This is a genomic window from Nocardia sp. NPDC003482, from assembly GCF_053588115.1.
Genome location: NZ_JBSFPI010000032.1, coordinates 1 through 57,671, shown reverse-complemented (window position 1 = coordinate 57,671; position 57,671 = coordinate 1). Strand labels below are relative to the sequence as shown.

The 57,671-nt window shown below is 68.8% G+C and carries 49 protein-coding genes, 1 tRNA gene and 2 CRISPR repeat arrays (1 of these 52 running past the window's edge); of the genes, 35 read left to right on the top strand and 15 right to left on the bottom strand.

What is annotated here, in order from left to right; genetic code table 11:
* Window positions 1-1,066, bottom strand: the 5' portion of a protein-coding gene (locus ACWDSJ_RS34240) for a type I-E CRISPR-associated protein Cse1/CasA (RefSeq protein ID WP_450036923.1). 524 nt of this gene lie to the left of the window's left edge; only the first 1,066 of its 1,590 coding nucleotides appear in the window; the start codon lies at window positions 1,064-1,066; its stop codon lies off the left edge, out of view.
* Window positions 1,067-1,148: 82 nt separating this feature from the next.
* On the opposite strand from ACWDSJ_RS34240, the gene cas3 reads away from it, so the two are divergent.
* From cas3 to ACWDSJ_RS34220, 4 genes are all read left to right on the top strand, one after another.
* A complete protein-coding gene (gene cas3 / locus ACWDSJ_RS34235) occupies window positions 1,149-4,091 on the top strand; it encodes a CRISPR-associated helicase Cas3' (protein ID WP_450036934.1) in 2,943 nt (980 codons plus the stop codon).
* Between the two features lie 109 nt (window positions 4,092-4,200).
* Window positions 4,201-4,689, top strand: coding sequence for a CRISPR-associated endonuclease Cas1 (locus ACWDSJ_RS34230; protein ID WP_450036932.1), 489 nt, complete (start codon window positions 4,201-4,203; stop codon window positions 4,687-4,689).
* Window positions 4,683-5,078 carry a type I-E CRISPR-associated endoribonuclease Cas2e gene (cas2e, locus tag ACWDSJ_RS34225; RefSeq protein ID WP_450036921.1) on the top strand — a complete coding sequence of 132 codons (396 nt, stop codon included), beginning with the start codon at window positions 4,683-4,685 and terminating at the stop codon, window positions 5,076-5,078. The genes ACWDSJ_RS34230 and cas2e overlap by 7 nt, the downstream gene beginning before the upstream one ends.
* Window positions 5,079-5,227: 149 nt before the next feature.
* Window positions 5,228-6,418: direct repeats of the CRISPR family, unit length 29 nt; unit sequence GTGCTCCCCGCACGCGCGGGGATGAGCCC.
* 375 nt (window positions 6,419-6,793) lie between these two features.
* Window positions 6,794-8,173, top strand: a complete 1,380-nt coding sequence (locus ACWDSJ_RS34220) for an NYN domain-containing protein (protein ID WP_450036920.1) — start codon at window positions 6,794-6,796, stop codon at window positions 8,171-8,173.
* 44 nt (window positions 8,174-8,217) lie between these two features.
* Window positions 8,218-9,346: direct repeats of the CRISPR family, unit length 29 nt; unit sequence GTGCTCCCCGCACGCGCGGGGATGAGCCC.
* Between the two features lie 589 nt (window positions 9,347-9,935).
* On the opposite strand, the gene ACWDSJ_RS34215 is transcribed toward ACWDSJ_RS34220, so the two are convergent.
* Together ACWDSJ_RS34215 and ACWDSJ_RS34210 are read right to left on the bottom strand one after the other, a co-directional pair.
* Window positions 9,936-10,172 carry a hypothetical protein gene (locus ACWDSJ_RS34215; protein ID WP_450036919.1) on the bottom strand — a complete coding sequence of 79 codons (237 nt, stop codon included), beginning with the start codon at window positions 10,170-10,172 and terminating at the stop codon, window positions 9,936-9,938.
* Between the two features lie 85 nt (window positions 10,173-10,257).
* Window positions 10,258-11,169, bottom strand: coding sequence for a zinc-binding dehydrogenase (locus tag ACWDSJ_RS34210; RefSeq protein WP_450036918.1), 912 nt, complete (start codon window positions 11,167-11,169; stop codon window positions 10,258-10,260).
* Window positions 11,170-11,299: 130 nt separating this feature from the next.
* On the opposite strand from ACWDSJ_RS34210, the gene ACWDSJ_RS34205 reads away from it, so the two are divergent.
* The gene (locus ACWDSJ_RS34205; RefSeq protein WP_450036916.1) at window positions 11,300-11,704 is read left to right on the top strand and encodes a winged helix-turn-helix transcriptional regulator; all 405 of its coding nucleotides are present in this window, start codon (window positions 11,300-11,302) and stop codon (window positions 11,702-11,704) included.
* 51 nt (window positions 11,705-11,755) lie between these two features.
* Here ACWDSJ_RS34205 and ACWDSJ_RS34200 read toward each other — a convergent pair whose 3' ends face one another.
* Window positions 11,756-12,373, bottom strand: a complete 618-nt coding sequence (locus ACWDSJ_RS34200; RefSeq protein ID WP_450036914.1) for a TetR/AcrR family transcriptional regulator — start codon at window positions 12,371-12,373, stop codon at window positions 11,756-11,758.
* A 104-nt stretch (window positions 12,374-12,477) separates the two neighbouring features.
* Between ACWDSJ_RS34200 and ACWDSJ_RS34195 the strand changes: the two genes are divergently transcribed.
* Window positions 12,478-13,224 carry an SDR family oxidoreductase gene (locus ACWDSJ_RS34195; RefSeq protein ID WP_450036913.1) on the top strand — a complete coding sequence of 249 codons (747 nt, stop codon included), beginning with the start codon at window positions 12,478-12,480 and terminating at the stop codon, window positions 13,222-13,224.
* A 45-nt stretch (window positions 13,225-13,269) separates the two neighbouring features.
* Here the strand turns inward: ACWDSJ_RS34195 and ACWDSJ_RS34190 are convergent, their stop codons facing one another.
* Entirely contained in the window at window positions 13,270-14,217 is a 948-nt protein-coding gene (locus ACWDSJ_RS34190; RefSeq protein ID WP_450036911.1) for a LysR family transcriptional regulator, read from the bottom strand.
* Between the two features lie 107 nt (window positions 14,218-14,324).
* On the opposite strand from ACWDSJ_RS34190, the gene ACWDSJ_RS34185 reads away from it, so the two are divergent.
* From ACWDSJ_RS34185 to ACWDSJ_RS34170, 4 genes are all read left to right on the top strand, one after another.
* Window positions 14,325-15,572 (top strand): cytochrome P450, encoded by a 1,248-nt coding sequence (locus ACWDSJ_RS34185; protein ID WP_450036910.1) that lies wholly within the window; start codon window positions 14,325-14,327, stop codon window positions 15,570-15,572.
* Window positions 15,557-16,372 (top strand): thioesterase family protein, encoded by an 816-nt coding sequence (locus ACWDSJ_RS34180; protein WP_450036908.1) that lies wholly within the window; start codon window positions 15,557-15,559, stop codon window positions 16,370-16,372. Before ACWDSJ_RS34185 ends, ACWDSJ_RS34180 begins: the two co-directional genes overlap by 16 nt.
* A gap of 116 nt (window positions 16,373-16,488) precedes the next feature.
* Window positions 16,489-17,769, top strand: coding sequence for an MFS transporter (locus tag ACWDSJ_RS34175; RefSeq protein WP_387370508.1), 1,281 nt, complete (start codon window positions 16,489-16,491; stop codon window positions 17,767-17,769).
* A gap of 3 nt (window positions 17,770-17,772) precedes the next feature.
* On the top strand, window positions 17,773-18,363 hold the full coding sequence (locus tag ACWDSJ_RS34170) for a hypothetical protein (RefSeq protein ID WP_450036907.1): 591 nt from the start codon (window positions 17,773-17,775) through the stop codon (window positions 18,361-18,363).
* 6 nt (window positions 18,364-18,369) lie between these two features.
* Here the strand turns inward: ACWDSJ_RS34170 and ACWDSJ_RS34165 are convergent, their stop codons facing one another.
* The gene (locus ACWDSJ_RS34165; RefSeq protein WP_450036905.1) at window positions 18,370-19,359 is read right to left on the bottom strand and encodes a GlxA family transcriptional regulator; all 990 of its coding nucleotides are present in this window, start codon (window positions 19,357-19,359) and stop codon (window positions 18,370-18,372) included.
* A 422-nt stretch (window positions 19,360-19,781) separates the two neighbouring features.
* Here ACWDSJ_RS34165 and ACWDSJ_RS34160 point away from each other — a divergent pair, with 422 nt between their 5' ends.
* The 9 genes from ACWDSJ_RS34160 to ACWDSJ_RS34120 are packed head-to-tail and all read left to right on the top strand — an operon-like array spanning window position 19,782 to window position 28,658.
* The gene (locus ACWDSJ_RS34160; RefSeq protein WP_450036903.1) at window positions 19,782-21,065 is read left to right on the top strand and encodes an FAD-dependent oxidoreductase; all 1,284 of its coding nucleotides are present in this window, start codon (window positions 19,782-19,784) and stop codon (window positions 21,063-21,065) included.
* Window positions 21,066-21,094: 29 nt separating this feature from the next.
* On the top strand, window positions 21,095-21,442 hold the full coding sequence (locus tag ACWDSJ_RS34155) for a cupin domain-containing protein (protein ID WP_387370516.1): 348 nt from the start codon (window positions 21,095-21,097) through the stop codon (window positions 21,440-21,442).
* On the top strand, window positions 21,439-22,923 hold the full coding sequence (locus ACWDSJ_RS34150; RefSeq protein ID WP_450036902.1) for a class I tRNA ligase family protein: 1,485 nt from the start codon (window positions 21,439-21,441) through the stop codon (window positions 22,921-22,923). The genes ACWDSJ_RS34155 and ACWDSJ_RS34150 overlap by 4 nt, the downstream gene beginning before the upstream one ends.
* A 27-nt stretch (window positions 22,924-22,950) precedes the next feature.
* Complete coding sequence (gene panD, locus ACWDSJ_RS34145; protein ID WP_387370520.1) at window positions 22,951-23,343, top strand: aspartate 1-decarboxylase; 393 nt, start codon at window positions 22,951-22,953, stop codon at window positions 23,341-23,343.
* Between the two features lie 13 nt (window positions 23,344-23,356).
* Window positions 23,357-24,703 (top strand): SidA/IucD/PvdA family monooxygenase, encoded by a 1,347-nt coding sequence (locus ACWDSJ_RS34140; RefSeq protein WP_450036900.1) that lies wholly within the window; start codon window positions 23,357-23,359, stop codon window positions 24,701-24,703.
* Window positions 24,700-25,749 carry an NAD(P)/FAD-dependent oxidoreductase gene (locus ACWDSJ_RS34135; RefSeq protein ID WP_450036899.1) on the top strand — a complete coding sequence of 350 codons (1,050 nt, stop codon included), beginning with the start codon at window positions 24,700-24,702 and terminating at the stop codon, window positions 25,747-25,749. The genes ACWDSJ_RS34140 and ACWDSJ_RS34135 overlap by 4 nt, the downstream gene beginning before the upstream one ends.
* Window positions 25,746-27,047, top strand: a complete 1,302-nt coding sequence (locus tag ACWDSJ_RS34130; protein WP_450036897.1) for a hypothetical protein — start codon at window positions 25,746-25,748, stop codon at window positions 27,045-27,047. The genes ACWDSJ_RS34135 and ACWDSJ_RS34130 overlap by 4 nt, the downstream gene beginning before the upstream one ends.
* 23 nt (window positions 27,048-27,070) lie before the next feature.
* Entirely contained in the window at window positions 27,071-27,727 is a 657-nt protein-coding gene (locus ACWDSJ_RS34125; RefSeq protein ID WP_450036896.1) for a VOC family protein, read from the top strand.
* 7 nt (window positions 27,728-27,734) lie between these two features.
* Entirely contained in the window at window positions 27,735-28,658 is a 924-nt protein-coding gene (locus ACWDSJ_RS34120) for a hypothetical protein (RefSeq protein WP_450036894.1), read from the top strand.
* Between the two features lie 12 nt (window positions 28,659-28,670).
* Here ACWDSJ_RS34120 and ACWDSJ_RS34115 read toward each other — a convergent pair whose 3' ends face one another.
* From ACWDSJ_RS34115 to ACWDSJ_RS34105, 3 genes are all read right to left on the bottom strand, one after another.
* Window positions 28,671-32,744, bottom strand: a complete 4,074-nt coding sequence (locus ACWDSJ_RS34115; RefSeq protein WP_450036892.1) for an nSTAND1 domain-containing NTPase — start codon at window positions 32,742-32,744, stop codon at window positions 28,671-28,673.
* A 401-nt stretch (window positions 32,745-33,145) separates the two neighbouring features.
* Window positions 33,146-33,973 carry a DUF1206 domain-containing protein gene (locus ACWDSJ_RS34110; protein ID WP_450036891.1) on the bottom strand — a complete coding sequence of 276 codons (828 nt, stop codon included), beginning with the start codon at window positions 33,971-33,973 and terminating at the stop codon, window positions 33,146-33,148.
* A gap of 70 nt (window positions 33,974-34,043) precedes the next feature.
* Window positions 34,044-35,108, bottom strand: coding sequence for a serine hydrolase domain-containing protein (locus tag ACWDSJ_RS34105; protein WP_450036890.1), 1,065 nt, complete (start codon window positions 35,106-35,108; stop codon window positions 34,044-34,046).
* A 149-nt stretch (window positions 35,109-35,257) separates the two neighbouring features.
* On the opposite strand from ACWDSJ_RS34105, the gene ACWDSJ_RS34100 reads away from it, so the two are divergent.
* The 3 genes from ACWDSJ_RS34100 (at window position 35,258) to ACWDSJ_RS34090 (ending at window position 39,753) form a co-directional block, all read left to right on the top strand.
* A complete protein-coding gene (locus ACWDSJ_RS34100) occupies window positions 35,258-37,519 on the top strand; it encodes an MMPL family transporter (protein WP_450036889.1) in 2,262 nt (753 codons plus the stop codon).
* 159 nt (window positions 37,520-37,678) lie between these two features.
* Window positions 37,679-38,983: a flavin-containing monooxygenase gene (locus tag ACWDSJ_RS34095; protein WP_450036887.1), complete on the top strand. Its 1,305-nt coding sequence runs from the start codon at window positions 37,679-37,681 to the stop codon at window positions 38,981-38,983.
* A 116-nt stretch (window positions 38,984-39,099) separates the two neighbouring features.
* On the top strand, window positions 39,100-39,753 hold the full coding sequence (locus ACWDSJ_RS34090) for a TetR/AcrR family transcriptional regulator (RefSeq protein ID WP_450036886.1): 654 nt from the start codon (window positions 39,100-39,102) through the stop codon (window positions 39,751-39,753).
* Window positions 39,754-39,765: 12 nt separating this feature from the next.
* Here ACWDSJ_RS34090 and ACWDSJ_RS34085 read toward each other — a convergent pair whose 3' ends face one another.
* The 4 genes from ACWDSJ_RS34085 to ACWDSJ_RS34070 all read right to left on the bottom strand — a co-directional run bounded on the left by ACWDSJ_RS34085 (window position 39,766) and on the right by ACWDSJ_RS34070 (window position 42,339).
* Window positions 39,766-40,707 (bottom strand): diacylglycerol/lipid kinase family protein, encoded by a 942-nt coding sequence (locus tag ACWDSJ_RS34085; protein ID WP_450036885.1) that lies wholly within the window; start codon window positions 40,705-40,707, stop codon window positions 39,766-39,768.
* A 41-nt stretch (window positions 40,708-40,748) separates the two neighbouring features.
* A tRNA-Gly gene (locus tag ACWDSJ_RS34080) sits at window positions 40,749-40,838 on the bottom strand.
* A gap of 12 nt (window positions 40,839-40,850) precedes the next feature.
* On the bottom strand, window positions 40,851-41,309 hold the full coding sequence (locus ACWDSJ_RS34075; RefSeq protein ID WP_450036883.1) for an SRPBCC family protein: 459 nt from the start codon (window positions 41,307-41,309) through the stop codon (window positions 40,851-40,853).
* Between the two features lie 25 nt (window positions 41,310-41,334).
* A complete protein-coding gene (locus tag ACWDSJ_RS34070; RefSeq protein ID WP_450036881.1) occupies window positions 41,335-42,339 on the bottom strand; it encodes a bifunctional lysylphosphatidylglycerol flippase/synthetase MprF in 1,005 nt (334 codons plus the stop codon).
* A 157-nt stretch (window positions 42,340-42,496) separates the two neighbouring features.
* Between ACWDSJ_RS34070 and ACWDSJ_RS34065 the strand changes: the two genes are divergently transcribed.
* From ACWDSJ_RS34065 to ACWDSJ_RS34020, 10 genes are all read left to right on the top strand, one after another.
* Window positions 42,497-44,119: an aldehyde dehydrogenase family protein gene (locus ACWDSJ_RS34065; protein ID WP_450036879.1), complete on the top strand. Its 1,623-nt coding sequence runs from the start codon at window positions 42,497-42,499 to the stop codon at window positions 44,117-44,119.
* Window positions 44,103-45,242, top strand: coding sequence for an acyl-CoA dehydrogenase (locus tag ACWDSJ_RS34060; RefSeq protein WP_450036877.1), 1,140 nt, complete (start codon window positions 44,103-44,105; stop codon window positions 45,240-45,242). The genes ACWDSJ_RS34065 and ACWDSJ_RS34060 overlap by 17 nt, the downstream gene beginning before the upstream one ends.
* A gap of 10 nt (window positions 45,243-45,252) precedes the next feature.
* Entirely contained in the window at window positions 45,253-46,512 is a 1,260-nt protein-coding gene (locus ACWDSJ_RS34055; RefSeq protein ID WP_450036875.1) for an aspartate aminotransferase family protein, read from the top strand.
* An 8-nt stretch (window positions 46,513-46,520) separates the two neighbouring features.
* Window positions 46,521-47,033 carry a type II toxin-antitoxin system RatA family toxin gene (locus ACWDSJ_RS34050; protein ID WP_450036874.1) on the top strand — a complete coding sequence of 171 codons (513 nt, stop codon included), beginning with the start codon at window positions 46,521-46,523 and terminating at the stop codon, window positions 47,031-47,033.
* Window positions 47,033-47,512, top strand: a complete 480-nt coding sequence (locus ACWDSJ_RS34045; protein ID WP_450036872.1) for a hypothetical protein — start codon at window positions 47,033-47,035, stop codon at window positions 47,510-47,512. The genes ACWDSJ_RS34050 and ACWDSJ_RS34045 overlap by 1 nt, the downstream gene beginning before the upstream one ends.
* Before the next feature lie 7 nt (window positions 47,513-47,519).
* A complete protein-coding gene (locus tag ACWDSJ_RS34040) occupies window positions 47,520-48,815 on the top strand; it encodes an NAD(P)/FAD-dependent oxidoreductase (protein WP_450036870.1) in 1,296 nt (431 codons plus the stop codon).
* 72 nt (window positions 48,816-48,887) lie between these two features.
* Window positions 48,888-49,394, top strand: a complete 507-nt coding sequence (locus tag ACWDSJ_RS34035) for a hypothetical protein (protein ID WP_450036868.1) — start codon at window positions 48,888-48,890, stop codon at window positions 49,392-49,394.
* Between the two features lie 136 nt (window positions 49,395-49,530).
* Window positions 49,531-51,009 carry a flavin-containing monooxygenase gene (locus tag ACWDSJ_RS34030; protein WP_450036866.1) on the top strand — a complete coding sequence of 493 codons (1,479 nt, stop codon included), beginning with the start codon at window positions 49,531-49,533 and terminating at the stop codon, window positions 51,007-51,009.
* Between the two features lie 5 nt (window positions 51,010-51,014).
* Entirely contained in the window at window positions 51,015-52,523 is a 1,509-nt protein-coding gene (locus ACWDSJ_RS34025) for an MmgE/PrpD family protein (RefSeq protein ID WP_450036864.1), read from the top strand.
* A complete protein-coding gene (locus ACWDSJ_RS34020; RefSeq protein ID WP_450036862.1) occupies window positions 52,520-53,011 on the top strand; it encodes a flavin reductase family protein in 492 nt (163 codons plus the stop codon). The genes ACWDSJ_RS34025 and ACWDSJ_RS34020 overlap by 4 nt, the downstream gene beginning before the upstream one ends.
* Before the next feature lie 4 nt (window positions 53,012-53,015).
* Here the strand turns inward: ACWDSJ_RS34020 and ACWDSJ_RS34015 are convergent, their stop codons facing one another.
* Together ACWDSJ_RS34015 and ACWDSJ_RS34010 are read right to left on the bottom strand one after the other, a co-directional pair.
* Window positions 53,016-53,804 (bottom strand): AfsR/SARP family transcriptional regulator, encoded by a 789-nt coding sequence (locus ACWDSJ_RS34015; protein ID WP_450036860.1) that lies wholly within the window; start codon window positions 53,802-53,804, stop codon window positions 53,016-53,018.
* A 331-nt stretch (window positions 53,805-54,135) separates the two neighbouring features.
* A complete protein-coding gene (locus ACWDSJ_RS34010; protein WP_387370543.1) occupies window positions 54,136-54,759 on the bottom strand; it encodes a TetR/AcrR family transcriptional regulator in 624 nt (207 codons plus the stop codon).
* A gap of 64 nt (window positions 54,760-54,823) precedes the next feature.
* Here ACWDSJ_RS34010 and ACWDSJ_RS34005 point away from each other — a divergent pair, with 64 nt between their 5' ends.
* From ACWDSJ_RS34005 to ACWDSJ_RS33995, 3 genes are read left to right on the top strand one after another with little or no spacing between them, the layout of a single operon-like run.
* On the top strand, window positions 54,824-55,681 hold the full coding sequence (locus ACWDSJ_RS34005) for an MlaE family ABC transporter permease (RefSeq protein ID WP_450036931.1): 858 nt from the start codon (window positions 54,824-54,826) through the stop codon (window positions 55,679-55,681).
* Entirely contained in the window at window positions 55,681-56,535 is an 855-nt protein-coding gene (locus tag ACWDSJ_RS34000) for an ABC transporter permease (RefSeq protein ID WP_450036857.1), read from the top strand. Before ACWDSJ_RS34005 ends, ACWDSJ_RS34000 begins: the two co-directional genes overlap by 1 nt.
* 13 nt (window positions 56,536-56,548) lie before the next feature.
* Entirely contained in the window at window positions 56,549-57,526 is a 978-nt protein-coding gene (locus ACWDSJ_RS33995; protein WP_387370547.1) for an AAA family ATPase, read from the top strand.
* Window positions 57,527-57,671 lie beyond the last annotated feature (145 nt).

Sequence of the window (57,671 nt, the reverse complement as noted above, 5' to 3'; positions counted from 1 at the left end):
TGAGCCGACTGTAGAGGTCGTTGTCCTTGGGATTCTCGGCGACGGCCGCGTAGAGAGCGTGAGCTTCTCGCCAGAGCGCCTTGTTCGCGGTCGGGCGTAGGGGCGCGGAATCGGTCTTGCCGAGGGGAACGAGTACCGCGTCCTGGAGATAGGTGTCGGGTAGGGGTGCGAGAAGTTCGCCGGCGCCGACGAGCACTCGATCCACGGCGAGTGAGCCGTCGGCTCGGCGCAGGGGACGCAGCAGGATGGAGCGCCCGAGCAGGCTGTGCAGGTCGGCCGGACCTCGTGGTGTACGGCCGGTGGGTTTCTGATCGAACCGGCGGCGGTCGGTTTGGGTCCAGGTGGTGTTGAAGATTCCCGGCTCGTTGGGGTAGGGGTGCAGGTTCAAACGCAGTGTGTCGGCCAGGGTTTCGCCTAATGCGAGAACACGGATGCGGGTGGCGAGTCGGCCGGTAGCGAGGTTGTTGAGTGTTTTTCCCAGGAGCTTGCCGCTGATTCGGCCGCGCATGCCGGGGCCGTAGGCGTGTTGGACGAGCATCGCTCGGAACGCTTCGTCCGCGGGGAGGGGCTGGGGGTGCTCGAGATGATGGTGATCGAAGAACTGGAGGTAGTCGCCCGCTTGCTCGAGTACGAGTTGCGCTGGGCCACAACCGTGTTCGTCGAGATGGGCGGCGAGCAGGGCGTTTTGACCGAGCGGAGTGGCGGGGTCGAACAGATTCCAGTGTTGATTGGGCTGTTCGAGCAGCCACTGTGTTGCGGCACTGAGTGATTGGCGGCCTCGGACCCACTGGGTCCACTGGCTCGAGGATCGCGGATAGGTGCCCGAGGCGTAACAAATCCCCAGCAGGTACTCGATTATCGCGACGATCTCACCGGGCGTCGTTCCGGACACCGCTCGGAGGGATTCGGCCTGGCGGAGAACGTCTGCGAGGCCGAGCATGTCGGGTCGTCCCGTTGATGTCAGTACCGGGGTGCATGCTTCAGTGCGCGGGTCCCACCGTGGAGCGGTGGCCTCGACGACAACGGGAGAGGGTGGATGTTGCAATTTTGTCCTTCGGTATCTCATCCTCCGGCTCAGGCGTGAGAAGCGTACTGCCCTAACAACGTTCGAAGGAAGGGATTCGGTGAACGAATCGAATGCGTGGCGGATGCCATGGGCTAAAACCGACCGGAATGGTATTTCCCGGGCACGGGGCGGGCCCGCCTGGAATCCCCTCCCTGTGCACATGTTCGACGTTGCCGCAGTGGTTTTGGAGCTGTGGGATCGGTATCTGCCTGCGCCCGTCCGGGTTCGGCTCGCCCAAGCGTTCGGCGGCGGTGACGAACTGCGTGCACGATCCATCGTCGCGTTCCTCGTAGCGCTGCACGACTTGGGTAAAGCCTCGGATTGCTTCCTTCATCAATTCGGGACGACTCGCGGGAAAACGAACGGCCTCGCCGAGGAGCGCAAGAAGTGGGAAGCGCAAGCACGATCATCCGGGTTGCCGCTCGCCGACAGACCGGATCGGGCGCGAAAGGCGCGCCACGAGCACATCACCGCCGCGCATCTCGCACGTCTTCTGGACTGCGAATGCGCCGAATGCGATGGCAGCGGCGAAGAATACAAAGATTTGCACACCGTCGCATTTCTGCTCGCCGGACATCATGGACATATTCCCCGCAAGCGCGCTGTGAACTTGGCCTATGCCGCCGCGCCCGCGGCTCGTTGGACCTCGACCTACGCCGACCTCCTGGCTTGCGTGGCGGCACGAGTGGGAGTCGACCTGCAGGAGATCAAGCGGGCCGTGCGTTTCACCGAGCCCGCAGCGCTGACCTTGTTCGCCGGACTTGTGGTTCTGGCCGACTGGGTTGCATCCAGCGAGAGCCATTTCACCTACCGCGTCGCGACCGATTCGGTCGAAAACTGGTGGGCGGCATCCCAATCCGAGGCCGCGGCCGCAGTGACCGCCTTGCGACTCGTTCGGTGGCAACCACGGGACGTGACGTGGCCGGAGTTGTGGCCCAATACCGAACCGCGGGGTTTTCAACGGGCCGTGATGGACCTTCTACCGGATCGAGGCCCGGCCTTGACGGTCATCGAATCCGACACCGGATCGGGCAAAACACGCGCCGCGCTGTGGTGTGCTCTTCACCTGGCTCGCACATGCGGATACACCGGTCTGTACATGGCGATGCCGACGCGCGCGGCCACCAACCAGATCGCCCTCGAACTTCGCCAATTCATCGCCGCCGGTCTGGACAAGGCCACCACCGCGAACCTCGCCGTCGTGCACGGAACCGCCGCCGCCACACCGATCGTGCACGAACTGCTCGAGGCTGCCCGACTCAGCGGGCCGGACTTCGAGGACCTGGCCTCCGCCATCGAACCAACAATGAACGGGCAAGCCGAGCCGACGCAGGAGTCCCGAGTCGTGCTCGACCCCTGGTACCTGCGCCGCTGCCTCGGCCTGGTGTCCCCGTTCGGAGTCGGCACCGTCGACCAAATCGTTCTCGCGGCGCAACCGTCCAGTCATTGGTTTCTCCGCATGCTGGGCCTGGCTTGCAAAACGGTCATCATCGACGAGGCCCACGCCTACGAGCTGTACCAACAGCAACTCCTGCAGACAGCGGTCGCATGGCTGGCCAACGCGGGCGCCTCGATCGTGGTTCTTTCGGCAACGCTGCCGGACTCGGTTCGCTCCGCACTGACCGCCGGTTGGTGTGAAGGACACAAAACCGACGTCGACGACCCCGCGGAGATCGGCCCCATCATGATGGTCGACGCGGCAGGCCGAGTGCGGCGCGGCGGTCCCGCCGAACCACCTTCCCGGTTGCACACCGTCGTCTCGCTCGAAAACGACCCGGGCACAACACGTTTGGCCACCATGCTGCTCGACCGCGTAGAGGCGGGCGGGATAGTTGGAGTGATCCGCACCCGCGTCCAGCCGACCGTCGACCTGCACGCCGCGGTTATCGCACAAGCAAGCCACCGAGGGTGGGCGGCCGACGAGATAATCCTCCTCCACGGCCGCATGATGCCGAGGGACCGCCTGCCCCTCGAACAACGTCTCGTCGAGGAAATCGGACCCGGCGACGATCGCCGACATCGAAATCCGCGACGCCCGGACCGCCTGATAGTCATCGCCACCCAGGTGATCGAACAGTCCCTCGATATCGACTTCGACTGGATCGTCAGCGATCTCGCTCCGATCGATCTGCTCATCCAGCGCCGCGGACGCCTCCACAGGCACACGATCAACGACGCGGAACGGCGGGCGTCCTTCCGTCGCCCGGAACTCACGGTGCTCTACCGAACCCACAAGGGCCTGCCCGTAGTGGAGCCCTTCGACAATTCCACCCAGCGCCCCGGCACGGGCGACGCCTACGTCTACGCGCCCTACACGCTCGCGGCGACCTGGAAGACGTTGACAGCTCGGCTCGAACGACGCGAGTGCGAAACCTGCCACATTCACGGAACCGACACCATCCACATCGTGAGCCCAGACGACAGCGCGGCGCTGATCGAGTCGGTCTACGGGCCGAAACAGACTGGCCGCGGACCTCTGGGCCAGTTGCTCGACCGCACCTGGGCCGCCTGGCAGGCAGAGTTGGCCGAGGAACGAGCCCAAGCGTCGAACCACGAGGTGAAACCCTTCGGCCACGACGGAACCGCAACGCATATAGAAGAACTCGCCTCGGACTCCGCCCACGGCGACGGAGAAGGAACCGGCGCCACCGGCATCCGAGCCCGCTCCCGCCTCGGCGACGACGACTACACCGCCGTGATCCTCTACCGACAGCCCGACCAGACCTACACCTACGACCCCGCCGGACTGCTGCCCGCGGACCTCGAATCCCATTCCGCCGCAAGGACACCGGAACAGATCGCCCGACGACGCCAGCAACAGCGCGACATCCTGCTCAACACGATCTCCCTCCCAGCCCGATGGTTCGGCCACAAGGGGCTCCCCAGACCCGATACCTGGAGCCCGCTTCGCGAGCACGGGCCCTTCTCCAGGATCCACACCATGATCCTGAGCCCAGAAGGTGCCTGCCTCAACGAACCTCGAGGACTTTCCTACAGTCCTAAGCGTGGACTGGAGAAGCATTGAAGTCTTCGCCTGATCCGCGGCAATGTGAGAGAGTCGCTGTATCGACTCGCCCCGGCTCTTCGGGGATGCACCTGACAACATCGCGACATCGGGTTACCTCCCCGCCTTGGTGGGGACCTCGGATGGACCTGACGCCACTACGATTCGAACGACTTACCGGCGCCCGCCCAGCCCGCGCGGCGACTCGGTGAACCAAGCCCTGTCCGCGGCGACCACCTGCCTGTACGGGATCGTGCACGCGGTGGTCGTCGCGCTGGGCTGCTCACCCGGCCTCGGTTTCGTCCATACCGGCCATGACCGCTCGTTCGTGTTCGATCTCGCCGACCTGTACAAGGCCGACTACGCGATCCCGGTCGCGTTCGACGTGGTATCCGAAGGCGCAGAAGACATTCCGGCCGCGACCCGCCGCGCGGTCCGCGACGCCGTCCACGCCGGGAACCTGCTCGAACGCTGCTGCAAAGACATCCACGCCCTGCTGCTGCCCGACCAACCCGACGCCGCGGAGCAGTGGGACACCGACGTCGTCGAACTCTGGGACCGCAAAGGCACTGTCGCGGGCGGCATCTCCTACACCGACGAAGACGAAGTGCCGTGGTAGTCCTCGTGCTCAGCGCCTGCCCGGCAGGCCTCCGCGGACACCTGACCCGCTGGCTCCTCGAGATCAGCCCCGGAGTGTTCGTCGGCGTGCTGCCCGCCCGGGTTCGTGAACTGGCGTGGCAACGGGTGGTGGAACTGTCCAAGGACGGGCGCGCGATCATGATCTACTCGACCCACTCCGAACAACGTCTCGCGTTTCGGGTGCACCGCCACGAATGGGAGCCGGTCGATATCGATGGCATTCATCTCATGCGGCGGCCGCATACCGGTGCGGTTACACCGACCGGGCCGCGTGCGGGGTGGAGCAAAGCCAGTAGGTATCGCAAAGGGGCCCGGAGAGCGAACCGGGGCCAGCGGTCGGCAGGGGAGCATCCCGACGGTGAGGAATAGGTCATCGTCGCAGAATCGCAGCCGTCGGTTTCCCAGGTTGGCGTCTTGTCTCGACACGCCGAGATTCTGGACACGCCGATGATCAGGTCAGGCGAATGAAAGTGAATGAAATTCTTCGTATGGCGCTGCAACGTCGCAGGTCAAGAAGTGTGCTCCCCGCACGCGCGGGGATGAGCCCTGGTCGCCGGGGCGGATCGTGGCGCCGCCGGGGTGCTCCCCGCACGCGCGGGGATGAGCCCCATGCCCCTCACCGACGACGAGACCCGAGAACGTGCTCCCCGCACGCGCGGGGATGAGCCCCTCTCCAGCGCGGCCTCGACATGGACCACCCGGTGCTCCCCGCACGCGCGGGGATGAGCCCCGACGATCGAACGGAGCGACCATGGGCAGCTGGTGCTCCCCGCACGCGCGGGGATGAGCCCCGCTCGACGAAGACCAGATCACCGCCCACCTCGTGCTCCCCGCACGCGCGGGGATGAGCCCGACGAGGATCAGCGATGACCGCGGCCACGAGCGTGCTCCCCGCACGCGCGGGGATGAGCCCTCCCCCATCTGCACCGGACGGTGGAAAAGGTGGTGCTCCCCGCACGCGCGGGGATGAGCCGTGAGGGGTGTCGCGGGGCGCAGTGACGTAGATGTGCTCCCCGCACGCGCGGGGATGAGCCCGCTCCGCCGACCCCTGAGAAGCCAAGTCCGCTGTGCTCCCCGCACGCGCGGGGATGAGCCCTCCGACCCCGGACACACGATCGGGGAGTTGTCGTGCTCCCCGCACGCGCGGGGATGAGCCGAGATCCGCGCGATCAGTGATGCGTGGTTGATGCGTGCTCCCCGCACGCGCGGGGATGAGCCCCGAAGGGAGAGAACCGTGTTGATGGCCGACCAGTGCTCCCCGCACGCGCGGGGATGAGCCCACGGTGCGCAGTTTCCGCCCCGATTTCGGCGACGTGCTCCCCGCACGCGCGGGGATGAGCCGCCGATGGGATTCGCATCCATCGCGGCATTGAGGTGCTCCCCGCACGCGCGGGGATGAGCCCCTCGCCGCCATCCTGCCCGCCCCCGTGTACGCGGTGCTCCCCGCACGCGCGGGGATGAGCCCTTGCGCACCGTGCGCGCCGCCGCGATCACCGCGTGCTCCCCGCACGCGCGGGGATGAGCCCGCGGTGACCGCTGTCAGCAGCACTCCCAAGACGTGCTCCCCGCTGGCGCGGGGATGAGCCCCCGTCCAACAGCCAATTCAGGATGCCGGGCAAGTGCTCCCCGCACGCGCGGAGATGAGCCCCGGGCGTGCTCGCGCGCGATCCGGCACCGCTGGTGCTCCCCGCACGCGCGGGGATGCGCCGCGTACGTTCGAGAGCATCACCCAATCGCCTCGCTACGTCGATGTGCACAGCCACCGGGTACGCCGCCTCGGGGCAACTCGCCAGCGCGCTGGCGGGCTGATCGCGCTGGCCCACGATCCCGCAGGGGGAGAGGTGATCACCAACCTCTAGGACCCACCGACGGCCGCAACGGTCGGCGACACGACGACTCCCTGCCAGAGGGCAGCGTGTTCGCGCTGCCCTCTGGCCGAGAGTTGCCGACGGGCGTTGCAGAACTAGGGGCGCGACCCGACATAGATGTTCCGGTATTCATCCGATCCCCGCCGTTGTCCCGCGTGGTCCGGCGTGCGGTCGTGACAATGGTGTCAGGCGGGTTGTGGCGCGGGGAGGAGCGATATGGCGAGCGAGACGTCGCTGCGGTGGGCCGTGCTGATCGACGCTGACAACGCCTCACCGACGATCGCCGAGGCGTTGTTGGCGGAGGTGGCGAAACTGGGAACCGCTCATGTGAAGCGAGCCTACGGAGACTGGACCAGTACGAACCTGACCGGCTGGAAATCGCGACTGTTGAACCTCTCGATCCAGCCGGTGCAGCAGTTCCGTTGGACCACCGGCCGCAACGCCACCGACGCCGCGCTGATCATCGACGCGATGGACCTGCTGTACTCGGGCCGATTCGACGGCTTCTGCCTGGTCAGCAGCGACTCCGATTTCACCCGCCTCGCCGCGCGGTTACGCGAATCCGGCCTCACCGTACTCGGGATCGGAGAACGGAAAACACCGCGGGCCTTCGTCTCCGCCTGCGACCGATTCGTCTACGCCGAAAACCTCGCTCCGCCTGGACAATTCGGCGCCAGCCGCGCCCGAACCCCCGCACCCGCCGTCGATCCCAGCGTCGTCGCGCTGATCACCGAGGCGGTGGACGCGTCCTCGGACGAGGACGGATGGGCGCATCTGGGCGCGGTCGGGCTGTATCTGTCGAAAACAAAACCCGACTTCGACACTCGGACCTACGGCTACCCCAAACTGAAACCCCTCGTACAAGCCCTCGACATCGCCGAAATCAGCCAGCGCCGCCCCAGCGCGGACAAACCCCCCGTCACCTACATCCGCCTGCGCACCCGCCCAGCCCGGACCCACCCCGACCCATCAGACACGCCGTCAGCCCTCCTAGGTCCGAGGGAATCGGTGGCCGAACCCACCGCCCCGAACGCGGCCACCCAGCTGCCGATCCTCACCTCCCATCAGCGCCGCGACGCCCTGTTGCGCCGGGTCTACACGGCCTGGTGCGCGGGCGAAATCGAGACGATCGGCGCCCTGGACACGCTGATCCGCCAACACGAACCCGCAATACCCAACTCCGCACGCAACCTCGCGATCAACAGCCTCATCCACGACGACACAGCCCTACTGCAGGTCCTCGACCCGACCACCCCACGCCGCGCCGAACGACGAATCGCACCGCACGCCGACCAACCCGAACACACCTGGATCCACCACGGACACATCGCCTGGCTCGCCTACCTCCTCTACCGCCTCTCCGACCCCGACCCCACTGCACATCTTCTCCACACCCTGTTCGACGACCAAGATCAAGAGCACGGCCACACGCTGCTCACCGCCGCCAAAGCCGTCGCCGCCGCACGCAAGACCACCACCACGACACCCGATTATCGGACCGAATCCAACCCCGCGTTCCCGCCCCCCGCCAGCGATCCAACTCGACACGCCGAGGTTCTCGACACACCGACTATCCGGACGCTCGAAGGAAAGTGAATGAGATTCTTGCAATGGCGCTGCATCGCCGCAGGTCATTAAGTGTGCTCCTCGCACGCGCGGGGATGAGCCCCCATTCCCACGGAGGAGGAAGTCCACAGCTGGGTGCTCCCCGCACGCGCGGGGATGAGCCCGCGCCCGCGGATACGCCGCCCTGCTCGACACCGTGCTCCCCGCACGCGCGGGGATGAGCCCAGCGAGAACGACGGCGTCGGCGTCACTGCTGCGTGCTCCCCGCACTCGCGGGGATGAGCCCGACCCGGCCGACTACCGGATGCTGTTCCCCGAGTGCTCCCCGCATGCGCGGGGATGAGCCCAGGCGAGCCTTCGCCAAGTCAAGATCACGCATGTGCTCCCCGCACGCGCGGGGATGAGCCCGACGCCGAGGACCGGACCGTGGAAGACGTTGTGTGCTCCCCGCACGCGCGGGGATGAGCCCTGCTGCAACGCATCCCAGCTCGGCAGGGCCAGCGTGCTTCCCGCACGCGCGGGGATGAGCCGACCGCGACGAAGCGCGTCGCCTTGATGCTCAAGTGCTTCCCGCACGCGCGGGGATGAGCCCTGAGCCCGGCGGCGCGTGGTGGAATCCGCTGTGTGCTTCCCGCACGCGCGGGGATGAGCCCCGCCGCGGAATCGTCACGGTCACACCAGCATTGTGCTCCCCGCACGCGCGGGGATGAGCCCGGCGGTCAGCGACGCATGGGCCTGCGCTAATTGTGCTCCCCGCACGCGCGGGGATGAGCCCTGCCAGCGGTCTTTCAGAGGGAAAACCGTCCGAGTGCTCCCCGCACGCGCGGGGATGAGCCCTCTCGCTGTTCGCGTACAGCGACAGCAGGATCGTGCTCCCCGCACGCGCGGGGATGAGCCCCGACCCGTCCGCCAGGGCCCGCAACTCCGCGGGTGCTCCCCGCACGCGCGGGGATGAGCCCGACGAACCAGATGGGATCGGCTGCGGCAGAACGTGTTCCCCGCACGCGCGGGGATGAGCCCTCCGACTATCCTTCCACCAATCCTCAGCGGGCGTGCTCCCTGCACGCGCGGGGATGAGCCCACCACGACGAACACGCACGCCGCCGTGAAGAAGTGCTCCCCGCACGCGTGGGGATGAGCTCAGCGGACCGCGGCCGCCGACGACATCGACTTCGTGCTCCCCGCACGCGCGGGGGTGAGCCCGCCAAATGCCGCACCACCATCCGGCTCCTCGAGTGCTCCCCGCAACCCGCGAGCGCGAAAGCAATCGATTGCCAGCAGTTCGCCAGCGTCGAAAAGTCGTTGGCGTGTCGCTCTCGGAACACGCCGACGGCCTCCTGCTCGAAACGGGGCACCGAGGGCTGGGAGAGGGTCCGGAAAGTGTCCGAAAATTTCGACCACAACTCACCATCGAAGCTCATTTGTGGGGAACGTTTCAAGCATTGGATGGTTCTATCAGCGGTTATGGAATGCCATATTCAATAATGTTCTCTATTTCAATACTCCTCATAACCCAGAGGTCGCAGGTTCAAATCCTGTCCCCGCTACAAGCGGCCCGGGTCTGGGAGACGGAAGTCTCTCAGACCCGGGCCATTTTTCATGCTCGGGTGTTCACACCGCGGAGATCCTCGCATCGTTGCCGACCATGTAGCTCAGGGTGCGAGGAGTCTGGAGTATTCTGAACTCGTTGCGGGACGAAGAGATTCGAGCGCGGACACGACTCGTCGCAATCGCGGTCGAGCGGCGGATGCCCGCTAGAGGGGGCGATCGGAGGCCAGGTGAGCCCATGCCCCTAAACGACGATGTATCCGGTGTAGCTGCCCCCCACGCAGATACTGCCCTCCACAGAACCGCCGTTGTCGATGCACAGCTGCGGGTCGATCGCGGTGTGGTCACCCTCCCACTCGTCGCCATCCGCGGTTGCGATGCCGTCACTGAAACCGAGTGTCAGTGCGGCAGAGGCCAGTACGACGCCCAATGCGGCTGTGGGCCTCATGAACAACCTCGATGTGTCTTTCCGTTCGCTCATGCGCCGACCGAATGCCTTCCATGCCAAGGGTATTCGTCGCCAGCATCGTGAATCGTACGAGCAAGGCCAGCGTTACAAACGAAACTCACGAGATGATCAGCACCGCTTTACCTTTCACCCGACGCTCCGCCAGAGCGCGCAACGCGTCGGGCAGGTCTTCCCAGGCCCCGGCATAGCCGATCCTGGGATGCAAAATCCCCTTCGCAACAAGCGACACGAGCAGACCGAGGTCCGCTCCGAAAGGCCCGCTGGCATAGGAGAGGAACGATTGGATGCGCGCCCCCTCGTGACCGATGAAGTCGTAGATGCTGACCGCACCCGGCTCACCGGAGGTAGTGCCGATGAGGAGGACAAGGCCGCCCGGCTCGACCTTCGAGATCGCCGCGGACAGGGACTTGCCGCCCACGGATTCACTGACCACGTGGTAGCGGCCGGGGGCGTCCTCGATCGTGGAGACGACGGTCGTCGCGCCCCGATCGGCCAGTTCCGCGGCGTATTCGGATGCCGCGACGGCGGTTACCTCGGCACCCCGGGCGGCGGCGAGTTCGACCTGGAAACGCCCCACCGCCCCGCTGGCGGCGGTCACAAGCACCCTTCGACCCAGGAGATCCCGGGCGAGCCGCAGGGTTCGCAGGGCGGTGATTCCCGCTATGGGCAGGGTCGCCGCGATGTCCAGGCTCACCTCCTCGGGCACGGCCGCGAGCTGATCGGTGCGAACCGTCACCCTCTCGGCCCACCCACCCTCCTCCGCCGCTCCGACGACCGGGGTTCCGGCCGCGGGCCCGCTGCCGTCGGCGGCGGCCTCGACCACCACTCCGGCGATGTCCTGGCCCGGGCGCCAACCGGCCGGGCGAGCCTTCAGCAGGGCCAGTTCGCCGCGGTTGATCGAGAACGCTCGGACGGCTACGACGGCGTGATTCGGGGCTGGGGTCGGATCCGGAACATCCTGGAATTCCACGAGATTCGGTGTACCGGGGGCATTGACGATCGATCGCATCGTTCCTCCTTGTATTCGGTGACGCGCACGGTCAAGATAGGAGCGGCCGGTCTCTGTCGGTAAGTAGGAACCGGAAAGTGCCTAGCGCACCGAGGGGTGTCCGCGCTGGTCCGAAGGGTGGAGGCGAGGAGTGACAACGCGAACCGCGGCGGAGCGGAGGCAGCGGGCGAAGGTGGAGTACGACGCGTTCGTCGCCGCCTGCCCGACGCGCGAACTGCTGGCGACGATCAGCGACAAATGGGTGACCCTCGTCCTCACGGCCCTTGCCGACGGTCCGAAGCGGCACGGCGAACTTCGCGTCCGCATCGCGGGGGTGAGCCAGAAGATGCTCACGCAGACCCTGCGTTCGCTGGAACGGGGCGGGTTGGTCGACCGCGCGGTCACTGCCGAGGTGCCCGTCCGCGTCGACTACTCACTGACCCCGCTCGGCCGCAGCCTTCTCCCCGTGGTCGCCGCGGTGAAAAACTGGGCGGAGGAGAACATGGACGTCGTCCGCGCCGCGCAACGCCGCTACGACAGCCGCACACAGGTCTGAGCGCAACCACGCCGTAAATGCCGACAGCTCAACGGGTTCCGGGATGAGGCGTCATTCCGCGGGGCCCGGCCGCGCTCGCAACGCGTCGATCGCGGTATCGATCGCGGCCAGAGCGGCGGTCTTGTCGAGACCCGCTCGCGAGACCAGCGAGAGTCCCTGGACGACGAAGAGCAGTAGTCGAGCTTGCGCGTCGGGTGGGGCGCTGTCTGTGACTTCGCCGGTGGCCTGGGCCCGGCGCAGGGCCTCGGTGACGATCTCGGTGAAGCGGGAGTAGGAGCGGGCGACGAGTTCGGTCGCCTCGTTGTCGTGCGGAACGAGTTCGGCGGCGGTATTGCCCATCAGGCATCCGTTCGGGGTACCCACCTCGGAGATCACCTCGTCCACCCGCGCGGGATGGGTTAGGATCTCCCGCAGCGCGGGCAGGAGACGGGGAGCGTCGAGTACGGCGAGCAGGTGCTGCTCGTACACATCCCAATACAGCCGGACCGCGTCCAGATAGAAGCGGCGTTTGTCGCCGAACGCGCCGTAGAGACTGCCGCGTTCGACCCCCAGCGCGTCGACCAGGTCCTGGATCGATGTCGTGGCGTAACCGCGGGACCAGAACAGCTGGAGTGCCCGCGTCAGCGTCTGGTCCCGGTCGAACTCGCGCGGACGTCCGGTGCGTGGCATGTCTCCAACCCTACGACTTCTTGACTAAGCGTTCAAGAAGTCGTAGCGTCGGCCGGGCAACTTTTGGAACGGTCACATAAAAGTCGTCTGGGCAAGGAGAAACAATGGGTCGTCTCGCGGGAAAACACGCGCTCATCACGGGAGGAACCGGCGGCATCGGCTTCGAAACCGCCCGCCAGTTCCTCGCCGAGGGGGCGACCGTCGCGATCACCGGTCGCTCACAGGACAAACTGGACCGAGCCGCCCGGCAACTCGACGGAGTGTTGCCGATACGCAGCGATGCCTGTGACATTCCCGGTCAGGCGGCGCTCGCCGAGCGGCTGGCGGGGCGATGGCCGAAGCTCGACATTCTCATGTGCAACGCCGCCGACGTCACTCACCTGCCGATCGAGGAGTGGACCGAGCAGGCATTCGACACGCTCGTCGCTACCAACCTCAAATCGCCCTTCTTCCTGATCAAGGCTCTGCTGCCGCTGTTCTCGCGGCAGTCGTCGGTGATCGTCGTCGGCTCGGTCTCCGCCTTCGTCGGGCACGAGAACGCCGCGGTCTACGGCGCGGCCAAGGCGGGACTGCTGTCGCTCTCGCGGGGGCTGACCTATGAGCTGAAGGACCGCGGCATCCGGATCAACGGGCTCAGCCCCGGCCCGACCCGCACCGACACCTTCACGCCGCTGGGCGCCGAACGCCGGGACGCCATCTACGACGAGCTCGAACGGGTCGTGCCGCTACATCGCATCGGGACGACCGTCGAGATGGCCAAGGCGGCCGTCTACCTCGCCTCGGACGAGTCCGCCTACACCGCTGGCACGGTGCTGCGGGTGGACGGTGGTATCGGCGAGCTCGCCTACTGACGAAAAACCCTGTCACACAACGGTTCCGGCGAGCCACACCATTCGTCACTTCGAATCGGGCTCCCGCGGCATCTCCAACCCCACCCCCAGTCGATGCGTCCGCGACAGCACCTCCTCGCAATACGACGCCACCGCCTGCGCCCGCCGCGTGAGCTGAACCTCCTCGGCACGCGCCAGAACGACGGGGAGCGGATCGACCGGATCGGAGATCGGCATCGCGGCGACCGGTCTGCCCTCGTAGGAGTAGTCGACCTGGGGCTTCTGGATCAGTAGGGAGTAGCCCAGGCCGCGGCCTACCAGGGAGCGGACCATCTCGAATTCCCTTGTGACGTGGCGGATTCGGGGTTCCACCCCGGCCGCTCGCAGCAGGCCGGTGAAGTAGGCCAGGCTCGGGTCGACGTCGAGGGCGATCATCGTCTCGTCGGCGAGATCGGCGAGGGCGATCGAATGTTGTTGTGCCAGGGGATGATCGCCGGGGACGATGACGTGCGGGCGGGTCGCGTACAGCTGGGTGCAGCGGACGCCGGGGAAGATGCCGGTCTCGTACAGGATCGCCAGTTCGAATCGGCCCGTCAGCAGATCCTCCTGCAGCTCGTCCTGGGAGCCCTCGCGGAAGTGCAGGTGGATCGGGGGAGTCGTGGTGGCCAGCTGGGTGACCAGTTCGGGCAGCACGAAGGGGGCGATCGTGGTGAAACAGCCGACGGTGAAGTCGCCGCCGATCGATTCGCCGAAATGCCTTGCGGCGACGACCAATTCGTCCGCGCGGGCCAGCAGCGCCCGCGCGTGCGGGAGCAGTTCGCGACCGGCCGCGGTCAGCGTCAGGCCCTTGGACTTGTGCCGGACCAGCAGCTGGCTGCCGACATCGCGTTCCAGTTCGGAGATGCCGATGGAGATCGAGGACTGGGAGACGTGCAGCGCCGCGGCCGCCGCGGTCATCTGCCCGCTCTCGGCGGCGAGAGTGAAGTACTGCAGCTTCCGCAAGCTGAGGGACATGAATTTATTTTATGTGGTCGTCCGATTAATTGCAATTGACTTATGTATGCCCCGGGCGCAGGCTGGTTTGTGTATCCGAATGACGATTTCGACAAGGTTTTGTACTGATGACTATCATGCCCGACGTCCGTACCTGTCCTATCGATGCGGACTTCGATCCCCTTTCCGAGGACTACCTCGACGACCCGTACGCGTATCAGAACGCGGTGCGGGAGCGCGGCCCGATCTTCTATTCGCCGCGCCTGGACATGTACGTCCTGACCCGGTACGACGATATCGAGGCGGTCTTCAAGAACCCGTCGGTCTTCTCGGCCACGATTCAGCAGCAGCCGGTCTTCGATCTCGCCCCCGAGACCAAGAAGATCCTGGTCGAGAAGTTCACCACCACGGCGGTCATGTCGGACTGCGATCCGCCGATGCACTCCCGGATCCGGGCGCTGAACATGAAGGGCTTCTCGGCGCGGCGGATCGCCGCCCTGGAACCGAAGGTGCGGGAGAAGACCGTCGAACTCATCGACAAGATCGAACCCGGTCCGGTCGACATGGTCGCCGCGCTGTCCTATCCGCTGCCCGCCTTCGTCGTCTCCACCCTCATCGGCTTTCCCGAAGAGGACGCCGATCAGATCAAGGAATGGTGTGGCAACCGGATCGAATTCAGCTGGGGCGCCCCGTCCGAGGCGGAGCAGGCGAAGGTCGCGAACAATATGGTGAACTACTGGGAATACTGCCAGCGGTTCGTCGAATACCGGAAGAAGAATCCCGCCGACGACTTCACCAGCTATCTGCTGGCAGCGCACCGGGACGATCCCGAAAGTATCTCCGAATACGAGATCGCGAATGTGACGTTCGGCCTCAGTTTCGCGGGCCACGAAACGACCACCAGCCTCGCGGGCAGCGCGCTGCGCCGATTACTGACGCGCCGGTCGCTGTGGGACGAGATCTGCGCCGACCCGTCGCTCATCGGCGGCGCGGTGGAGGAGATGTTGCGCTACGACAGCGCGGTCATCGCCTGGCGGCGGCGGACCACGCGAGAGGTCACCGTCGCCGGTGTCGACATTCCCGAGGGCGCGACGGTGCTGTTGTTGCTCGGGGCGGCGAATCACGATCCGTCGCATTTCGAGAATCCCGACGACATCGATATCCGCCGGGCCGACGCCAAGACCCATCTGGCGTTCGGCAAGGGCATCCACTTCTGCCTGGGCGCCGCGCTGGCCCGGGTCGAGGGCCGGGTCATCCTCGAGGAGCTGACCAGGCGCGCCCCCGGGATGACCCTGCTCCCGCAGAGGTTCACCTTCCCGCGCAACATCTCCTTCCGCGGGCCGAAGGAGCTCTGGGTCGAATGGCCGAGCCGATGATCGACGAGCTGCCCGGTTCGTTCTTCGTCCCCGTCGCGGGGGAGGACGACACCTTCGACAGCACCCCGGCGACCGCGGGCCCGTGGAGCGCGCAGGCGCAGCACGGGGGACCGCCGTCGGCGCTGCTGACGCGGGCGCTGGATCGGGTGGCCGGGGAGCACGGCCTGCGGTTGGCGCGGGTCACGGTCGAACTGGCCGGACCCGTTCCGGTCGCTCCCGTGCGGCTGTGCACCCGCGTGGTCAAGGCGGGGTCGCGCACGGCGATCCTCGAGGGCACGCTGTCCAGCGGCGGCAAGGATCGAATGCACCTGCGGGCGTGGGCGATTCGCGAGAGTCCGGCGGACAGCCCGCGCATCGATCACGAGCAACCCATGCCGCCGCTGCCCGGACCGCAGGAGTTCCGCGGCATGAGCAAGGCCCACGTCGACGGCTACGTGTCGGCGATGGAGTGGCGGTTCCCCGCGGCCGGGTCCTCCTTCGACTCGCTGGGTCCGGACTGCGTCTGGGCCCGGCAGCGGGTGCCGTTGCTCGCGGGCGTGCCCGACGCACCCCTCACACGCGCGCTGGTCGTCGCCGACAGCAACTGGGCGGCGGCGTTCGAACTGGATCGGCACGAGCTGTTCGTGGTCAATGTCGATCTCACCGTCACCTTCGCCCGCTGGCCGCGCGGCGAGTGGATCGGGCTGCGTTCGCGCACGCGCGCGGAGCCGTCGGGGACCGCGTATGCCGTCGGAACCCTGTACGACACCGCGGGACCGTGCGCGCTCGTCACCCAGAGCCTCCTGGTGGCGGACCGATGAAGACGGCCGGATCCGTTCGCATCACGTCAGTTCAGCCACTTGTCCGGGCGGAGGGCCCCGGAGAGGCTGGAGAAGACATCGAAAATCGTCAATCTTCGACGCAAGGAGCGATGTTCATGCAGACGTCAGACATCAGCGCCTCCCGGGTCCCTCGCCAGTGGATCAAACCGGCCGCGGCGGTCGCGGCCGCGGGGTGGGGCGCACAGCAATTCACGCCGCTGCTGCTGGTCTACCACGACCGGCTGCACCTGACCGCCACCATGACCCAGCTGACCTTCGCGGCGTATTCCGCCGGTCTGCTCCCGGGTCTGCTGCTGGGCGGACCGTTCTCGGATCGCTTCGGCCGCAAGGCCGTCATGATCCCGACCATGCTCGCCGCGCTGCTCGCGTCGGTGCTGCTCATCGCCGGTCCCTGGGGCATCGGCTGGCTCATCGCGGGCCGCCTGATCACCGGTGTGGCCAGCGGCGCGGCGTTCAGCAGCGGCGCGGCGTGGCTGAAGGAGTTGTCCAACCGCGAATCCCACGACGTGACCCAGGGCGCCCGCCGGCTCACGGTGGCGATGGGCATCGGATTCGCGTTGGGGCCGTTGATCGCTGGCGTGCTCGCCCAGTGGGCGCCGTACCAGACCTTCGTCCCCTACCTGCCGCATCTGCTGCTCGCGGGCACCGCGCTGGTTCTCGTGGCACGGACCCCGGAGACGCTGACCAGGAATCCCGACGCGGGAATCCTTGCGGCACTGCGGATTCGGGAGGTCCGGGATCGGCGGTTCCTGATGATCGTCGTGCCCCTGGCGCCGTGGGTGTTCATCCCGGTCGCGCTGATCCTCGCCTACGTCCCCTCGCTCATCCACGACAGCACGCGGAACTGGGCGCTGCTGTTCGCCGCGGTGGTGACCACCTGCAACGCGGGCGCGGGCATCCTGGTGCAGAAACCGGCCAAGACGATCGCCGCGCACGGGCGGCAGTACCTGATCCTGACCGGATTCTCGCTGACCGTGGTGGGTCTGCTGCTCGCGGCCGCGGCGGTGCGCTTCACCAGTCCGGTTACGGCGCTGGTCAGCAGCCTGGTGCTCGGTGTGGCGTACGGATGCCTACAGGTGTGCGGGCTGCTCGAGGTGCAGAGCATCGCCGATCCGGCGCGCCTGGGCGGGTTGACCGCGGTGTATCAGGCGCTGACCTACGTCGGTTTCGCCGCGTCGTTCGTGCTCGCGCTGCTGGCTCCCCTGGGCAGTCCGGTGCGCCTGCTGCTGTACACGGCCGCGGTGGCCGCGCTGTTCTTCGTGTGGTTGATCCGCGCGCAGCGGGTGCTCGACCCGAAGGTGGTCCCCGCGCCCGCCGGGGTGGCGGCCGTGCCGCCGATGGCGGCGGAGGTCCGGCAGACGAGGGAGCGGGTCTGACCGTTGCCGCACCGAAACCGTGTGCTGCCCGGCGGCGAGATCATCGCCGCCGGGTTTCGCGGCGCCTGGATGGGCAACCGCGGCGGCCCGATACCCGAGTCCCCCACGCGCCGACCGTGGGCGAGCACGCACTGGATCTATTGCCACCTCGCGTTCAACGACCGGGAGCGCGTCTTCCGCCAACCCGGCCGCCGCTACACCGAGCTGTTCTTCTTCGACGAGGCGGTCGCCCTCGCGGCCGGGCATCGTCCCTGCGGGGAGTGTCAGCACCACCGCCTGCGCGAGTACAAGGCCGCGACGATCGGGGTGGCGGGGACCGTCGGCACGCTCGACGCGCTGCTGCACCGCCAGCGCCTGGCGGCCGCGGTGCACGCCGAGGCCGACAGCCTGCCCGCCGGAACCTTTGTGCGACACCGGGATCGAGACGTGCTGCTGTGGGCGGGCACGGCCTTCGCCTGGGACGGCGAGCACGGCTACCGCGAGGTCGCGCTCCCGCCGGCCGGGACCCGCGTGCGGGTGCTGACCCCGCTGCTGACCCGCCGGGCGCTGGCCGCGGGTTTCGCGATCCGCCCCCGGCTGGGCGCCGACCTCTGATCCCGGTCAGCTCGTCGTCGCGCCCCGGAAGGTCCGCCGATAGGCGTCCGGGGCGACCCCCACGTGTTTGACGAAATGCCTGCGCAGATTCGCCGGGGTGCCCATGCCGGTCCGCGCGGCGATCTGCTCGATGCTCAGATCGGTTGTCTCCAAGAGGTTCTGGGCGGCGAAGACGCGCTGGGAGTGCAGCCACTGCAACGGCGGTGACCCGGTCGTGGAGACGAAGCGGCGGTGCAACTGCCGCGGGCTGATGTGCGCGTGCGCGGCCATGTCGGCGATCGTCAGCGGCATGTCCAGGCACGACATCAGCCAGTCGCGCACCCGGACGATGATCTCGTCGTCCTCGTCGTCCTCCAGGGGTGCGATGAACTGGGCCTGCCCGCCCTCGCGATGCGGCGGGATGACGAGGTACCGCGCGAGCGCGTTGGACACGCCGATGCCGACGTCCTTGCGGACCAGATACAGGCATAGATCGATTCCGGCGGCTTTTCCCGCCGAGGTCAGAACCATCTTCTCGTCGACGTACAACACGTCCGGATCGACCGTCACGCGCGGGTAGTCCGCGGCCAGCCGGGCGGTGTGCCGCCAATGCGTGGTCGCTCTCAATCCGTCGAGAATTCCCGCCGCGGCGAGGGTGAACGCCCCGGTGCAAATGGACACCACACGGGCCCCGGACTCGTGCGCCGCGCGCACCGCGTCGACAAGTATTTCCGGTTGGGAACGATTCTCGTCGCTGCACGCGGGGACGATCACGGTATCCGCGGAAAGCAGGCCGTCGTAGGTTTCGTCGACCTCCGCGCGCAGCCACGCGCCGACGTGCGCCGCGGGGGTTCCGCAGGTCTTCACGGTGTAGTGACGACGGGCCGCGGGCGCGGAGAACACCTCGTACGCGGAGGCGACCTCCAAAAGCGACATTTTCGGCGCGAGCGCGATCGCCACGCGGTGTCGGGGCTTCTCGTCGGGGGTGATTGCAGTGCCGTCCGTCAATTCGGTCATGGATTCCCCCGGAGATGAACAGGCTCGATGCCTTCAGCCTAGCGGAACTCGGACATCCGCCCGCTGTAGTCTATATCACACGCCGAATGTGTGCCACATCTGCAATCTCACGCCGGATCGAACGCCGACAATGAATTCGACCAGCACGTTCGCGCTATTCTCTAATGCTCGCCGCTGGCGTGCCGATAGCGGGTACCCAACATTCCGTATTCGAATCCACCTGCTTATCCCTCATTACTCCCATTCGAGCCGCCGGCGTGCCCGTGACCGATTCGTGATGGCGCATTCGAATAATGCCGTTCATGCCCTCCGGCCATGGCCGAATTCGTTCGTCTGATGTCAGTATTGGTTGTGGTGAATGGTTCACCGCAGTCGTAGCGTGAGAAACCGAGAGGCGGATAAAGCCCGGAGGATAATTCCAGATGAATGAAAGATGTTATGAGGCGGTCACCGATACGGATGTGATCATCATCGGTGGCGGGATAGCGGGATCGGCTCTCGGCTATGCGCTGGCCTCTTTCGGAATAGAAACCACCATCCTCGAGCGCCAGACGGTCCATCAGGACCGCGTGCGCGGTGAGGTGATCAACTGCTGGGGCGTGCGCGAAGCCCAGGAATTGAAGGTCCTCGAAATACTCGAGGCAGCGGGCGGCAATTACGCCGATCGCTTCGTCGCCTACGACGAGACCGTGACCCCGGAACACGCCGACGCCGTGGCGCTGGATGTCGGATCCATGCTCGAGGGCATCCCCGGCGTCCTCGACGTGGGCCATCCCGAGGCGTGTTCGGCGCTGCTCGCGGCCGCGGAGTCCGCGGGCGCCGCGGTCATCCGCGGGGTGACCGACACCGAGGCGAGCGCCGGCGCCGCGCCGCGGGTCCGATTCAAGGCGCGCGGCCGCGAACTCCTGCGCACCGCGCGGCTGATCGTCGGCGCGGACGGCCGGGTCTCGGCGACGCGCAGACAGCTGGGCATCGAACTCACCCAGACGCCCGCGAACTCGCTGGGCGGCGGCCTGCTCGCCGACGGCATCGAGGGCTGGCGTCAGGACACCAGCGGCATCGGGACCGAGGACGATCTGCTCTACTTCGTCTACCCCCGCGCGAACGGCCGCGCGCGCCTGTATCTGCTGCACTCACCGCATCAGAAGGGCCGATTCTCCGGCGCCACGGCGGCCGCGGATTTCCTGTCCGCCTTCCGATTCCGATGCATTCCCGACAGCGCCGCCATCTTCGGCAACGCGCGGCCCGCCCTGCCGAACACGCCCTGCGCGTTCTTCCCCATGAACGACTCCTGGTGCGACACCATCACCCGCCCCGGCGCCGTCCTGATCGGCGATGCCGCCGGATGGAGCGATCCCGTTGTGGGACAGGGTCTTTCGATCGCGCTGCGCGACGCCCGCCTGGTTCGCGATGCGCTGCTGGGACATTCGCGCTGGACCGAGGACATCTTCCGCGACTACGTCGCCGAGCGCGAGGTGCGCATGCAGCGGCTGCTGCTGTCGGGCAAGGTCCGCACGGCGATGGGCCTGACATTCGGCGAGTTCGGCCGGCGCCGCCGCGCCGCCTACGCCCGCGCGTGGCCGAAGGACGAACTGCTGGCCGGTTCGCGGCTCGCGACGTTCAAGGGACCGCACAACGTCCCCGCCGAGTCGTTCGAACCCCATGTCATCGATCGAATCCTGCGGCTCGGGCAACCGAGCGAGTAGTGAAAAGTACAGAGAGGAAATCAGTTTCGATGTTTTACCGTACTGCCGAGTCCGATGTGATCACCCGGGAGAACAACTGCGACCTGCGCAGGTTGTACCCGTGGCACGACGTCGTCGTGCCGCCGTGGAACAGCTCGCTCGTCTCGATCCGACCGCAGGAGTCCAGCAAGCAGCACCAGCACGCCACCGACGAGACCTTCATCTTCACCTCGGGTGAGGGCACGGTGACCGTGGCGGGCGAGCAGCGGACGATCAAGCCCGGCGACGTGATCTACATTCCGCACGGTCAGGACCACATCGTCACCAACACCAGCACCGAGCGGCCGCTGGACTTCGTCAGCATCTACTGGTTGCAGCCCGAGGAGGTGCGGGCATGACCGGCGCGCTCTACGGCTCCACGTTCTCCCCGCCCACCCCCAACGGCGACTTCCATCTCGGCCATTTCGCGGGCCCGGTGCTCAGCAGCGACGTGTGCGCGCGGGCGCTGCGTCGCCGCGGGCACGAGGTCCGGTTCGCGTGCAGCACCGACGACAATCAGACCTACGTCGTCACCACCGCGCGGCGGCTCGACACCGATCCGCGGGCCCTCATCGCGCACGCGTTCGAGCAGACCTCGGCTTCGCTTGCGCTGGCGGACATCTCGGTTACCGGGTACACGATGACCGACGCCGCCTACGACGAGTTCGTGCGCGGATTCTTCACCGATCTGTGGCGCGCCGGGGCGTTCGATCTGCGCACGGTCGAGCTGCCCTACGACACCGCGGCCGGGGCCTATCTGACCGAGGCGTTCATGACCGGGCGCTGCCCGCACTGCCTGGCGCACGCGCGGGCCGGGGTGTGCGAGGCGTGCGGCCTGTACAACCTGCCCGCCCAGTTGCTCGACAACGCCGAGCGCGCCGTGGAGTACCGGCCCGCGCGCATCTGGATGCTCGACCTCGAGCGGCATCGGGACGCGATCACCGAGGAGCTGCGCACCCACCACCGCGCGGGTCGACAGTCGTTGGCGCGCATCATCGACAAGACGCTGGCCGCGCCGCTGCCCTCGATCCCGGTGACCTACCCGATCGAGTGGGGCATCCCCGTCGAGTGGGACGGCGTCGCGGGCACGATCAACGCGTGGCCCGAGATCTTCGTCGGGCATCTGTACTGGCTGGGGCTGACGAACCCGGCCCCGGGCATGGCCGAACTGGTCCAGTTCATCGGTATCGACAACGGCTTCTACAACGCGTTCGTCTACACCGCGCTGGCCGCCCTGGCGCGCCGGGCCGGGATCGCCGATCCGCCGCCGCGCCGCACGATCACCAACAACTACCTCCAGCTGGGCGGGCGCAAGTTCTCCACCAGCAAGGGCGATGTCATCTGGGCGCGGCGGTTCCTCGCCGACGTGGGCCGCGACCGCGCCCGGTTCGTCCTCGCCCTGAAGGCGCCGGACTTCCAGCACGCCGAATTCACCGTGGAATCGGCGCTGGACACCCTGGCGGAGCGGTTCGACACCCCGCTGCGCCGGCTGGCCGAGGCGTTCGCGGCCGTGCCGCCGCGCCTGGACGCCCGCGATCACCCGGATCCCGAGCAGTGGTGGCTCGCGGCGCTGGCGGCCTCGACCGCCCGCTTCGACGAGGCCTACGACCTGGACACCTTCAGCACCAAGGCCGCCGCCGAGGCGTTCGCGCTGCACATCGAGGTCCTCCTGCTCGGATACACCACCCGCGACATGAACCGGATCGAGGAACAGGCCGGGGCCGTGCGCTTCCTGCACGCCCTGGCGACGCTGGCCGATCCGATCGTCCCCGACATCGCGGCCACCGTCGCGTCGCTGTTCGAGCCGCGACCCGCCGTGTCCGCCCCCGTCGCCGTCTGACCATCTCGAAATCGCAAGGAACACACCATGCTTCGCACGTTCATGAATTCGAAGATCCACCGGGCCACCGTCACCGAGAGCAACCTGCACTACGTCGGCTCGATCACCATCTCGACCGACCTGATGCGGGCGGCGGGTATCGGCGTCCACGAACTCGTCCAGATCGTCGACATCGACAACGGTCAGCGCTTCGAGACCTACACCATCGCGGGCGCGCCCGGCGCCGGGCAGATCTGCGTCAACGGCGCGGCCGCGCGCCTGGTGCAGCCCGGCGACAAGATCATCATCATCTCCTACGCCCAGCTGACCGAGGAGGAGATCGACAAGCATCGCTCCGCGGTCGTCCATGTCAACGGCGCCAACGAGGTTCAGGAGATCACCACCCTCGAACCGGCGAACACGCTCTACGAGACGGTCTGATCGGCGGCACCCCATGGCTATCACGCAACGCATTCCGATCCATCCGGTGCTGGGCATCGGGTTCGGCCCCGCCAATCTGTCCACCGCGATCGCCGCGCGGGACAAGGGCCTGCTCGAGGACTGCCACTTCATCGAGCGCGCACCGCGTTTCGAGTGGCAGAGCGAGCAGATGCTCAGCGGCGCCGACATCCAGAACAACCCGTTTCGCGATCTGGTGATGCCGCGCGATCCGGGCCACGAGTACACCTTCGTGCGGTACCTGCACAGTCGCGGGGCGCTCACCGAATATCTGCACTACAACACGAAATTCGCGCTCCGCAACGAATACGCGGGATACCTGGAGTGGGTGGCGTCGCACTTCGCCGACCACGTGACCTACGGGCAGGAGGTGCGCGGGGTCGAGGTGGTGCCGGGACCCGGCGGCGAATGCTTCGAAGTCGTTACGGCCGACCGGATCTGGCGGGCCCGGCACCTCGTGGTGGGCACCGGGCGCTCGCCGAACATCCCGGCCTGCTTCGCGATCGACGATCCGCGCATCTTCCACGCCAGCCGCTACCTGTCGACGATGCGGCGGCTGGCCCGGGAGCGGACCGACCTCCGCACCGTCGCGGTGGTCGGCTCCAGCCAGAGCGCGATCGAGATCATTCTCGATCTGCTGGCCCGTCCCGATGTCGGCCGGGTGGTCTCGATCCAGCGCGGTATCGGGTTCCGGCTCAAGGACACCAGTCCGTTCTCGCGCCGGGTCTTCCTGCCGGAGTTCATCGATTACTTCCATCCGCTGCCGCTCGAGACCAAGAAGCGGCTGCGCGAGCAGCTGCGGGCGGTCAACTACGGCGCCTGCGATCAGGACGTGATCGACCAATTGACCACGGTGCAGCGCGATTACGAGCAACGCGGCTCGGATCGCTTCACCCTGGCGTCGTTCTCGCAGGTGCAGACCGTCGTCGGGCACGGGCGGTCGCTGGCGCTGACGCTGGCCGACGTCAACAACGGCGAGACCTCCTCGCTCGACGTGGACGCCGTCGTCCTCGCCACGGGATACCGCGATTTCGGCACCGGCGCCGACGACGAGCTGTCCCATCCGCTGCTGCGGTCGGTCCGCAATCGCATCGCGTGCGAGTCCGACGGCACCCCGGTGGTGCACCGCGACTACTCGCTCGAGTTCGCCAGCGCGGGCGACTCGCTGTCGGTGTACCTCAACGGGGTGTGCGAGGCGAGTCACGGCATGGGTGACGCGGGGGCGCTGGCGGTGCTGTCGGCGCGGGCGCAGGACATCGCCGAATCCCTGCGTGCCCGCGTCCGCACCGGGGCGCGCCCGGAGCCCGTCCCGGCTCGGAACGGCCTGCTGAGCGTGTCATGAACGCCGACATGGTGATCGTGGGCGCCGGCATCGTCGGACTGTGCACGGCCGTCGCGGCCGTGCGCGGGGGCCGCGCCGTGGTGGTCGTCGATCCCGGTTCGGCGTCCACCGCGGTGTCGGCCGCCTCCGGCGGGCTGATCCGGCGCTTCGATCTCGGCGGTGGCCTCGGCGATCTGGTGTCGGCCGGTTTCGACCGGATGCGGGAGTGCGCCACCGCGTGCTCGGCGTACCAGCCGACGGGCGCGCTGACCCTGCAATACTCGAACGATCCGCTGCCCACCCACGTCCGCACCCGGACCGTGCCCTACGCCGCGCGGTCCATGCGGCGGCGGTGGCCGCAGATCGCGGTGCCGCCCAATGTGATCGGTGTGTTCGAGGAGGGCGCGGGCTGGGTCGACGCGCCGGTGCTGCTGGCCGCCATCCGCTCCGAACTCCGTTCCCGGGGCGTGGAATTCGTCACCGATCGGGCCGACCACCTGGTGACCGATCGGGGTCGCGTCCGCGGCGTGGTGACCAGCGCGGGCCGGGCGATCGCGGCGCCCCGGGTGCTGGTCGCCGCCGGGATCGGCTCGACCCGCCTGGCCGCCACCGCCGGGGTGGACTTCCCGTTGCGCACCCGCCGGATCGGCTACTGCCTGCTGCGGATCGGCCGCGATCGCACCCGCGGCCTGCCCACCATCATCGATCGGGTCGGCGGCACGTGGGTGCGGCCCTGCCGGGATCCCGATCTCGTGCTCGTGGGGCGACGGCAGGAGGTGTTCGGGGTACCGGCCGAGATCCGGCACGACATCTCGGACGCCGACGTCCACGAGATCCGCCGGACCATCGCGCAATTGCTGCCCGCCGCCGCCGACGCGCCGCTGGCGGGCGGGGTGACCGCCTACGATGTCGCGCGCCCGGCCCCCGGCGACCCGCGGGTCCGGCACTGTCCGGATCCGCGCGGACTCACCATCGCCGCGGGCTGGAACGGCGGCGGATTCAAGGCGGCCCCCGCGATCGCCGAACTCGCGTTCGAGCCGCGAGTCCTCGTCGAGGAGGAGGTATGACCGCCCGGGCCCGGCTCAACGCCACCGATGAAATGCTCGCCGCCGCAACGAGTTCGGTGGGCGCGTCGCGCCGGATCCAGTTGGTCTGGGCGCTGCCGCGCGGGCTCGACCGGGCGCGGGTGGAGGAGTTCTGGCGGCGGCTCGACGACGGGGTCCTGAGCCGTCGGCCGAGTTCGCCGCTGATTCCGGGCGCCCGCCGCTGGTGGGCACCCGCCGCCAACGCGCTGCCCCCGATCGTGGACACCGACGTCGCGCCGGGGGCGCCGGTACTCGACTGGCTCGATCGCCAGGTGCGCGTCCCGCTCGGCCCGGACGGACTCTGGGCGCTGGCCTATCGGCCCACCGAGGACGGGTCGATCGTCGCGCTCACCGTTCCGCACGCGGTGGTCGACGGCGTCGGCCTGCTCCGCGCCGTCGAGGCCGCCGCGGCGGCGAAATCGATTCCACCACAGCGTCGCTCGCGTTGGTTGGACGACGTGACCGACATCGCGGAACAGACGACCGGGGGTCTGCGCGACACCGCGCGCTGGCTGGGCGAGCTCGCCCGGAAGCCGGGTCTGCGAGCCGACCTGGCCACGGCGCTCCGGTCACGTGGGGCGCGACGCGCGGAACCCGATGCGCCGCAGTTCTTCTCGACCGCGTTCTGCACTGTGCCCGCTCCGCTCTGGCGGACGACGGCGGAGGCCGCGGGCGGCACCGACAACAGCCTGTTCCTCACCTTCGCCGAGCGGCTGTACCACGCGGCGTCCGGCCGAAACGGTCTGGGGGAGTTGGACATCGGCATACCGGTCAGCCTGCGCGCGGGCGCCGACGATCTGTCCGCCAACGCGCTCGTCGTGGTGCCGATGCGCGTCCCGGCGGCCGGTCCGACCGTGCGGGACGTGCGCGCGCTCGCCAAGGAGCGGCTCGCACGCACCGGACCGGAGGACATCACCCTTGTGCCGCAAGCGCTCTGGCACCACCTGCCGCGTCGCCTCGCCACCGCGCTGAAGACGCCCGGGGCGCAGTTCACCGACGTGGTCGCCTCGAATTTCGGGGCGGCGAGCCCGGCGGTGTCGCACGCGCTCGACGGAGCGCCCGCGACACGGGTGTTCGTGCGCACCATGAGCATTCCGGGAGTCGTCCCCGCCCGCGCGCGACTGCGCCTGTCGCTGTGCGTGATTCGCATCGGCGACACGCTGTCGATATCGATCACCGGAATCCCCTGCCGGTTCGGCGATTCCGCCGCACTGGCCGACACCGCCGACCGCGTCCTGCGCGAGCTGGGCGTCCGAGCCGAGAAATGGACCGTCACATGATCCCCGACCGCTGGTTCCGGACGATGCCGGATTCCTCCCGCCTGCCCAATACCCGCATCCTGTCCCGCGTGCTGGTGCCGCTGGACCGGCTCGACCGGCAGATCGCCGATTACGAAGCGCTCCAAGGCTTACGGGCCGATCTGCGGATGCCCATTCCCGACTTCGGCGGGCTCGAACTCGCCGCGGTGGGCGGGGTCCTGCTCATCGCGAGCGAACGCCCCTTCACCCCCGTGCAGCGCGCGACGCGTTTCTCCCTGATCGTTCCCGACCTGGACCGGCAGATCGCCATCGCCGCGGATATCGGCGCGCGAATCCTCGAGCGCGTGGAGCCGATCCTGCCCGGCCGCCGCGCCCGCCTGCTGTACCCCGGCGGCGTCCTCGCCGAACTCGTCGAGCATCGGCCCCTTCCCGGGGAGACACCGTATTCGCCGGTCCCGCAATCGGATTCGACCCGAAGCCGCCGGATCGACCCGCACCTCGAGGTCCCGCTCACCGAACTGCCCGCGGCGGTCGACGTCTTCGCCGCCGTCACCGGCCACCGTCCCGAACCTCGGCCCGGCTCGGACGCCCACCACATCCGCGTGGGCGACCTGCTGATCATCGCCCGCCCGCCCGTTCCGGGCGTGCCCGCCGAGGACGATCGGCCGCTCGCCCACGAGGGAGCCGCGCACGGCGGATAATCGCCGCATGAGGTCGCGACCGTCCCCGAGGTGGCTGGTCGGTGCCGTGGCCGTGGTGGTCGTGCTCGTCGCCGTGTGGGCGTGGTGGCCGGGCGAGCCGCCGGTGCGTCGGGCGACCGGGTGGCAGACACAGACCGATCTGCCGATCCCGGTGAGCGGGGCCCTCGTCGTGGACGACAACGGGGATGTGTACGTGCTGAACTCCGAGGAGATCTACTGGCTGCCCGCCGGGACGTTCCTCCCGCGACGGATTCGCGTGCCCGATATGAAGCACGCCTCCGCCCTCGCGCTCGGCCCGGCGCACGAGATCGACGTCATCGACTATCCCCAAGGCCGGGTATGGCAGATCGCCGCGGACCGAACGACGATCACCGACCTGCCATTCCCCGCCCTGGCCGATCCGGGTCCCGCGGGGACCGGCCATTCGTTCGACGCGGCCGTCGCGGTCGATCGGGCGGGCACCGTGTACGTCACCGATACCGACAACGCCCGAATCCTGCGCCTGCCCAAGGGTTCCGGAGCCCCGGCGGAGGTGCTGGCGCACGTCGCGGATCTGCGGGCCCCCATCGCCGTGTCCGACGCGGGTGACGTCGTGGTCACCGTCGCGAATCCGGCTCAGGCGCTGCTCACCTTCCGCGGGGGCGGCGGGCCCGCGATGACGACTCCGATTCCGGATCTGACCCTCGTCGAGGCGCTCGCCTTCGATCATCGCGGCACCCTGCTGCTCGGCGTGAACCATTCGGACGCCGACGCGCCGTTCGAGCGGGTCGCGTCGTTGTGGGAAATCGCCCCCGGCACAACGACACCGACGCGACTGCCCTACACCGATCTCGGTCTGCTCGAGAGTGTCGCGTTCGACTCGAACGGCACCATCTACTACACCGAGGACCATCGCAGTGGCCGGGTGGTGCGCTTGGCCCCCGTGCGCTGACCGCCCCTTCGGTCATCCGCAGGTGTCGCGATAGGGAAGTTCCCGGATGTACTGTTGCCAGCCGTCCCGATCGAGGCCCGTTCCCACTGTCGCACAGGCGATTTCGTCGATGTGCCGGAGCAGTTCGTGGATCCGGCGCAGATCCCACACGACCACCTTGCCCAGTTCGTGGCCGGTGATGAGCCGGGTGGAATCGGCGGTGAAGCTCGCCGCCATGATCTCCCCGGCCCCCGCGTCGCGGGCCTCCCCGATCCGGGTGGGATGCGCCGGATCGGCGACGAGCCAGATCTGCACCCTATCGTCGCCGGTGATCGCGAGCATCGTTCCGGTGGAATCGAATCGGGGCTCGAACTCTCCGAACGGCGACCGCACCACATTGCCGACGGGTTTGGCGTGCGCCGGATCGCTGACGTCCCAGAACTGTCCCGCGTCGTTCGCCACGACCACCAGCACCCCGGTCACCGGTGAGTACGCGACGGGTGTGTTCTGCTCGATCGGGATGCCGCCGAGCCGGATCGGGTTGTCGGAGTCGGTGAAATCCCAGAACGTCAATGTCCTGTCGGCCCAGCCCAGGGCGAACGCGCGGCCGTCCGCGGTGAACGAGATCTGTCGCATCACCGCCTCGATGCCGCGGCCCAGCCGCCGCGGCGCGTCGCGGTTCGTGATGTCCCACATCAGCGAAGTACCGTCGCTGCCCGCCGCCAGTCGCCTGCCGTCGGGGGAGAAGGCGAGGGACCGCGGTGTGCCCACTATGCCCGTCAGCGGCACGCCGAGCCGCCGGGGGCGCCGGTGATCACGGACGTCCCACAGCGCCACGGTCCGGTCGGGACCACCGGTGGCCAGGACCGTGCCGTCGGGTGACAGCGCCACACAGCTGATCCGCAGGTCGTTGAGGGGATCGAAATGCTCGGTGTCGAAGGCCGCCGTGTGCACCGGGTCGTCCGGGCGGCCCGTCTCCCAGAGATCGACCCTGCCGTTCCGGCCGCCCGTCGCGGTGAGGTCGCGACTCGTCGCGAGGCCGCAGGGACCGGCGACCTTGTCGACCTCGCCCGAGAACGGTTGTCCCATCGGCTGCGGCTGGGTGTGCGCATCGATGGTCCACAGGACCGTCCGCCCGTCGGGCTCGCCGACGGCCAGGACGCCGTTCGCCGAGAACGCGACCGCCGTCGTCCGCGTGAGCTGCCCGACCAGGGAGACCGTCGCGGGGTCGTCGCCATCCGCGTTGCGGAAGTCGTAGAGCGTGGTGACGTTTCCGAATTCCTGTGCGGCGGCGACCACGTCGCCGGCCGGAGCGAACGCCAACCGGCCCCCGGAACCCAGGCTCGCGACCGTGCGCGGTCGCGCCGGATCGGTGATGTCCCACAGCTGGCCGCCGGTCGGGAACACCGTGACCGCCACGCGGCGGCCATCGGGTGCGAACGCGATCTGCTGAATCGACTGCCTGGGTGGCAGGTCCCATCGCGCGATCGGTCGCGGCGCTCGGCGATCGCCGACGTCCCACAGCGTCGCGGCGGTGTACGTGCTGGTCACCAGGCGGGTGCCGTCCGGGGAGAAGGCGGCGGTGAGAAGATTCTCCTCGGGCGGCAGCACGGTCGCGGTCGGCGCCGGATGCTCCGGATCGGTGAGATCCCACAGCTGGGTCGGCTCCTTGAACTGATGACTCAGCGCCAACCGGGCCGCCGGGGCGAAGTCGAATCTCAGCGTCTCGGAAATGGCAAGGGACGCACGCGCTTTCAGGCGCGGGTGGGCCGGATCGGAGACATCCCACTGGAGCAGACCGTCCACGCTCGCCGGATAGTGCCTCGGCTCGGCGGACACCGACAGGCCCAGGCGCGCATCGCGAGCGTTGAGGTCGAGGGCCGATCCGGTCAGCAGGGTCTTGCCGTCGGGCGTGAAGGCGATGGGGATACCGTCGTTCACATCGGCCAGCGGCTCCGCGAGCCGCCGCGTCCGGCCGGAATCGGACACTTCCCACAGCTCGACCGTCCCGCCCTGGTGCTGCACGGCGATCGTGCGCCCGTCCGGCGCGAAGGCGAGCGACTGCACCGCTGCGGTCGCGCCGTCGATGCTGCCCGCGTACCTGCTGGTGGAGAGCATATTGAGCAACCACTGCCGGGTCTCGTCGCTCGGGTCGACGCGATCGGCCGCGAGCCCGAGCCGGATGGCCGCGCGGGGATCGATCGGGCGCAGCTGATCGGCCTGCGCCAGCAGTTGGCGGGCGACCGCGGTGTGCTGCCGCGCCACCGCCGCCCGCTGCTGCACGATCGCGACGAACGCCGCGACCAGCGCGGCGCACAGCAGCGCGGACAGCACCGCCGTCGCCCGCCCGCGCCGGAGGCGATCACGACGGTAGCTTCTTTCCAGGAAATTCCTTGCGCGCGTGCTGATTTCGATCCGAGCCGGGCGCAGGCGACCCAGTCGCGGGCGGGACCCGATATCGTGCATCGCCACGCTCAGCCGATCGCGCTCCCACAACCGTTCGGGTTTGTGATCGGTTTCCCATTCCGCGGCCGCGATCTCCACGGCCCGCCGGGCGCGCAGGGCGGCGCACTCGCGAGCGATGGCCTCGCGCAACGGCTTCCAGTTCAGCAGGAACGCCTCGTGCGCGGCCGAGACGACGACGCGGCCGTCCTCCTCGGCGGTGGTGAGCAACCGATCGTTCACGAAGATGTCGGCCACCGACCGGGCGGCGTCGGTCAGTTCCGCGCGCGGCACCCGATCGCGGGTGGGCACGCCGCTCTCGTCGACGGTGACCAGACGCAGCAGCATCGCGACGATCTCGTCGTCCGATCGGCCGGTGGTCGCGCGCGCCTCGGCCAGCGCGGCATCGGCCTGCCGCCCCAAAGCGCCTCGCACACCGCCGATCTCGTCGAGGCGGCGTCGGGTGAGCGATTCGCCGCGGCGCACGCCGTCCGACAGCCGCGCCAGGGTGAAGGCCAGCATCGGCAGCGCCTCACCGCTCTCGGTGTCGGCGACCAGCGCGTCCACCAGACCGTCCTCGAGCGTCAGGCCCGCCACCCGCGCCGGTCCCTCGATGATCTCGCGCAGCGCGGTCGTGCGCAGCGGTGGCAGGGAATGGGTCCGGACGGGGAGGCGGGACAGCGCCGGGTCGGTCCCGAGCGCGTCGAGGAATTCCGGTCGCAGGGTGGCGAGGACCTGGACGGACGCGCCCACCGCGGGGAGGAGCACGTCGACGAATTCGGCGCGCCGCGGCGGGGGTGTGCGCCGGAGCAACTCCTCGAACTGGTCGACGACCAGGAGGAGCCTGCATTCGGCGCCCGCCTTCTCGGCGGTCAGGATCTCCTCCGCGATCTCACCGAAGCCCTTGTCCAGCAGCCGTTCTCGCGCGGATTCCGACGGCGGCTCCAGTCCGGCGCGCTGCCGGGCGACCGCCAGGGTGCGGGTCAGCGCGCCCACCGGATCCGTGCCCGGAACGATCGGGTCGAGCGGCACCCACAGGGGTTCCTCGGCGATGAGCGGGAGCACGCCCGCCCGGATCAGCGAGGACTTCCCGCACCCCGAGGGGCCGATCACCAGCTGGATCGCCGGTTCGGCGCGCGTCGCGGGTTTGCGCAACAGCTCGGCGATCTCCGCGGCCTCCCGCCCGCGGCCGAAGAAGACGCGGTGCCGGTCGGTGTCGAAGGCCGCCAGACCCGGATACGGCGAACGGTCGTCCGGCCACCCCAGGCCGCCGCCCACGTCGAGCCGACGCAGCGCGACCGCGAGCTTCGCCCGCGCCGCCGCCGGGTCGGCCGCGGCATCGGACTGCTGGAGCGACCGCAGCAGCGGATGGGTCGCCCCGGCGACCACGCGGACCGGAAGCAGCCGGGAGCCGTTCGCCTTCGCGATACCGACCTCGGCCGCGCACCACACCGAGCGGAGATAGTCCGGGCTCACCACGCAGACCACCGCGTCGGCCCAGCGCAGCCGCCGGTACAGCGCGCGCTCCCACTCCTCGCCGACGATCAGCCCGTCCGCCGGATGCAGATCGAGGAACACCTCGTGCCCGTCGGCGACCAGCCAGTCCCGAATCCGGTTGGCCCACACCCGATCCGCGCTCGCGTGACTGATGAATACCCTGGCCACCAATCCCTCCGAACGACGGCCGCACCGTCGTTCTTACGGTACCGGCCGCCCGGCGACTACACGGGTTTTCCGAATCGGGGCGGACGGCACCCTTCTTGACTGACGATCGAGAAAGTTCTGGTCCGGCGGCTCAGGGCGCCGTCACCGCGAGCCCCCGGATCCCGCGCACCAGCGCCGACAACACCGCGCGCTTGTCGGCCGCGCCCGGGGAATGCATGAGCAGGCCCTCGATCACGAAGACCCCCATGCGTGACGATCTCGGCCCGCTTCTCCTCCCGATCCCGCGGCCGCCTGTTACGAGGCATCGCCGTACCGACCGCTCGTGTCTTGATGACTCATCAAGAACAGTATGCCCAATGATCTCCGACGGTCTCCTATGGGCAGGGTCATCGCCCCGCCGCTCACATCTTGGCGAACCGCGCCATCACGAAGCAGTACAGCCCGTAGAGGATGATCCCCACCGCGGCGACGATCAACAGCACCACGCCGTACGGTTGCGCGCCAAGGGTTTTCAGGGCCGCGTCGAGGCCGCCGGCCTTGTCGGGCTGCGAGCGGGTGACGGCGAGGATCACCAGTGCCCCGACCGCGGCGACGGCCAGCCCCTTCGCGATGTAGCCGCTTATGCCCAGCCGTCGCACCAGCGTGCTCGGCGAACCCTGCAAGTCGCGCAGGAACTTTCGGCTCGCGCCCTTGTAGACGTGATATCCGCCGACCCCGATGATGATCGATCCGGCGATGACGAGGACGACCGTGCCCGCCGTGTGCTGCATCAGCCGCGCCGTCATCCCCGTGCTCTGCCCGCTGCTCGACTTGCCGCTGCCCCGGGCGAAACCGAACGCCGACACCGCGAAGGCGAAGTAGATCACCGCCAGCGCGAACGCCTTCACGCGGTGGAACGCCTCGCCGGAGGCACTGTCCTTGTCGGGCTTCGATGCGCTGCCGAACGCCGTCTCCGCCAGGCGCCACAGGCCCATCAGCACGAACGCCGCGGCGCCGATCCAGAGGGCCACGCGCCCACCGGGTTTCGCCGCCATCTCGGCCATGGCCCCCGACTGGTCCGCGGTCCCGCCGCCGCCCCCGAGCGCGAGGCGGATCGCGATGTACCCGATGATCAGATGCACGATCCCGGTCATCACGAATCCGGACCGGGCGAACCGCTCGAGCACGCTGTTCTGCGCGACCCGGCTCGCCGAGCCCGACATCGATCCCTCACCTGACAGCACGCTCATCGAATCCTCGTTCCCGTTCGCGTCGAACGTGCGGCGAATACCCGAGGCGCGCAGGGTGAAACGGACAGGGTCAGGACAGGACGCCGTCGTACGCCGCGAACAGCACGTCCAGCGCCCGCGCGTACCCGTCCGCCCACCGCACCCGATTCATGGTGTACGCCATGGACATTCGCGCGTCCACGTCGACGAAGACCAGCGACCCGCCCCAACCGCCCCAGGAGCAGGTGCGGTTCTCCAGGCGGTAGCCGAGCCCCCAGCGGATCGGTTGTCCGAGAACGCGATCGGTGCCGCGGAACTGCTCCTCGAAGACCCGCTCGCAGGTGGCGGGGGCGAGCAGCCGGGTGCCGTTCACCGTCCCGCCGCAGGCCAGCAGCGATTGCACCAGCGCGACCGAGCGCGCGTTGCCGTGCCCGTTGATCGCCGGGATCTCCGCGCGCCGCCACGCCGGGGTGTTCGCGTCCCGAACGCCGACGAAGAAGTCCTCGGGCCGATCGCCCGCCGGATCGGGGAGGAGCGTGGCGACCCGGTGATCGTGTTCGGGCGCCAGCCCGATATGGAAGTCGGCGCCCAGCGGCGCGGCGATCTCCTCGGCGAAGTACCGGCCCACGGAACGACCCGAGACCCGCGAGATCACCTCGCCCACAAGGAAACCGAACGTGATCGAGTGGTACCCCGCCGCCTCGCCGGGCGCCCAGGCCGGGGCCTGCGCGGCCAGCGCGTCGGTGACCCCGCGCCAGTCGTAGAGGTCGGCCGCGGTCAGCGGAACGTCCCAGGTGGGCAACCCCGCGGTGTGCCCGAGCAGATGCCGAACCCGCACCCCGGATTTGCCCGCCGCGGCGAACTCCGGCCAATACTCGGCGACGGCCGCGTCGAGATCCAACTCCCCCCGATCGGCCAGCAGCAGCGCGCATACCGCCACCATCGTCTTGGTCGTCGACCACACATTGACGATCGTGTCTCGCTCCCACGCCGCCGAACCCTCGGCGTCGCGATACCCGCCCCAGATGTCGAGCACCGGCCGACCGTCGACGAACACCGCCGCCGACGCACCCCCGTCCCCCTCGTCCAGGGCCCTGCCGAAGGTTTCGGCCGCCCCCGCGAACCGCGCGTCCCACGAACCTTCGATGCCGCTCATGCTCGGGACCCTAGCCCCGCCGAAAACGCCGACGCCACCGGTTTTCCCGTGGTCCGCACCCGTAGACCGACGCCCGCACACTGAGATACTCTGTGTACAGTCTTAGATCCACTGTATGTATTCGACGGGGGATAGGTGGTACGGGCTCGATGCTGACGAGACTGGGCGAACTGACGTCGCGATGGCCGCGCTGGATCGCGGGCGTGGTGCTCGTCTTCACGATCGGCGCGGCGGCGTACGGGCTGCCGGTGAGCACCCAACTGCTCGCGGGCGGATACGACGACCCGGGGTCGGAGTTCACCGCGGCCGAGCGGGTGCTCGCCGAGAAGTTCCACGCCGGCGGGTTCTCGCTGATCCTCACGGTCACCGACCCGGCGGGCGCGGACAGTCCGGCCGCGGCCGCCCGGGGCAGGGAAGTCGTTGCGGCGCTGAATGATTCGGGGACCACCACCCAGGTGATCTCCTACTGGACCACACCCCCGAAACTCGCGGGATCGCTGCTCGGGAAGGACGGCCGGACCGCGCTCGTGGCCGCCCAGGTGGTCGGGAACGATCGCGACGCGCCCCGGCTGGCGCACGAGATCGCCGAGCGCGTCTCCGGCACCCGCGACGGCGTGACCGTCACCGCGGGCGGCGAGGCCATCGTCCAGTACGAGCTGAATCGGCAGTCCCGCGTCGACCTGGTGACCCTGGAACTCATCGCGGCGCCGTTCACGTTTCTGGCCCTGGTGTGGATCTTCGGCAGCGCGGTCGCGGCCACGCTGCCGCTCGCGGTGGCGGCGTTCGCCATCGCCGGGACCACGGCGACGCTGCGCGGCCTGTTCGCCGTCACCGATGTCGCGGTCTTCGCGCTGAATCTGGCGACAGCCCTGTGCCTCGCCCTGGCCGTCGACTACACGCTGTTCATGATCAACCGCTACCGGGAGGAACTCGCCGCCGGCGTGCCCCGCGATCGGGCGTTGCTCCGGACGATGAACACCGCGGGCCGCACGGTCGTCTACTCCGCGGTGACGGTCGCGGTGACGACCTCGGCGATGTTCGTGTTCCCCATCTACTTCCTGCGCTCGCTCGCCTACGCGGGCCTGGCCGGGGTGGCGTTCTCGTTGCTCGGCGCGCTCGTCGTCGCCCCGGCGATGATGGTGCTGCTCGGCGATCGGCTCGACGCGGCCGACATCCGAAAGCCCGTGCGGCGCTTGCTGAGACGGCCCGAGCCGCGCGCGATCACGCCCGAGCAGACATTCTGGTACCGCGTCGCCGTATTCGCCATGCGGCGCGCGACGCCGGTGATCGCGGTGCTGGTGCTGCTGTTCCTCTTCCTGGGGACGCCGCTGCTCGGGGCCAGGCTCGGCTACCCCGACGATCGGGTGCTGCCGACGTCGGCGTCCTCGCGTCAGGTCGGTGAGACGCTGCGCTCGCAGTTCTCCGAGGGTGAGCTGGGCGTGGTCCACATCGTGCTGCCCGCGGGGGTGACCTCGGGACGGGCGCTGACCGAGTACGCCGGCGCGCTGTCCCGCGTCCCCGACGTCACCACGGTCGCCGCGCCCGGCGGCATCTACGCGAACGGGTCGCTGATCAGCATCGTCACCTACGACTCGGCACAGAAGGGCGACGCCGCCTACCTGGCCGTGTCCACCAGCCGGGATCCGTTGTCGCAGGCCGGACGTGATCAGCTCGCGGCGCTGCGGCAGGTGCCCGCGCCCGCGCCCGCCCTGTTCACCGGGCTGGCCCAGCGCGACATCGACGACGTGCACGGGATCATGACCCGGCTGCCGTGGATCCTCGCGCTGATCGCGGTCGCGACGCTGGTGCTCATCTTCCTGATGACCGGCAGCGTGCTGCTGCCGATCAAGGCGTTGATCATGAACATGCTGTCGCTGACGGCCGCCTTCGGCGTGATCACCTGGATCTTCCAGGACGGGCACCTCGGCGGCCTCGGCACGGTCGCGACCGGCTACTACAACTACACGATGCCGCCGCTGCTGCTGTGCCTGGCGTACGGATTGTCCATGGACTACGAGGTTTTCGTGCTGTCGCGGATGCGCGAGGAGTGGCTGCGGTCCGGCCGCACCACCGCCGACAACGAACGCGCGGTGGCCCTCGGGCTGGCCCGCACCGGCCGCATCGTGACCGCCGCCGCGTCGGTCATGGCGATCGTCTTCGTCTCGATCACGACCGCCCAGGTGTCGTTCATGCGCGGCCTCGGCGTCGGCCTCGCGGCCACCGTCCTGCTGGACGCGTTCCTGGTGCGCCCGTTGCTCGTTCCCGCGCTCATGCGCCTGCTCGGCCGCGCGAACTGGTGGGCCCCGGGCCCCCTCGCCCGCTGGCACGATCGGCGCGGGTTCGGCGAGGGCGACCCATCCGAACCCGCGGCGGCCGCGGACGGCGAGAACCTGGAACTGGGACGCGTCTGAACCCTGACGGCGAGAACCTCGAGCTAGGGCGCGTCCGACCCCTGACGCCCCCGCCGCACGGTCTCATGGGCGAATCAGGGGTCGCTCGCCATACTTCGCCTCGAGGTCGCCACCGGCGAAAGTCGCAGGGGCGCAACGGATCAACCGAGGGATACCACTATGTCTGCACAGACCGGAAAGTCGGCGGAGCGGCCGATCCGCCGATTCGAGGTGCCGGTGATCGTCGGCGCGGGCCCGGCCGGAATGTCGGTGGGCTACGCCCTGACCCGCGCGGGCGTCCGGCCGAAGCTGCTCGACCGCGGAACCAACGTCGGCGAGACCTGGCTGGGCTACTACGACTCCCTGCGACTCAACTCGCCGCGGGTGGTGTCCTCGCTGCCGGGCATGGTCATCGATCGCGGCGCGGGGCGCTTCCCGTCCCGCATCGATATGCTGCTGTATTTCGAGCGGTACGCGCGGCGTTGGGATCTGGACATCGAATTCGACGTCGACGTCCGGCGGGTCGAGCGCGACGGCGACGGCTGGCTGCTGCACACCTCGCAGGGCCCGATCCGGGCGCCGCACGTGGTGATCGCGACCGGCGTGTTCTCCCAGCCCTACATCCCGCCGTGGCCCGGCCGGGCGACCTACACCCGGGAGTTGTTGCACACCAGGGACTTTCGCAACGCCGAACCGTATGTCGGAAAGAGCGTGCTCGTCGTCGGGGGCGGGCAGAGCTCGGCCGATATCGCGATGGAATGCGTGGCCACCGGATCCAGCAAGGTGTGGTTGTCGGTGCGGCGACCGCCGCACATCTCGCCGCCGGAGGTGCTCGGTATCTCGCCGTCCACCTTCGCCTTCGTCGTCAAGCATCTGCCGCCGGGCGCCGATCCCTACGTCGACAAGTTCACCAACTTCATGCAGCGGTTCATCCGCTTGCGCTACTTCGGCGACGTATCCCGGTACGGGTTCACGATTCCGGAGGAGGGGCTCGCGACGACCGTGCGCAAGACCGGTCACGGCACCCTCATCGACCGCGGTCTGATGGCGGCGTTGAAGGCCGGGCAGATCGAGGCCGTGGCCGCGGTCGACGATCTCGACGGCGACGAGGTGGTGCTCGCCGACGGCGAGCGGCTGCGGCCCGACGTCGTGATCTGCGGAACCGGGGCGCGGCCCAATCTCGAACCGCTGGTGGGCCATCTGGATCTGCTCGACCACAACGCGCGGCCCCGCGAACTCGGCCCCGACGCACCCGGCCTGCCCGGCCTGCACTTCATCGGCTACCGGCTGCCCGGCGTGCTCCCGGACTTCCGCATCGACGCCGCCGCCATCGCGCGGTCCATCACCGGTAAGCGGCTGCTGTTCCTACCCCGGCTCCGGCGGCGCGGGGAGGCGGTGTACCGGCGCGGCTGGTCGCCGCTGCGGACGGCCGATCGGCGCGTGGGAGAGGGCTCCGATCACGTTGCGGCGGTCCGCGTTTTGTGAATGTTCGGCAGGGGTGCCACAGAATTTCCTCCGATAACGGCGTGGCACCCCTATCAAGTGGAATGAAATCGGCGAAGTGCTTGAGATCAACGTATGGTCGAATGTATTATTTTCGTATGAATCGCTCGGCCTCCGTAGCGCACGAGACTTCTGACAAACGTCGATTACGAGGCGCGCGAACGAGGCGCATCGTCGCGCTGCACGCGGCGAATGTGGCCTCGTTGGAAGGGCTCGAGGGGTTGAGTCTGGGGCGGCTCGCCACCGATCTCGGAATGAGTAAGAGCGGTGTTCAGGGGCTTTTTGTCACGAAGGAGAAGCTCCAGCTCGCGGCCGTGAACGCGGCCCGTGAGGCGGTCGTCGAGAATGTCGTCGATCCGACGAGATCCGTGGCTCCGGGATTGGCTCGCTTACACGCGTTATTTCGGCAGTACATCGTGTACGTGACGAAACCGCTGTTTCCCGGCGGTTGTTTCCGTGCCGCCAATCTGGCCCATATCGACCGTCAGCCCGAGATCGTCCGAAAGGCACTGCTGCGCGACAGTGACGACTGGCTGGAGATGTTTGCGAACCAGTTGCGCATTGCCGTCGACAACGGTGAGGTGGCCGATATCGATATCGAATTGGCGGTCTTCGAGATCGATGCCGTCCTGCTCGCGGTGAATACCCGCGTACGGCTCGGCGATCCCGCCGTGATCGAGAAGATGCCCGCGGTGCTGGGCCGGCTGCTGGTCTCGCCGTCGGGCGATCCGCAACCGTTTCCCGTTGCCTGACAAGCGAACCGGTCACTCCGCGGCCGTGAACCACGGCGGCGTGTCCGCGGGAACGAGCACCTTCAGCGCGTGCGGGAGCACGGTCACCGCGTAGTTCGGCGTCGCCGCCGTACGCAATTCCCCGTCGTGCTCGAAGGTGATCGGCTCGCCGTCGGTCCGCTCGATCGTGACGTGTTTGCCCTGGGCGTAATGGACGCCCGGGATCTCGGTGATATCGCCCGCGAGCACCGCCTGCACCAACGGCTCGACCTCCGCGTCGGCGGTCACCACCAGCACGTCGAGCAGGCCGTCGTCGAGGACCGACCGCGGCATGAGGCGCAGCAGGCCGCCGCGGTGACGGAACCCGCTCACATTGGTGACCAGGGCCGCGGTGTCGGCGAACGGCCGGCCGTCGAGCGTGACCCGAACGCGGAAGGGACGGAAGGTCGTCAGCGCGGTCAGCGTGGCGGTCAACAGCCGCTCGCGTCCGCGCAGCGGGAGGGTGGCGGCCGCGGTGAGCGCGGCGGGCAGCACCCCGGTCGCCGAACCGAGCAGAACCGCCCGATCCAACTCGTCGACGTGCAGCAGATCGATGCGCCGCTCCCGCACGGCCGCCGGATCGCGCAGCATCCGGGCCACATCGGGCCAGGGCAGATCGTCCCAGAGCCCGCGATAGTTGGAATTGCCGGTGCCGCCGGGGGCGACCACCAGCGCCGGGTCCGTGCCGGGATCGATGCTCGTCGCGCGGTGCAGACCGGCGACGACCTCCCCGACGGTCCCGTCGCCGCCGACGGCGACCACGGCGTCCGGGCGATCGGCCGCGGTGGCGAGGTCGTAGGCCAGCTTCTCGCCGTCGCCGCGACCGGCGGTCGGGTGGACGGTGATCGCGCGGGCCGGATGTTCGGCGGTGAGAACATCGATCAGATCGAACGGGTTCCCGCCCGCGGCCGGATTGACGATGACGGCGATCCGCACGAGTGCGCCTTTCGGAATATCGGCTCGGAGATACGGGGAAGCGGAAGGGGCAGGATTCGAACCTGCGGGGGCTGCTGGGAGCCCGACCGGACGGAATCCGGTCTCCGTTGGGCCACTTCGGATACCCTTCCCGGGGGTGCGCGTCAGGCCGTGTGCGACGGTCCGGACGCGACGACATTGCGCGCGATGGCCGCGGCGGTGCGTTCCGCGGCCGCGGCGACGAACGGCGTGAGGGTCTTGCTCAGGGCGTTACCCGCCAGACCGCCGGGCAGGCTGAATTCGACGGAGACATCGATGCGGGAATTGCGCTCGTCCACGGCCTCGAAGGCGTAGGTGATCACATTGCTCACCCCCGAGATCGAGGTGAACTCGAGCCGCTCGTACCGCTGCCACACGGTGGTCTCGATGCGCGACCGCATCGTCGACGGTCCCAGTCGCATGACCGCGTCGAAACGCGAACCCGGTCCGGTGGTCTGCTCGGTCACCGGCTCGTAACTCGTGATGCCGTCGAAGTACTCCGGCACGTTCCGATGGTCGGACACGTAATCGAACACCACCGGCACGGGTACCGGGCAGGTCACCGAGAAATCCACTCTCGACATCGTTTCCAGCCTTTCCGAATCAATCTCACAGAATGTTGATGACCCGCAACAGGTTCCACACCGCGCCCGGGGTCAACCGGCCGGTGAACCCCAGATACTCCGGAAGGATCAGGGCCGGCGCCCATTTCGACTTGTACTCGAGCTGGGTGCGCGCGGGATAGATCGCCTCGCCGTGCTCGGCCAGCACCCGGACCAGCCGCGCGACCATCCGATTCTCGGTCGCCGTGCGATGGCTGTCGGCGAGACCGGTGAAGGGCGTGAACCCGAAGTGCAGCCAGGCGGCGTTCTCGGCGCGGAAGACCTCGATGGCGTGCGCGTTCAGCGCCTCCATCACCCCCGGCGGGCTGTCGGGATGCCGTCGGCTCAGGTCGTGCAGCCAGCCCGCGTGCCGCCCGAACACCGGGGCGTAGGAGATGTACCCGATCGGCGCGTGTGCGACGAACCCCAGGAACAGCCGCCGATACGCCTGGGCCGCACCGCCGATCTCCCCGATGAGGAATTGCAGCTCTTTGGCGTGTCTGCCCTTGTCCCGCAACCACATTCGATCGATGCGGTCGATGTCGTCGGCGAAGTCGGCGGCGGTGACCTCGCGGATCTCGAGCCCCGCGCGTTTCGCCCGGGAGATCTTGTTCCGCAAGGAGACGAAATGCTTTCCGCGCAGGCTGTGCGTACCGAGATCCACCGCGTAGGAAGCGCCCATCTGATTGACGGACATTCCCATATCCGCCCACAGGAGCGCGTCCTCGGATTGCAATTGCAGGGCGATGATCTTCTGTCGCCGCGAGCGTGCGTGCGCGAAGAAGGAGGACTGCAATCGATGCCGTTGCCCGGGTGGGCAGAACGGTCCGCCGAATTGGATCCAGTACTTCCGGCGCCGACGATAGCAGATCATTCCGTCGATTTCCGGATCGGTGTAGTACTCATTGCCCTCGTTGAGCGCCAGGAACGCGCTCGGATTGTCGGCGTGATCCCGCAGCGCGGCGAAGGCACCTTTGATATCCGGCGGCGGCAATAAGCCATCCAGGGGCATCGTGGTTCTCCGTTCGGTCGATGTGCCCGAGCCTAATCGACGTGCCCTGAGGCGAAACCGACCGCGGCGTACCCGCAACGTCAGAACAGTGTCAGGGCCGCTGCGCAGAATGGGCCGAAGCCGGGGAAGAAACGCTACGTGATTTGGCGGGAGAAAATTGACTATTACGGATACGGCGCAGCAGGTTCATTCCCTGTCGAACTACGTCTGTGGCCGGGACGTCGACAGCGACAAGTGGGTGTACACCCTCGCACCGCGCGCGGTGCTCGACGATTCCTTCGCCACGCTGAAGCTCAAGCGCAGGTTGGAGCGCGGCGAGACGGCGATCTCGGACGTGCCGCCGGGCGTCGTCGTGGGCCGGGTGGCGATGGCCGACAAGGCCACCGTCGAGCAGGCCCTGCACGGCGCGCGGCTCGCGGCGCAGGAGTGGCGTTCGGTACCGATGCGAACGCGGCTGCACCACTGGTACGCGTTGCTGCACGACGTGCTGCTCGAGCATCAGGACGAGATCGTCTGGGCCCTCACCTCCGAGGGACATCCGATCGACCTGGCCCGGTGGGAGGTGTCGGGCATGTACGAGATGACCCGACCCGAGGCCGCGGACTACCTGGGCGGCCAGCTGTGGCGGGAATTTCCCGCGCCCGGGCGGCGCAATATCGTCCGCCGTCAGCCCGACGGCGTGGTGTGCGTGAACCCGCCCGCGAACGCGCCGCTGGTGAGCGCGCTGCTGGGCGCGCTGAGCATCGCGGCCGGCAACGCGGTCGTTGTCCGCGCGCCGCGGTCGGTGCCCTTCGGCGTCACCTACGTGCTGCGCAAACTGGTCGTGCCCACCCTCGAGGCGGTCGGCGCCCCACCCGGACTGCTCAGCATCGTCTGCGGTCATCCCGCGCCCATGCTGGACGCCTGGCTCGCGAGCCCGCACGTGAACGACATCATGTACTTCGGCGACGTGCCCAGCGGCTTCCGCATGGAGAGCCGCTGTGTGGAGGCCGGGAAGAAGCCCATCCTCGAGCTCGCGGGCAACGACGCGGTGGTGGTGTGGGCCGACGCCGATCTGGAACGCGCGGCCGACGCCCTCGCCGAAAGCTTCTACGGCTCCGGGCAATTGTGCATGGTGCCGAATCAGGCGATCGTGCATCCCGCGGTCGCGGACCGGCTCATCGCCCTGGTCGTGGCGCGCGCCGAGGCGATGCGGCCCGGCTACCCCGACGAGGAGGGCGTGCTGCTGTCCCCGGTCATGCGGCACGACAAGTTCGACCGCTTCCTCGCCGACGCCACGGAGAAGGGCGCCACGATCGTCACCGGCGGCAAGGGCATGCAGCTCGACGGCACCGTCGACAGCGCGGGATTCTTCCTGCAACCCACCGTTGTCCGCATCGACGGCCTGCGGCGGGCGCGGGAATTCGAGGCGGTCAAGCACGAGACGTTCTTCCCACTGCTGCCGATCGTGGTCCCCGAGGCCATCGACGAGGCCGACCTGCTGACCGAATGCGTCGAGTTCCTCAACACCAACCTGTACGGGTTGCGCAACTCGGTGTGGGCGGGCGAGCAGCGGATCATCGATCGCTTCGTGGCGGAGACGGTCAACGGCGGCCTGCTCAAGATCAACGATTCGCACGTCGCCTTCGCGGCGCCGCTGCCCTCGCACGGCGGGACGGGCATGACCGGCGGCGTCTTCGGCGAGGCCAACTATCCGGTGCTGCGCACCACCCATCTGCAAGGCGTGTCCATCGCCTCGCCGGACGCACAGGCAGGAGGTCCCCGTGCGGGCGCTCGATGAGGCGCGGTCGGTCTGCGAGACGTTGATTCCCGGTCTGCTGGGCGAACTTTCGGCCGTGCCGCTGCCGGAGTTGGAACGGGCGGGCAATCCCGCGCTGGAGATCTTCCGCAAGAAGGGCGGCCCGGCGCTGGTGATCCCGACGGCCTACTCCGGCTCGGGCGCGACCCCCGCGGACGCGTTGCGCGTCATGCGGGCGATCGGCTCGGTCGCGCCCTCGCTGGCGGTCGCCTCGACCATGCACCACTTCTCCATGGCGACGATCTTCACCCTCGCCGAGAGCCTGCGCTCGAGCGGTGTGGAGTGGGCGCTGCTCGAGGCCATCGCCACCCAGAATCTGCTCGTCTCCTCGGGTTTCGCGGAGGGCAGGCCGGGGGCCGGCATCCTCAGCCCGTCGGTGTCGGCGGTGCGGACCGACGGCGGTGTGATCGTCAACGGCGCCAAGCGCCCGTGCAGCATGGCGGCATCGATGGATTTCCTGTCGGCGAGCGTGGCGGTGCCGCGCGCGGACGGCGACGGCACGGAGACCCTGTTGCTGCTCGTCCCCGCCGACAGCCCGGGCATCTCGGTCCATTCGTTCTGGGCCACACCGATTCTCGGCGGCGCGGAGAGCGACGAGGTGCGGCTCACCGACGTCTTCGTCGACGCCCGGCTGATCACCACCACGGAGGTCACCGACAGCGGTGAACTCGACGAACTCCAGACGGTCGGCTTCATGTGGTTCGAAATGCTCATCACCGCTTGCTATCTCGGCATGGCGAGCGCGTTGGTGGAGCGCGTGATCGACCGCGGCAAGGCGGGTCCGGGTGAGATCGCCGCGCTGGGCATCCGGCTCGAGACGGCGACCATGCTGCTCGACACCATCGCCGGGCTGCTGGCCGCGGGCGCCGCGGACAACGCCGCGCTGGCCCGGGCGACCGCGGCCCGCTACGGCGCCCAGGACGCCATCGTCGAGGCGGCGGGCCGCGCGGTCGAGGCGCTCGGCGGCATCGGATTCATCACCGATCCCGATGTGGCGTACCTGAGCGCCGCGACGCAGTGCGTGACCTTCCACCCCCCGTCGCGGGCGGCGAGCCGACAAGCCCTGGCCGCCCATTTCGGCGGCGACATCCTGCGGATCGCCTAGGAGGTGCGGTGTGACCATCGAATCCGCGGTGGACACCGAGCGCGTCTCGGCGATCTATCGGCGCAATCTGAGCGCGGGCCGGGCCCGGCTCGCCGACCTGCTGGGCGGGCACGTCGAGGTCGAATCGAACGGCTCGTGGCTGATCATGAGCGACGGCACGCGGATTCTGAACGTGGGCGGCTACGGGGTGTTCATCACCGGCGCGCGGCACCCGCGGGTGATCGCCGAGGTGGAACGGCAGCTCGCGACCCATCCGATCGGGACGCGAATCTTCTTGGAGCCCACCGCCGCTCGCGCCGCGGAGCTACTGACCTCGATCACGCCCGCGGGCCTGGTACGCGTCCACTTCTCCGGCTCCGGCGCGGAGGCCACCGAGGCGGCGATCAAGATCGCGCGCCTGAACGGCCGCAAGCGCCTGATCTCGATGACGGGCGGCTACCACGGCAAGACCATGGGCGCGCTGTCGCTGACCGCGCGGCGGGTGTACCAGGAACCGTTCGAACCACTCGTCCCGCTGGTGTCGCACATCCCGTTCGGCGACGCCGACGCCCTGGCCCGCGCCCTGGCCGCCTGCCCCGGCGAGGCGTGCGTGGTGGTGGAACCCGTACAGGGCGAGGCCGGCGTGATCATCCCGCCCGAGGGCTACCTGCGCACCGTGCGCGCCCTGTGCTCCGAATACGGCGCGCTGCTGGTGCTCGACGAGATCCAGACCGGGTTGGGCCGGCTCGGGCACTGGTGGGGCGCGGATCGCGAGCGGGTGCGGCCCGACATCCTGCTGTCCGGAAAGGCCTTGGGCGGCGGCGTGGTTCCGGTCGCGGCGACCATCACCACCGAGCAGGCGTTCGCCACCCTCGACCGCGATCCGGTGCTGCACACCTCGACGTTCTCGGGTGCGCCGCTGGCCATGGCCGCGGTGTGCGGGGCCGTCCGCGCGATCGAGGAAGACGACCTGGTGAACCGGGCCGCGGCCCTGGGCCGGGAACTGGTGCCGCGGCTGTCCGAGTCCCTGACCGCCCACCTGCCCCCGCACACCTGGCAGGTGCGCGGGGTCGGCCTGCTGATCGCGGTGGAGTTCCCCGACCCGCTGCTGGCGGGCGACCTGTTCACCGCGCTCGTGGAGAACGGCGTCATCGCCAACTTCTCCCTGAATTCCGACCACGTCGTCCGGCTGACGCCCCCGGCGATCATGTCCGACCACGACGTGGCATTCCTGCTGGAGCGGTTCGCGCGAGCGGCCCGTCTGGTTGCCCTGCGAAATCCGGAAGTATGAGGTTCGAAATGCGCACGCTGGAACTGAAGTTGTTCGCCCGTAATGTCAACGCGGACACCGCCTTCGAGCGGATCAGCCGCTTCGAGAGTTACCCCGCCCTGGTCGAGGAGGTGCGCGCGGTGACCGTGCGGCAGGACGCCCCCAACACGCCGCTGCACAGCGACTGGGAGGTCTACTTCCGCAACGGCCCGCTCAAATGGTCGGAGGTCGACTACTTCCAGCACAACGCCCGTCGAATCGTCTTCGAGCAGACCAGCGGCGACTTCGAGGTCTTCCGTGGCTCGTGGGCCGTGGACGAGGCGCCCGAGGGCTGCGAGGTGCGGTTCGAGACCACCTTCGACTTCGGAATCCCGTCCATGGCGGGCGTTCTGGAGCCGATCGCGACCCGCGTGCTGAAGGAGGGCATCGCGATCATCGTCCACCGCCTGCTCGGGCGGGTCGAGGTGGTCGACGATCCACAGGTCGCCGCGGCGGTCGCCCTGCGGCTCGCGGACCGCGACGCCGAGCGGCTGTCGGCCTGATGGATCAGCGAAACCGTTTCGCCACCCCCGCGGTGTTCTGGCTGTTGCGAACGGAATACGGTGTGGCACTGGCGATTTGCGCCGTTCTGTTCCTCGCGCACCTGACCGAGATCCGGTGGATTCCGGCGGTGGCCCTGTTCGCCTACATCGACCTGATCGGCTATCTGCCGGGCGCGGTGGCGTATCGGCGGGCGGGGCATCGCCCCATCGGACGGATCTACTACGTGCTCTACAACGTCATGCACAGCTTCGTCACGCACGCGGTCGTGCTCGGGGTGTGGATCGCGGTATGGGGTTTCGAGTGGGCGCTGCTGGTGGTGCCCATCCACCTGTGCGGCGATCGGGCGTTGTTCGGCAATGTCGTCAAGAGCTTCCGGGTGCCCTTCGAACCCGAACCCGTCACCGAATTCGTGGAATTCGAGCGGCGTCTGCTCGGGGTGGGTGTGCGGGGGCCGCGGCACGCCGTCTCGAGCGTATGAGGCGCGCATGCCGAATTCCACACCGCCCTGGCGTCTTTCGACGTCCGCGGAGCATCCCCCGTTGCGCGGCCGGGACCGCTGCGACGTCGCCGTCGTGGGCGCCGGACTGACCGGGCTGTCCACCGCGCTCGCGATCCTCGAACGCGATCCGGGCGCCCGCGTGGTCGTGCTCGAGGCGCGGCGGGTGGGCGCGGGCGCGAGCGGGCGCGGCACCGGACTGCTCGGTCCGCGCGTCGGGCCGTCGCTCACCGCGTGGCGGCGGCGCCACGGCGACGGCGTGGCGCGGGCCGCGCACCTGTGGTCCGTGCGGGCCGTGGCGCACGCGATCGACGTGATCCGGCGGCACGGTCTCGACTGCGATCTCGTGGTCGGCGGCCAGCTGGTCGTGGCGCGCGACGCGGCGGCGGCCGCGGCCCTGCGGCGCGAGGCCGAGGCGGCGAGCGCGCTCGAATTGCCCATCGCCGCCGTGCCTTCCGGCGATCTGCCCGAGATCGCGCGGCGCTACCGGCGCGGGCTGCGGTATCCCGAAGCCGCCACCCTCGATCCGGGCGCGCTCACCGCCGAGCTCGCTCGCCGCTGCGCAGAACTCGGTGCGCGGATCCACGAGGGGAGCGCCGCCCGGTCCCTCCGGCACGGCACCCCGCCGAGCGTGGTCACCGCGGACGGGGAGTTGGTGGCGGATCGGATCGTGCTGTGTGTCAACGCCTTCGGCTCGCCCAGGATCGAAACACCCTCGGGCGTACTGGGTTTCCGCGTGCAGGCTGGCGCAACCGCGCCCCTGTCCGGGCCGGAGCTGGCCGCGGTCGAATCGCTGCGTGCCGAGCCGATCATCGAATCCGGCGATCCCGCACCGTATTTCCGCCTCATGAGCGATGGCCGCCTGATCGTCGGCGGGGGAGCGGTGCTGCGCGGTGTCGACGGGCACACGGCCCCCTATCCGGAGCGATTGCGGGGCGCGCTGGCCGGACTGTCCCCGCACCTGGCCGCGGTGCGCCTGGACGCGGCGTGGAGCGGACCGATCGCCGTCACCCGCGACGGCCTGCCCGTCCTCGGGCGGCACCGCGGCGACGACCGAATTCTGCACGCCAGCGGATGCAACGGCCACGGCCTCGCCGTCTGCCTGCGGCACGGCGCCCACCTGGCCGACCTGGTGCTCGGCCGGGAGATCCATCCCCTGATGTCCGCGCTGCCCTGGCTGCGGGCGGCGGGGCCGTGGATTCCGCGCGGAGCGCTCGTCGACCGGACGCTGGACCGCTACCTCGCGCACCTGTCCGCGGCCTTCACCGACGCCGCGTCTGTGTGATACACATAGTATGTTTTCTTTGCGCGGTATGAGACCGACAGGCGTCCGGACACGAAGGCGAGGATTCGAGCGATGAAGACGGCGGTTTCCCGGAGCGTGCTGATCGCGGCGGCGCTGACCCTCGCGGTGGCGGCGCCCGGCTGCGGCTCCGACGACGGCAAGAGCGCGACGAAGGCGACGACCACGACCGCGGTCGCGGCGGCCGGAAGTTGCCCTGCCGGAACGAAATACCCCCCGGCCCCCACGATCGATCAGCTGAACGGACTGCTGCGCAAGGGCCTCGACCCCAAGGTCCCGGCCGCCGACAAGGTCGGCCTGGTCCAGGGCTCCGAGGCCGACCCGGCGCTGTTCGACCGGATGACCGCGGCGCTCACCCAGGCCGACCTCTCGGTGCAGATCAACGACGTCACCGACCACTGCGACGGCACGGCCACCGCCGATGCCGTCCTGGTCCTCAACGGCCAGCGCAATCCGGGCCAGGTCCCGCTGATCGCGGATCAGGGCACGTGGAAACTGGACAAGAGCTGGGCCTGTGGAATCGTGACCACGCTGGGGCAGAACTCCGTCATCTGCTCCTGATTCGCGCCCGACGACGCGGCGGCACTCCCGATCGTGGAGTGCCGCCGCGTTGTCGTGTTCTGCGATGACGCGGACCTGAAATCCGTTGTCCCGCATGGTCGGAGCGAGATCAGGCCGAGTTCCTAGCATCGAATCCGTGAATCAGGGAATTTCGACCGTCGACGTCGTCGTGGTCGGCGCCGGGCTCGGCGGGCTCGGCACGGCCGTCGCACTGCGCCGGGCGGGCATCGGCGACTTCGTCGTGCTGGAGAAGGCCGACGACGTGGGCGGCACCTGGCGCGAGAACACCTACCCCGGATGTGCCTGCGACGTCACGAGTTTCATGTACTCGTACTCCTTCGCGCAGCGGCACGACTGGACCCGCATGTACCCGTCGCAGCCGGAGATCCTGGACTACATCAAGCGGGTGACCAAGGAAGCGGATATCGAATCGCACATCCGATTCCGGACGGAGGTCGTCTCCTGCGAATTCGACGAGGACGCGGACCGCTGGACGGTCCGGACCCGCACCGGCGAAACCTATCGCCCCCGGTTCGTCGTCCTCGCCAACGGCGTGCTGCATCGGCCGTACACCCCGGACTATCCCGGACTCGACGAGTTCACCGGGCGGCATTTCCACGCCGCTCGATGGGACGACTCGGTGGATCTGACCGGTAAGCGGGTCGCGGTCGTCGGCACGGGAGCCAGTGCGGTGCAGTTCGTTCCGATCATCGCCGAGACCGCCGACCACCTCGAGGTCTTCCAGCGCAGCGCCCACTGGGTGCTGGCCAAGCCGGACCGCGTCCTCGGTCCGCGCGAACGCCGCCTGATCGAGGCCGTGCCCGCGCTGCGGACGGTGTATCGCGATTTCGCGTACTGGAGTCACGAGATCCCGGTGCTCGGCTTCAAGAACCCGCGCCTGCTGAAACTGCTCGAGTTCGCCGCCCGCCGCGCGCTGCGCAAGCAGGTGCCCGATCCCGAGCTGCGGGCGAAACTGACCCCCGACTACACCATCGGGTGCAAGCGGATCCTGCTCAGCAGCGACTACTACCCGGCCCTGCTGCGTGACAACGTCGACCTGGTGACCGCCGGGATAGAACGCTTCACCGACAAGGGAATTCGCACCGTCGACGGCCGCGAGCACGAGGCCGACGTCGTCATCTTCGCCACCGGATTCGCCACCGACAACCGCTGCGCGAACGAGCGGATCATCGGGCGGGCCGGCCTCGACATCCGCGACGCCTGGCGCGACGGCATGCAGGCATACCTCGGGATGACGGTCACCGGTTTCCCGAACCTGTTCCTGATCATGGGCCCCAACTCCGGCGGCGGTTCGCAGTCCATCCTGTTCGTGATCGAGAACCAGATCCGCTACATCGTGAAGTGCCTGAAAGCCGTTCGCGCGCAGGGCATGACGCGCCTGGAGGTGCGCGCGGACCGGCAGCGCGCGTTCAACGACCGGCTGCACCGCAAACTCGCCCGCACCGTCTGGAACGCGGGCGGCTGCGACAGCTGGTTCCTCGACCACACCGGGTACAACCGCCAGTCCTGGCCGGGGACCGGAACCTCGTACTGGTGGGCGACCCGCGCGCCCGACCGGACCGCGTTCGAATGGTCCCGGGCGGCCGGGGAGTGAGCGGCGTGCACACCGAACCCGGCCTCACGCGGCGGCTGGCCGAGTGGGCCCGCTCGGTGCGCTACGAGGACATCCCCCCGGCCACCGTCGCCGCCGCGCGCAGCCAGATCATCTCGCATCTGGGCGCGGTGCAGGCGTCGCTCGCGCATCCGGCCGGGCGCGGCATCGTGGCGGCCTTCGGCTCGCCGGTGCGCTCCGACCCACGCCAGGCGGCGTACGTCCTGGCCGCGCTCGCGACGATCCTCGACTACGACGAGGTGAGCTACGTCGGTCACGTCTCGATCGGCGCGGTCGGCGTCGCCCTCACCGAGTCCCGGGTCAACGGGCTCGACGGGCGCAGGCTGCTGGCGGCGGTCGTGGCCGCCAACGAATGCGCGGCCCGCGTCACCGCGTCGACCGTGCTCGGCCCGTTCTTCCGAGGTCAGACGAATACGCACTGCTTCCTCGTCGGGGCCGCGGTGGCGCGCCTGCACGCCCGGGACGCCGATCTCGACGAGTGGGTGCGGGCGCTCGGATTGGCGCTCGGCGTCGTGCCCACCGCGATCCATCACGGCGTCATCGTCGGCGACGGCAAGGCGTTCACCGCGGCCGCCCCGGTGCGGTTGGCCCTGGACGCCTGCGACGCGGCCGCCGCCGGACTGGGCGGCGCCCCGCGAATTCTCGAACATGCCGACGGCGTGCTCGCGAAGCTGGCCGCCGTGCCCGTGCCCGAGACCATCACCGAGGGCCTCGGCCGCCGCTGGCACACGGACACGTTGACCTACAAGCGATTTCCCGGCAGCGCCTATCTGCACGCCGCCTTCGACTGCGCCCAGCGCCTGCACCGCCGCCTCGGCGCCGTCGATCCCGACCGGATCCGCCGCGTCGTCGTGCACGGCTCGATCCTCACCTGGTTGCTCGAACACAAGATCGCCGGGTACCTCGACGGTCCGCGCACGGGCACGGGCGCGGCGATCCTGTCCGTCGGCTACGGCGTGGCCACCCTGCTGCGCACCGGGCGGCTCGAGGCCGAGGACTTCCGCGCGCCCGCCCTGACCGACACCGAGCGCTGGGCGGTCGCCGACAAGGTCACCGTCGAACACGATATGGCCCTGTCCGAGGCCATGATTCGCGCGACCTCCCCACTGGGACAGGCGATCCGGCACGCGGGCGAACGCGCGCTGGACTGGCCCGAACTCCGGATGTGGGGCGGCGACCGGCTGGCCGAGCGGCTCGCCGAACTCGGGCCGCCGGAGCCGACGTTCGCCCGCGCCACCATGGCCATCGGCGCCCGCGTCGAGATCGAAATGCGCGACGGCACAGTCGAATACGAGACCTGCGCGACCCCGATCGGCGCGGCCGGTGACGCCACCCGCCGCGATCACGCGGCCATCGTCCGGGACAAGTACCTGCGGGCCGGCGGTGTCGCCGCGGCCCTGCCCGATCTCGAACGGCTCGACGAACTCGGGCCGCCGGAGGTCGCCCGGCTGCTGGAACGGTCCCTGCACCTCGACGAGATCGGTTGCCCCGCATGACGAATCCGTTCGTGCCGCAGGTCGCCGCGGTCGACCAGGCCGGCTTCCGCGACTACTGCCGCAAATTGACCGCCGGGGTCGCGGTGGTCAGCACCGCGACCGCCGACGGCTGGGCGGGGACCACGGTCAGCAGCGTGACCAGCGTGTCCGCCGCGCCGCCGATCCTGTCGTGTTGTCTGGACCGCCGCTCGCGGACCCTGGAGCACATCCAGCGTTCGGAGCTGTTCGCGGTGAATCTGCTCGCCGCCGAGCAGCGCGAGTTGTCCATCCGATTCAGCAGCAGCGCCGACCGCGCCGCCCGGTCCACCGTGCCGGTCGAGACGATCGCCGGGGTACCCGCGCTGACGGACTGCCTGGCGGTCGGCGTGTGCGCACTGCACCGAGAACTCTGGATGGGCGACCACATCGTGCTGTTCGGACTGCTGCTCGACACCCGCGTGCGCGCGGATCGGCGGCCGCTGATCCACCACGACCGCGGCTACCTGTGAGCGGTCAGCCGCGGCGCGCCGAACCGGACAACTCGGCGGGCAGCCGGAAGCCGACGCCCTCGATGGCGGCCCGGAGCATCGCGCTCGGCGGCACGCCCAGCTCCTCGTGCAGGGTTCGCTCGGCGTTCTTGTACGCCTCGACCGCCTCCGCCACCCGGTTCATCCGGCGCAACGCGGTGATGAGCGCGGCGTGTAGTCGCTCGTTGAGCGGATCGTCGGCGATGAACCGGCGCGCGCTGAGCACCACCTTCTGATTGCGGCCCAATTCGCTCCAGGCATAGACGAGTTCCTCGCGTGCCGCCGAACGCAATTGGTGCAGTTCGTCGGTGAGCGCGGACAACAACGGGCCGCCGAAAACGTCCGACAAGGCGTCCCCGCGCCACAGGCTCAGGGCGTCGTCGAGGATCGCCGACACCACATGCGGGGTCGACGGAACCAGATTCAGCGCGTCCTGCGCCTGCACCGTGAAAGTGTGCGCGTCCACCTTCGACGGATCGATGTTCAGTCGATAGCCGGAATCAATGGTTTCGAGCACCTCGTGATCGGGGGAGTAGTTCTGCAACCACTTCCGGAGGCGGACCATATTGGCGTGCAGCGCGTTGATCGGATCACCCGTCGAGCGGTCCAGCCCCAACTCTTCGACCAATTCGTCCCGGCGTACCGGAATGCCCGCCCGAAATGCCAGTATCGCGAGGACACTGCGCATTTTCGAGCCGCTGAGCGTCGCCTCGACACCGTCGAAACGCGCGCGAAGCGGCCCCAGAACACTCACTTCCATTTCCAACTCGGTCACCGCTTCCTGATACTTCGGTTTCGACCGGCCCTCGGTGAACACGGCGGATTCGGCGCCTCGGGCCCCCCACACTCTGGAATGTTTACGACCGCAACGCCTTCGGCCTATACCTGTCCCCTTCGCCCTTCATGGGCAAATAATACGTGCGCTCGTACGGAAAGTTCAACCTCTGGAGGGATCTCACACTTCGAAACTTTCCCGAGAATCGAAAACGATGACGGGTGCTTGTTACTGATAAATATCTCCGGATGGTAATCAACGACGCGGCGGATCGATTTCCGGGAAGACGCGCTGGACGTACCGGATTTCCCCCCGGTAGCCGGAAATGTGCTCAGTCGGCGGGGGTGTATTCGGGCCGCCGCAATCCGGTCAGCAGTCGCCGCAGCAGATCCGAGCACTCCTCGCGCACGCGCGGCTGCTCGTCCGCGGGCGCCTCGGCGATCGCGAGCCCGGCCCCGCCGAGCACCTCGTAGAACATGCGCACGGTCGTCTTCTCGGCCTTGCGCTCGAGGAAGCCGATGTGCATCAGCGCGCTGACCATCCCCTCCACCAGCGCGTAGGAGTGCTCGTGCTCGCAGCGTCGCCAGCCCTCCCAGCCGAGTGCGAGCGGGCCCTCCTGCCAGACGAGCTTGCCGTACACCGGATCGCACGATTCCACGAGGAAGGCGTCCAGCGCGGCGAGCGACCCCTCGACGGGGTCGGTGTACCGCCCGGCGATCGCGCCGACCCGCGCGACCACCTCCGCGCCGAGCCGGTCGAGGACGGCCTCGAAAAGCGCCTTCTTGCTGGCGAAGTGGTGATAGACGGCCCCGCGGGTGAGCAGGCTCGCCGAGGCCACCTCCTCCAGCGACGTCCCCGCGTAGCCCTTCTCCGCGAACAAGCGCGTCGCCTCTTCGAGCAGGGCCTCGCGCGTCGCCTCGGAGTAGAGCTCTCGCCGACTCTTGACATTTGACACACGACAAGCATACTCACATACATTGAGTATGTGACAGACGTCGGATAGGTGACTTTCTGTGAGTATGAACGCAACGGCGACCACCGCAGCGCCCCACCGCCGCCGCCCGACCCTCCTCGACCAGGCGGAATCGTTCTGGCGGGAGCATCCGAGACGAGCCCTGGACACCTTCGGCCGACAGCTGGAGATGGCCGGTGAACTCCTCATCGGGCTCGTGGTCTCGATCGCGCGCGGCACCTTCGAATGGCGCGAGTTCGTGCGGCAGTGCGCGTTCATGGCGAGCGTGTCGGCCATCCCGACGGTCATCAACGCCGTTCCCGTCGGCGTCGTGATCGCCCTCCAGGTCGGCGAGGTCATCCAGCAGGTCGGCGCGGACTCGTTCGTCGGCTCGGCGGTGGGCATCGGCGTGCTCAAACAGGGCGCGCCGCTGGTCGCGTCGATGATGATCGCGGGCGCGGTCGGATCGTCGCTGTGCGCGGACCTGGGGTCGCGCACGATCCGCGAGGAGATCGACGCGATGAAGACCATGGGCGTGGATCCGCTGCAACGCCTGGTCGTGCCGCGCCTGCTGGCGGCGATGGTGGTCAGCGTCCTGCTGTGCGGGCTGGTGGTCTTCGTCGGGTTCTTCGCGACCTTCGCGTTCTACATCTACGCGAACCACGGCACGCCCGGTTCGTTCATCGCCGCGTTCGTGGGGTTCGCGAACGTCAAGGATCTGCTGCTGGCGCTGTTCAAATCGCTGCTGTTCGGCTTCTTCACCGCGATCATCGCGAGCTATCACGGGCTGCACGCGCGGGGCGGGCCCAGCGGCGTCGCGAACGCGGTCAACGCCTCGGTGGTCCAGTCGGCGCTCATCCTGTTCGGGACCAACGTCGTCATCTCGCAGATCTACAACACCCTCGTTCCCGGGCAGGTGGGCTGATGACCACGACGACGCGACCCGTTATCCGGTTGGGCGCCAACGTCTTCCGCCCCGTCACGCGGGCGCTGGGCACCTTCGGCAACCAGATCGTGTTCCTGTTCCGCGTGCTGACCTCGATTCCGCTGACGCTGCGGCACTACTCCAAGGAGGTGACCCGCCTGGTCGCCGATGTCACCTGGGGCAACGGCACGCTCGTCGCCGGGGGCGGGACGATCGGCGTGGTCCTGGTGATGTGCGCCTTCGGCGGCATGACGATCGGGATCGAGGCGTACAACAATCTCAGCCTGGTCGGCGTCGGCGAGCTGACGGGTTCGATCTCCGCGCTGGGCGGCACCCGCGAGATCGTCCCGATCCTCGCCACGCTCGCCTTCGTCGTGCAGGCGGGCTGCCGGTTCACCGCCGAACTCGGGGCGATGCGGATCTCCGAGGAGATCGACGCGCTCGAGTCCATCGCCATCCGGCCCATGCCCTACCTGATCACCACCCGCGTGCTCGCGGTCCTGGTGGTGGCGCCGCCGCTGTACCTGTGCGCGCTCGTGGTGTCGTTCCTGTCCACCGAGCTGACCACCATGGTGATCGGCGGCGTGACGGGCGGGACCTACGCGCACTACTTCAACCTGTTCCTGGTGCCGAGCGATATCGGCATGTCCATCCTCAAGCTGATCGTGCTCGTCACCCTGACCACGTTCATCCAGTGCTATTACGGCTTCTTCGCCGCGGGCGGCCCGGTCGGGGTGGGCGTCGCGGCCGGGCGGGCCATCCGGCTGTCCATCATCACCATGGTCTGTACGAATCTCGCTCTGTCCCTGGCGATTTGGGGATCCGCGGCCGGTTCGGCCCGCATCTCCGGATGAGAGGTCGGATCCGATGACCGCGCAACTCGATCACCACCACGTGCTCGACGACGTGCGAGCGGTGCTCGGCACGCTCGACCGCGCCGTCGTCGGGCGACGCGCCGCGCTGACGACGATCCTGCTGGCCGTGCTCGCCGACGGTCACATCTTGATCGAGGATCTGCCCGGGCTGGGCAAGACCATGCTGGCCCGATCGCTGGCGACGGTGCTGGGGCTGGAGACGGCCCGCATCCAGTTCACCCCCGATCTGCTTCCGGCCGACGTCGTCGGGGCCACCAGCTACAACGTCGTCACCCGCGAATTCGAGTACCGGCCGGGGCCCGTCTTCACCAACGTCCTGATCGCCGACGAGATCAACCGCACCTCGCCGAAGACGCAGGCCGCACTGCTCGAGGGCATGGCGGAGCGGCAGGTCAGCGTGGACGGCCGGACCCGGCCGCTGCCCACGCCGTTCGTGGTGCTGGCCACGGAGAACCCGATCGAGCACGAGGGCACCTATCCGCTGCCGGAGGCGCAACTGGACCGTTTCGCGGTACGGCTGCGGCTGGGGTATCTGAGCGCCGACGGCGAGACGGAGTTGTTGCGCCGCAGGGTGGATCGGCGGCGCCGAGAACCGGAGCTGCCCCGGGTGCTCGATCCCGCCCGGGTGGTGGCGGCGCAGCGCGCGGTGGAGGACGTCGCGGTGCACGACGACGTCCTGCGCTACGTCGTGGTCCTCGCCGAGGCCACGCGCCGGCATCCGCAGGTCGAGGTGGGCGCGAGCCCGCGCGCGGAACTCGATCTGCTGCAACTGTCCCGGGCCCGGGCGCTGCTCGCGGGCCGCGACTTCGCGCTGCCCGACGATGTGAAGGCCCTGGCGGTCCCGGCGTTCGCGCATCGCCTCGTGCTGCGACCCGAGATGTGGGCGCGGCGCGTACCCACCGACGCGGTGGTCGAGGAGATCCTCGCCCGCGTACCCGCACCGCGCACCTCTCGAGGAGACGGATCATGATCGGCACCGTATCGACGCGCCCGCCCCGGCGGCGGTTCACCGTGAGCGTCGTATTGTTCTGCGGCGCGACGGCTTTCAGCGTCGTCGCGCTGCGCAGCGGCCTGCCCGGCGGCGCGCCCGCCCCCGAGCCGGGCGCCGGGGCACC

Bases quoted from the DNA above. Each gene is read 5' to 3' on its own strand.
- cas3 (WP_450036934.1), top strand. From the start codon at position 1,149: ATGCCATGGGCTAAAACCGACCGGAATGGTATTTCCCGGGCACGGGGC.
- ACWDSJ_RS34220 (WP_450036920.1), top strand. From the start codon at position 6,794: ATGGCGAGCGAGACGTCGCTGCGGTGGGCCGTGCTGATCGACGCTGAC.
- ACWDSJ_RS34215 (WP_450036919.1), bottom strand. From the start codon at position 10,172: ATGAGCGAACGGAAAGACACATCGAGGTTGTTCATGAGGCCCACAGCC.
- ACWDSJ_RS34210 (WP_450036918.1), bottom strand. From the start codon at position 11,169: ATGCGATCGATCGTCAATGCCCCCGGTACACCGAATCTCGTGGAATTC.
- ACWDSJ_RS34200 (WP_450036914.1), bottom strand. From the start codon at position 12,373: ATGCCACGCACCGGACGTCCGCGCGAGTTCGACCGGGACCAGACGCTG.
- ACWDSJ_RS34195 (WP_450036913.1), top strand. From the start codon at position 12,478: ATGGGTCGTCTCGCGGGAAAACACGCGCTCATCACGGGAGGAACCGGC.
- ACWDSJ_RS34190 (WP_450036911.1), bottom strand. From the start codon at position 14,217: ATGTCCCTCAGCTTGCGGAAGCTGCAGTACTTCACTCTCGCCGCCGAG.
- ACWDSJ_RS34185 (WP_450036910.1), top strand. From the start codon at position 14,325: ATGACTATCATGCCCGACGTCCGTACCTGTCCTATCGATGCGGACTTC.
- ACWDSJ_RS34180 (WP_450036908.1), top strand. From the start codon at position 15,557: ATGGCCGAGCCGATGATCGACGAGCTGCCCGGTTCGTTCTTCGTCCCC.
- ACWDSJ_RS34175 (WP_387370508.1), top strand. From the start codon at position 16,489: ATGCAGACGTCAGACATCAGCGCCTCCCGGGTCCCTCGCCAGTGGATC.
- ACWDSJ_RS34165 (WP_450036905.1), bottom strand. From the start codon at position 19,359: ATGACCGAATTGACGGACGGCACTGCAATCACCCCCGACGAGAAGCCC.
- ACWDSJ_RS34160 (WP_450036903.1), top strand. From the start codon at position 19,782: ATGAATGAAAGATGTTATGAGGCGGTCACCGATACGGATGTGATCATC.
- ACWDSJ_RS34155 (WP_387370516.1), top strand. From the start codon at position 21,095: ATGTTTTACCGTACTGCCGAGTCCGATGTGATCACCCGGGAGAACAAC.
- ACWDSJ_RS34150 (WP_450036902.1), top strand. From the start codon at position 21,439: ATGACCGGCGCGCTCTACGGCTCCACGTTCTCCCCGCCCACCCCCAAC.
- panD (WP_387370520.1), top strand. From the start codon at position 22,951: ATGCTTCGCACGTTCATGAATTCGAAGATCCACCGGGCCACCGTCACC.
- ACWDSJ_RS34140 (WP_450036900.1), top strand. From the start codon at position 23,357: ATGGCTATCACGCAACGCATTCCGATCCATCCGGTGCTGGGCATCGGG.
- ACWDSJ_RS34135 (WP_450036899.1), top strand. From the start codon at position 24,700: ATGAACGCCGACATGGTGATCGTGGGCGCCGGCATCGTCGGACTGTGC.
- ACWDSJ_RS34130 (WP_450036897.1), top strand. From the start codon at position 25,746: ATGACCGCCCGGGCCCGGCTCAACGCCACCGATGAAATGCTCGCCGCC.
- ACWDSJ_RS34125 (WP_450036896.1), top strand. From the start codon at position 27,071: ATGCCGGATTCCTCCCGCCTGCCCAATACCCGCATCCTGTCCCGCGTG.
- ACWDSJ_RS34120 (WP_450036894.1), top strand. From the start codon at position 27,735: ATGAGGTCGCGACCGTCCCCGAGGTGGCTGGTCGGTGCCGTGGCCGTG.
- ACWDSJ_RS34110 (WP_450036891.1), bottom strand. From the start codon at position 33,973: ATGAGCGTGCTGTCAGGTGAGGGATCGATGTCGGGCTCGGCGAGCCGG.
- ACWDSJ_RS34105 (WP_450036890.1), bottom strand. From the start codon at position 35,108: ATGAGCGGCATCGAAGGTTCGTGGGACGCGCGGTTCGCGGGGGCGGCC.
- ACWDSJ_RS34100 (WP_450036889.1), top strand. From the start codon at position 35,258: ATGCTGACGAGACTGGGCGAACTGACGTCGCGATGGCCGCGCTGGATC.
- ACWDSJ_RS34095 (WP_450036887.1), top strand. From the start codon at position 37,679: ATGTCTGCACAGACCGGAAAGTCGGCGGAGCGGCCGATCCGCCGATTC.
- ACWDSJ_RS34090 (WP_450036886.1), top strand. From the start codon at position 39,100: ATGAATCGCTCGGCCTCCGTAGCGCACGAGACTTCTGACAAACGTCGA.
- ACWDSJ_RS34075 (WP_450036883.1), bottom strand. From the start codon at position 41,309: ATGTCGAGAGTGGATTTCTCGGTGACCTGCCCGGTACCCGTGCCGGTG.
- ACWDSJ_RS34070 (WP_450036881.1), bottom strand. From the start codon at position 42,339: ATGCCCCTGGATGGCTTATTGCCGCCGCCGGATATCAAAGGTGCCTTC.
- ACWDSJ_RS34050 (WP_450036874.1), top strand. From the start codon at position 46,521: ATGCGCACGCTGGAACTGAAGTTGTTCGCCCGTAATGTCAACGCGGAC.
- ACWDSJ_RS34045 (WP_450036872.1), top strand. From the start codon at position 47,033: ATGGATCAGCGAAACCGTTTCGCCACCCCCGCGGTGTTCTGGCTGTTG.
- ACWDSJ_RS34040 (WP_450036870.1), top strand. From the start codon at position 47,520: ATGCCGAATTCCACACCGCCCTGGCGTCTTTCGACGTCCGCGGAGCAT.
- ACWDSJ_RS34035 (WP_450036868.1), top strand. From the start codon at position 48,888: ATGAAGACGGCGGTTTCCCGGAGCGTGCTGATCGCGGCGGCGCTGACC.
- ACWDSJ_RS34020 (WP_450036862.1), top strand. From the start codon at position 52,520: ATGACGAATCCGTTCGTGCCGCAGGTCGCCGCGGTCGACCAGGCCGGC.
- ACWDSJ_RS34005 (WP_450036931.1), top strand. From the start codon at position 54,824: ATGAACGCAACGGCGACCACCGCAGCGCCCCACCGCCGCCGCCCGACC.
- ACWDSJ_RS34000 (WP_450036857.1), top strand. From the start codon at position 55,681: ATGACCACGACGACGCGACCCGTTATCCGGTTGGGCGCCAACGTCTTC.
- ACWDSJ_RS33995 (WP_387370547.1), top strand. From the start codon at position 56,549: ATGACCGCGCAACTCGATCACCACCACGTGCTCGACGACGTGCGAGCG.